The sequence below is a fragment of the Thioalbus denitrificans genome (genome assembly GCF_003337735.1).
GTDB lineage: Bacteria > Pseudomonadota > Gammaproteobacteria > DSM-26407 > DSM-26407 > Thioalbus > Thioalbus denitrificans.
In genome coordinates, this window is the sequence record NZ_QPJY01000008.1 from 1 (window position 1) to 53,720 (window position 53,720).

Here is a 53,720-nt window from a genome sequence, read left to right on the forward strand (position 1 = left end):
GAACAACCGCCCCCGCAAATGCCTTGGAATGAAAACGCCGAACCAGGTATTTTTCGGGATCAACCCACCGGTTGCACTAGTGAGTTGAATCCGCGGACTTTGTTTCTACTCATGCACGCCAATTATTTGAGCGACAATGTGACAGCATTGCTCCGTTTGACCTGTCCCCACGATTAGAACCACTGTTGGGTTAGTCCAGTCCTAACAGTGAGAAGCCCGGACGGAGCGCGAGTGGTCTATACCCGCCAGTGCTATCGCAATGTCACACGGAGGTGGCTACATGCTGGTGCTTGAACTGGAATCAGGCGGCGCCGTCCGCATCGGCGATGACATCATCATCTGGGTTGCTCGAGACTCTCGCGGACAGGCCAAGCTCTTCATTTCTGCTCCGCGCGAAGTACCCATCCGCCGCACCGAGTTGGTCCCGCACAAGGCCACAAAGACCGGCCTGACACAGCGCCCCGACCAATACTCTATTTCACACACCCGACGCTAGGGCGACTCGATATGGAAATCGATTTTGAAATCAAGGAAATGCCCAATGAGCATGGCACTGGAACCCTCTGGGCCGTCCTCCAGCGCGACGCTGTACTATGCACTTTCCTGACGATGGAGGAGGCGGAATTCTACGTCGCCTTTCTTCAGTCACACAGGTCAAGGTTGGTGACGGGTCAGTAGGAGGACTCCCTGAGCCACGTTGCGATATCCCCATGGCACCATCGGTCAGCAGGCTCCGGACACGAGTAGGAGGAGTCTATTCGGCCCGAGCGACACGCTCGTACCGACTCTCGCACCAACAGGCAAGGTCTGTTGGACCCGAGACACATCACAAGGAGGAGTTTCACAAGGCCTAGTTATGCACCCGAGACCTGCGCCTTCTGCAAGGGCAAAGGGCGAGCCAAGACGCAAGTGCTTGGAAACGAGACATCTTGCAATTCCTGTAATGGCACAGGCAGTGTCCTGGTGGCGCAGCCAGCCAGGAAATGCGCGAGCCAGGTGAGATCCTGGCCGGCCGGTGCTTTGACCCAACGTAATCGGGTTGACCCGTCGGGACGCGCGCCGCGGCGACGACGACATCGATAGCGACCAAGGGAAGCCCCCCCGGCCACACACCGGACGGACCAGTAGTGTTCCGAGTACTCCCTTCATCAGTCCCCCCTGGGACCTTTGCAGGGATGTGGTTCGGGTGGCATTCCGGCTGGGACATTCACGCGGTTCCGCCGACGCAGCCAGCTCCTTATTCTAAGGCCACGGAGGGTCACAAGGCACCGTGGTTCCCGTACCGGTCTTCGCACGATTAGGGACGACCCGCATGAACGATGGCGTTGATACGAACCAAATAGGCTGCGCCCTGTTTATCCTTTACGTTGCGGACCAGGAGGCGAGCACGCGCTTTTACGCCGACGTGCTGGACCACGCTCCGGTCCTCCACGTCCCCGGTATGACCGAGTTCGACCTGCCCGGCGGATGCCGCTTGGGCCTAATGCCCGAGCGGGGGATCCGGCGCCTGCTGGGCACCACCCTGCCCGATCCGGCACCGGGGACGGGGATCCCGCGGGCAGAGCTCTACCTCCAGGTGGACAACCCCGACGCCTACCACCTGCGGGCACTCGAGGTCGGTGCCCGGGAGCTGAGCCCCATGGCCCCGCGCGACTGGGGCGACATGGTGGCGTACAGCCTCGATCCGGACGGGCACGTCCTCGCCTTCGCGACGCCCGCGCGACTGACCGCACCCCGCCGGTAGGGTGTGGGAAGCGGCCCCCGGAGGACACGGCAAGGCGACTGCGAAACGGGTCACGGTTCGAAAAGGGGGCAGCTTGCAATCGGGAAGCGGTGTGCTATAGCTTCATTTGCTAGCGGCCCGCGGGAACAGGGCCGTGGGGATCCGGCCTCCCGGGAGGCCGGCCGGCAGGGAGCCAGAGGAGCAGTACCGGCATGGACGCACACGCCAAACGGCCGCCCGGCGACACCTTCGTCACCGCTTTCAAGGCCCCGCTGTATGTCGCCTGGGAGATCACCCAAAGGTGCAACGCCAGGTGCGTGCACTGCTATTCCAGCTCGAGTCCGGACGCTCCGACCGCAACCGACCTGACTACACAAGAGGCGCTGGGCCTCATCGACGAGCTGGCGGACGCCGGCGTGCTCGTCCTCGCCTTTTCGGGCGGAGAGCCCATGCTACGCCGGGACTGGCCCGTGCTGGTCGATCGCGCGGTCCGCAGGGGGCTCAGTGTCAACGTCGGCACCAATGGCTCCACCATCACGCGCCAGACGGCCCACCTCCTCAAGGATCTGGGTGTCAAGAGCGTAACCGTCAGTATCGACAGCCACCGCGCGGCCGAGCACGACGACTTCCGGCAACTCGACGGGCTCTTCGACAAGGCCACCCGGGCGATCCGGATGCTCTCCGACGTCGGGGTGCGCGTCGTGGTGGGCTATACCCCGACCCGCCGCAACCAGCAGGACGGCCGGGCAATAATCGAGCTGGCGATCCGGCTGGGCGCGGAGGCAGTCAACCTCTCCGAGTACGTGCCGGCGGGACGGGGGGCGACCGACCTGGCACTGGAGCCGGAGGCCCTGCGGGGACTCCTCGAACAGTGGATCGCCTGGCGGGATGAGCTCCAGGACACCATCACTCTCATCTGGCACGACTGCCGGGTCGGCATGCTGGTCCCGGAGAGTGAGCGCCGCGACTACGTCGGCTGCGGGGCCGGCCGCCTGCTCGCCCGCATCCTGCCGGACGGCACCTTCACTCCCTGCGTCTTCCTGCCCACGGCGATAGGTAAATACCCGGAATCGTCCTTCAGCGAGATATGGCGGGGCGCCGGCCTGCTGACGAAGTTCCGGGAGCGTTGGGCGATCACCGGCAACTGCGGGGAGTGCGAACACCTGCACAAGTGCGGGGGCTGCCGCGCCGTGGCGTATGCGTACAGCGGCGGCGACCCGATGGCGGGCGACCCGCACTGCTGGATCGAGCCGCATGACCCGGTTCGGCTGGCCGACTTGGCGGCCGGAGAAGACCTGCCGGTTTAGAGGGGACCACCCGATGGACATGTCGCAACGATTCACACCCGCGGCTCGGCCGGTGACGCAGGACAGTGTGCTCACCCACACCCGGGAGTGCACCGTCCGCGAGCAGGAGGAGCAGTACCTGGTCTACAACGCCGCCACCGACGAGCTGCACCTGATCCCACCCGCCGGCCGCTACCTCTACGAGCTGTGTGACGGTCTGGCGACCGTGGGCGAAATCGCCGCTGCGGTGGCTGGGATTGCTGAGGCGCGGACCGGCGAGGCGGAAGGGTCCGTGGTCGCTTTCCTGCAACAGCTCGTGGACCGTGGGGTCCTGCGCCACGGCGAGCCGCATCCGGATGCGGACGGCCCGCAGACCGGCGCTGCAACCGAGTAAGGCGGTGCCCCCGCGATGTGGACACCGCTCGGGGAGGCCATTTCCTCCTCACCCACCCGCAAGGGTATGACCGTCAAGCAGGCACAATGGGAGGTGCAGCATGAGCAAGGCAACTCAGGGTGACGAAAAGCGGGTCGGCGAATACTTCAAGCAGATCGAGGCCCTGCGCAGCGGGGTGGACTCGTCGGTGGAGCGGCTCACCGAGATGTGGGACGACGACGGGGTCTTCGAGTTCTGCGGCGCGCCACCGTTGAACGCGCGGTACACGGGCAAGGTGGCCATCAAGACCCTGTACAAGAACCGGCTCCACGCCAACGGCATGGAGGTCAAGCTGGATGGGGAGTCGGCCAAGATGCTCAAGGAGGGGGAGGTCACCCTAAGCACGGTGAAGACCGACGTCAATCGGGTCCGCGCCCATGACGGCAAGATGGTCGCTGGCTGGACGACGCTCGTCGGGACCCACCAGGGCGTCGGCTTCAATGTGTCTGGGAGCCATACCTTCACCTTTCGCGACGGCCGCATCACCAGCCTGAAGGTGGTTATCTCGCCGAAGGCCGACGATGCCGCGAACCTGCGCCTGGAGGGCCTCAGCGTCAACGACATCGGCCGGCTGGCCCTCGCGGCCTGGCCGGTGGTGTGAGCGGGCCCGGCCCATCCGGCCGGCGGGCCGCGTCCGGGCGCATCCCGTCCGGACGCGGCGTTGTCGACCCGGGAGCGGAGTGTTGAACATGTCTGGCGAAGGCGGGCGTTTCCGCCCGGCGATGCCGTTCCATATGGTCTGGCTGGCCACCGACCGCTGCAACGCCCGGTGCGCGCACTGCTCGTCCAACTCCTCGGTCCGCTCGCCGGACGAACTGGGCACCACCGAGGCCTGCAACCTGGTCGAACAGTTGGCTGACGCCGGGGTCGTCGACCTCGCCATCTCCGGGGGTGAACCGCTGCTGCGGCGGGACCTATTCGAGGTCATCGAGCACGCCAGGGGCCACGGCCTCGCAGTTGGCGTCGGCTCCAATGGCGCCCGATTGCGGGAGGAGACGGTACGGCGGCTGGCGGCAAGCGGTGTCAACCGCTTCCAGGTCAGCCTGGACGGTCTGGCCGAGAGCCACGACGCCTTGCGCCGATGGCAGGGCCTGTTCGAGCGCGCCGTCCGGAGCGTGCAGTTGGCGCAGCGCGCCGGGCTCCGAACCCACGTCTGCTGCACCATCAACCGCCTGAACTGGCAGACCCTCACGGAGCTCACCGAGTATGTGGCGGGGCTGGGCGTCGCCCGGTTGAACTTCTCGCGCTACGTCCCCACCGGGCGGGGGACCGATGCCCTCGACCTGCGGCCGGACGAATGGCGTACCGCCATCGAGCTCTGCCAGGAGCTGCGGGAGCGCTACTCCGGCCGGCTCGAGATCGTGACCCACCTCGCCCAGCAGATCCTTGTGGACGACGGCGTCCGGGACCTGCCCGGCTTCATCGGCTGCCAGGCCGGCGTCGGCCAGGGGGCGGTCACCGGTAACGGGACGCTCCTGCCGTGCGTCCTGCTCCCCATCCCGATCGGCAACTTCCGCCAGCGGCCCTTCCGGGAACTGTGGGAGAAATCGCCGGTGATCCGGGCCCTGCAGGACCGGGACCGTTTGGAGGGCAGGTGCGCGGATTGCCGGGTGCGCGCCCGCTGCGGCGGCTGCCGGGCGGTCTCCTTCGCCAAGACGGGCCGGTTGATGGCCGAAGACCCCCGCTGCTGGCACCGGCCAGAGGAGATGCCGGCCGTCGCCGCCTGTGAGGCCCGGTAGGCGGCGGGGTACGGCTCCGCGGCGCACGCCGATTGTAGACGCACTTTCCTTCCAGGTTGCCCATATCCATCACCTTCTTGGCGTTCGCGGCGGCGGCACAGGAACAACCGGGTGGCGGGGCGCGGCTCCGCGGCGCAGCAGACGACGCAGCCGTTGCACGACACCACCCGCAACGTGAAGGATCTTGCCTTGCTGGGGGTGGCGACGACCAACCCCTTGGATTGACGCGCGACAGACGACATCGGACTGGCGCTGTTCCATGGGTGGTAGGACTTCATCAGCCAAGCACTCTACTGGAGCGATATCCCAAAGCCAACTGGAGCGTAATCGGCTTGATCCATGCGCGTCTTGTTGGCGTCGAGGCATCTCCCGGGGCTGTCGAGCTATGGCTACGGCTGTGCGCGCAGCAAGGTTCAGCTTCCTAGCCAAAACTCGAGGGGAGAATGCCCTCCTTGAACTACGCCAGCCCCGTCGCTTCCGTAGGCATCAGCCACCTCGCGTAGGCCTGGACGTCGATCATCGGCACCGTGCCGCTGAACTGAAGCTGAGCAATCAGCCTAAAGAGAAACGCCGTCGCGGGCTTTCTGCCCGCAAGTATTGCGTAATTGCCGCTATCCGAATCGCGCATAAAATAGCCATGTGCCGCGACGCAACCGATGTTGAGCTGGTTGTCGTCGGTCCCGCTCTCAAGCAGTCTTTCAAGCGGCTCCCCCATGCCCGGCTTCCAGTCACTCTCAAACGTGAGAATTCCGCCGTAGATCGGAATCAGCGGCTTCGCCGGAAAGACGCCGCCAGCATGCGGTATCGGCAGACTCGTGCGGTGCAGGCGCCTGACGCTGGCGACCTTCTCCATCGCATACTCGACTTCATGAGCATTGATCGCCTGCTTCGCCTCAAAACACGCATAAACACTTTCCGCGGGGATGATCGTCTGGTCCTGATAATGAAAGATGAAGGGTGAGTACTGTCGGTCGAAAACGACGACATCGATCTGGTCGCTGAACATGCCGTTGCTGTCCACAACATGCGCCTTGGCCGCCTTGTAGCGCTCCGGCAGATACTTGTTCAGCAGGCCCAGCCATACGCCCTCGCTGGCATCACCTTTCGTCCCGGGATGACCGAAGGCTTTGCGTGACCGCTCAAGCCCTTGCTGGATCTCGTCGTGAAGCTCAGATAGCAGAGTTGATAGTGACCATTGCGTCATGATGTTGCGTCCTGAAAGGGAGGCGTGGGAGCCATGCCCCTGGCGATTTCCATAGCTGCGCAGGCCGTGACCGGGCCGTCCGGATACGCGGCAAGGACAATCGCCGGCAGCAGGCGTTGTGTCAGGTCGGAGAACGTAAATCCGTAATCCCTGCCGTTCTGCGCACCCGTTGCCGCTACGAGGGCATCGATGTCCGACGTGGAAAACCCGGCTTCCGAGAGCGCGGGAGCGAGCACCGCCCGCCGCTGTTCATGACCAGGTCGTGAGAACGTCAGCACGTCGGCGGCACGACGGCGCACCGCGGGGTCCAGAGCGGAAAGCCGGTTCGTACACATGATTACCGCGGCGGGCAGGCCCTTCTCCGCCAGCCGGTCGACCCCCCGGATGAAAGCATTCACGCCCGCGCGGTCCTCGTGATGCATCTGCGCTGACTCGCGCGACTGCGCGAGCGCATCAGCCTCATCAACCAGGAGAATAACCGCGCCCCGCGCGCGACCGTTCCCGGATTTCAGCTTCGCGGCCTGCGCCGCCGTAATGTCGAACGCCGCCGAGATGAGCTGCGTCATCTCACCGACGCGCCCCTGACCCCGGCTCGACAGGCTTAGCGGGAAGAGTTCGATCTCGATCTCTTCCTGCCGTGCCACGGCGTCACCGATCGTTTCCGCAAGCTCAGTCTTCCCGGAGCCAACGTCGCCAGCAAGGACCACCAGCGGCGGGCGTCGCATGACGGAGCCCAGCAGCGCAGGCGCGCCGTTGTGATGCTTCTTGGCCCATGCCTCCAGCCCAGCCGGATTGACCAGCAGCCCCAGCATCTTACGCAGTCGTTCCTTCTGCTCGTCGAGGCCGATCAGCCGCGCCAAGCGTTCCTGAGGGTCGAAATCCGGGTATCCGATCCTGCGATCGAACAGCTCATCGATATTGGGTCCCGCCTGCATCAGTACGCCCTCACGCTGGAGCGATCAAGCGCCCTGCCACCCGAGGAGTAGGTGCGGTCACTCACCATGTAACCGTTAACGCCCGGTTCCGATGCTCCGGTGCGCTTGAAGGGGAGCCCAGCTTTGACGGCGGCCTTCTGCGCGTCTGTCAGCTCGTCCCACGCCGGACTGTAGGTCAGGTAGCTGTAGAAGCTTGCACCAGAAACGTTCTTTCCAGGACGAATCTTTCCGGGGTCGTCGTCATTTGCCGACATTCCTGCCAGATCCCGTGCGGTGTAGCGCACCGTCGGTTCGATCCATTCATCATCCCTGCGGAACCCGTAGCTCACCGTGCCGAGCAGACCCTGCTTCAGGAGCTGAATGACCTCATCCTCGTATTTGGCGATGTCCGTATCGCCCGGCTTCCCATAGAGCCGCTGCATCCGCTTCAGGTCGGTCGCCACCTTCGCGGCCATATGCCGCGCATGGGTGACCGTGAAGGTCCGGGATTCAGAGAGGGTAAAACTTGACGTCATGGGGACCTCATACCTGGAAGCTGGAGCCGAATACTTTCTGCCAGTAGTAGACGGTCTCCTGTTTGGTGGGTGCGGCCAGAGCCGCGTCAATGGCATCGCCCGCGTCGAGGGCGACTTCGACGATGTCTTCCGCCTGCGAGTCGGTGTAAAGGCGGGCGACATTGTTGTCGCTGTTTACCGGGTCGATGATCTGGACCGGATCGCCGGATGCCGGTACGGAAGAGGGATTGTAGTAATCGCCGAACACTATCTGCTCACGCAGGTTACTGCGCGCGACGTAGGTGAAGAAGTGCTGCAGCGCCTCCGGGTAGTCGGAAAAGTCGAGGCCCTGGTCGCACAGGTGCGAAAGGATCATTTCCACCATGAACGACTTAAACCTAAAGTCCTCGCGCTCCCGCTTGATCTGGCGCACCCAGAACTTGACGAGCCGTGCCACCTGCGCGAAGTCGTCCGGCTGCCGGTCCTTCCGCCTCTTCGTGAATTCGAGGTGCAGCGGGATGCTCGTCTTCAGGAAGGAACCGTCCTCCTGGCTGACGAGATTGCCGTACCACTGCGGATCGCCACTGTAGAGGATCGGCACCACATCAACGTCGAGCCCGGTTCCTCTGAAGGAAACGGTGACGCTGTAAGTCTTGGGCTGCACCTGGTCGGGGCTGAAGTTCGGAAACGCCTTGCGCAAGCGCTCGGCGAGGTATAGCAGCAGTTCCGCCACATCACCCGGCGCATCCGAGCCGCTTATGTAGCAAGCAACGTCGATGTCGTTGATCGACCGCAGCGCCGTGCCCTTGGCGAGGCTACCCGACAGCAGCATCTTCTTGAGCGCGAAATCCGGGTGATCGTTCAGATAACCCTCCAACTTTTCGCGCAGGCGCCTGACCTGCGCTCGGTATTCGTCCGCCTTGTCCTTGGGCAGGTTGACTTTGTCCCGCGCGAAGCTGGCTATATCCTTGTGCTCGACGTGCTTCCTTCCCATTGGAACCTCTTTTTTGTTGCCATTGTCTATACCGCCATGCAAGATATGTCGAGTATGATGACCTGATTCGTTAAATACGTCAAGTTTTACTTGTCGAGATCGCCATGACTCAGAAACCGACCCCTTCCGACCTGTTCAAACAACGCCTCCGCACGGCCCGCGAAATGCGGAAATGGAGCCAAAGTGACCTGGGAACTAAAGCCGGACTGCCACCCAGCTCTATCGCGCATTTCGAGGCCGGGTCCCGCAAGCCTTCGTTCGACACGCTGCACCGCTTGGCGAACGCTCTCGAAGTGACTACCGACTATCTGCTCGGGCGGGTGGAGGAACCCACTGTCGCCGCCGAAGGCGACCCTCTGTTCCGCGACGTCAGCAAGCTCACCGGCAACGACCGGGATCTGGCCAAAGATTTCCTCAAGATGCTTGCCGAGCGAAACGCAGCCAAGTTAGAAGGCGGCGGGAAATGAGCCGCCCGCTACGCTTGCTGATGGCGCAGCAGCGCGCACAAAACCTGTTACGCGAACTGGGGATCAACGAGCTTCCGGTCGACCCCGTGGCTATCGCCGCAAGGCACGACATCATTGTCGAGGCGAAGCCGGACACCGCCCAGGGCGTGTCCGGAATGCTCCTGCGCCACGGCAACACGTTCGGGATTCTCTATGCCACGCACATCGAGAGCGAAGGCTTCCGGCGTTTCAGCATCGCCCACGAGCTTGGGCACTACTTTCTCGATGGTCACATCGACCATATTCTTCCCGATGATGGGTTCCACGCCTCCCACGCGGGCTTCGTCTCCGGCGACCCGTACGAGTTGGAAGCTGACCAGTTCGCCGCCGGGCTGCTCATGCCAGCGACTCTGTTCCGCAGAGCGCTCGGCAAACACAATCCCGGATTTGATGTCGTGAAATCCGTGGCGGCGACTTGCCGAACATCGCTCACGGCAACGGCCCTCCGCTACGCTGAACTGACTGAGGACGCTGTCGCCGTCATTCTCAGCACCGGCCAGACCATCGACTTCTGCCGGCTGTCCGGGACGATGAAGTCGCTTCGAGAGATAACCTGGCTCAAGAAGGGGATGGCTGTGCCACGCAGAACCGTCACCGCCAGACTGAACGCTGATCCGGCTCGCGTCCGCAGTGCGGACCGCGACGAGGAAGAGATCGACATCTGTGAATGGCTTGGCGGAAACCGGTCCGTCTCGGCCACCGAAGAAGTCATCGGCCTTGGTTCCTACGGCAAGACGCTAACCGTCATCGCATGCCCGACTCTCGTCGAGGAGACGTTCAGGGACGAGGACGATGATGATGAAGACAACGAGGACCTGATCGAGAGCTGGACACCTCGCTTCAGGCGGTAGTTCCCTGAGTCTGTTTAAGGCCTTACAAACCGATTTCCGCAGATTACCGACGCTAGAATCATGTTGGAGATCTTAAAATTTCTCCGAACTCTTGGGTATGAAGCCATAACTGTTACCAACGGTGTCACCATAGGCGATTCGTTTCCGAGCGCAATTGAAGAGCGCAGGAAGTTCATCTGCGCCATTAGAATCGGTCTTGACGACCTCGAGGCTGGCCGCGAACTCTCATTTGATGACGCCGCAATCCGTCTCGGACTCGATCAACACAAGGCGCGGACATGTTCGTTGATCGGGAAGGCACATTCTTCATTAGCGGGGGAGTGAAGATGCCTTACCGGAAATCACCCTCACGGGCCGTAGGCAATGAAAAGGCCGTGTGAACAGCAACCACTCAGATTCTACATCATATAACTGGTGTAGGCGGCGGGGTCCGACGACTATGCGTGTAAGACTGGCCCGTACACGTCCTTGCGAAACGATGGCCATTATCGGTGAGGACTTAAGGCCCCTGCGGCTTATCGTCCGGGGTGGCGTCCTTCTCGCCGTAACCTCCCCCCAGCTTGTCGCTGGGCCACTGCTTCTGTGACGGCGTGAGGAGTTGGTTCGCGGTGGGCGCGGCATCGCCCAGGGTGACCACGCGGGTCTCGGGATCGGTCTCCTCGCCCACATCCACATCATCCGCAGTAACCGCGCGCCGCCCCTCGGCCGTCCCCCGGTGACGCGGGCCCTGTCGGGCACTCCCCGCTCCTCGCCTGCCGCATGCGCCTGCCTGGCATAGAAGTCCCCGGCGTTGTCGATCCCGGCACCCTGGGCGCGGACCCCGGCCAGCGCCGCCTCGCCCGCGGCACGCACCCCCTCGGGACCAGGCGCGACCGCCACTCCCGCCAGCTCCAGGCCCTGCTCCCGGATGAACGCGCCGGCCATGTGCTGAATGATCCCCAGCGAGTGGAGGTCGCCGTTGGCCGCCCGCGCCAGGTGGCGGTCGATCTCCCGCGCCGTCTAGCGGGCGCCTGGGCCTAAACCGGGCCTAGCGAACATCCCCATCTCCCGGCCGATGGCCCGCCGCTCTTCCGGGCTGCGATAGCGACTTGGTGCCACACCGCCGAATACGTAATGCAATACATTCTTGCAATTAACGTTTCGCAAGACTATAGTTCCCCCCCTAGGAAAGAGGGCGCGCCATGTTCGAAAACCTGTCACAGAAACTCATCGGATATCGCGTCAAAGCTGCCCGCGAGTCGGCCGGCTGGACGCAGGATCGACTGGCTGAGGCCATGGGTCTGAAAGACCGTCAGAGCGTCTCCGACATCGAGAATGGCAAGCGGGCGCTCAAGCCGGATGAACTAGTCCTCCTGTCCGACGCCCTGGATCGCGAACTCGCTTACTTCCTTGATTTGTTTCAAGTCGCCGGCGAGGCCCAGTTCTCCTGGCGCGCCTCCCCCGGACTGGCCGAGGACAGCCTAGATGGTTTCGAACTGAGAGCTGGCCAGTGGATCGGCCTGCTGCGTTGGTTGCGCGAAAAAGAGCAGAACCGGCCAAATCCCCTCAAACACGCACTCCGGCTCACCGCACAATCCTCATACGAAGATGCGATCGCTCGAGCCGAGAGCCTGGTCGAGGCGCTCGATCTGGGCATTGTTCCGGCCGAGCGGTTGGCCGAAAAGATCGAGCAGGATCTCGACATCCCAGTCCTTTACGTCGATACGATCGAGACACCCGATGGGGATTCTATTTCCGGTGCGACCTGTCATCTTCAGGACATGGGTGTGATCCTGATCAACCGCAGCGAACCAGAGGCCCGTAGATTCTTCGATCTGGCTCACGAGTTGTTCCACGCCCTGACCTGGGATGCCATGAAGCCAGATCACCGCGAATCCAATTCGGTCGAAGACCGTGCCAAAATCAAGCGCGTCGAACAACTGGCCAACAATTTCGCCGCTGCCCTGCTGATGCCTCAAGCTTCTTTGGTCAATCTGATCGACAGACGTCGAATCGATGACACAGATCATCTTGCAGGCGTGGCTGCGCAATTGCACGTCGCGCCCGTGGCTCTTGCCTGGAGGCTGTTCAATCTGAAGTGGTTAGGCGTGGAAACGCGGAATGCCCTTGCACAGGAGCACCAGCGCCCAACCGCTACTGGTACGCCGAAGCGGTTCTCGCCAAGCTTCGTTGACATGCTGCACCGATCGATAGACAAAGGCCACCTGTCCGCCCGCAAGGCTGCAAAGGCCATGGGCGCAAGCCTGACACAGCTTGTGGATCTTTTTGCCGAGCACTCGCTACCCGCCCCCTTCGAGTTGTAAGGGGTGCGCAAGGCATGGTTAAGACGCGGGTATTCATTGACACCAATATCCTCATCGAGGCATTCCGGACAGGATGCTGGACGGCGATCTGCAACAAGTTTGCTATCGAAACCGTCGACAAATGCGTCGAGGAAGCCCTGACCGGCAACCCAGAGGACCCCGGGCATATACACATTGACGGGGATGTTCTTTTGGAAGGCTTGGCCGCTCGACATGAAGTCGGAAATCGTGAGCTGGCAAACCTTGTCCTTTCCCATCCATCATGCCACGGCCTCGACGACGGCGAACTGCACCTCCTTGCGTGGCTCCATACCCAGAACCTGCTTCCGGATGCGTTGGTCCTACTTTCCACTGCCGATAAAGCGGCTATCGTAGCCACCGGCAATATTGGATGGCTCGACTCACTTACTTCCCTGGAACATTTGGCCCAGGAATCCGGCGTTACCCATGGGCAGGTCAATGCCCTCGCACGTCACTATCGCGCTGACTGGCTGAATGAGATCAGACTGAAGATCCGTCTCGGAGTCATTCCATAGGTCGGCTGGGCGGGTCCTTCTAGTATGCACTGCCAGTAAGGACTGCTTGGCAAGCCCCCAACCCGCATACCCCGGCCCCGGTCCTGCAGGCTATAATCAGTAGCCGAACAAGGAGGTCAAGGATGAACGAAGGGACGATTCGCACCGTGAAGACGGTCGGAAGGACGATGCGGACGGTCACCGTGAGGCGCGAGCGCCCGCCCTGGAAGGGTGGACGGTGGCGCGGGTTCGACTGGGTCATGGCGGCGGCGTTCGCCCTGGTCGGGCTCTTCATCGCGCTGCTCACCGGCTTCCACCTCTCCGGCATCATCGCCGGGGCCTTGGTGTTCGTTCTGGGCGTCCGCCCGGTGCGACCGTGGACGCCACAGGAGTGGACTCAGTACAAGGCGGAGAATGCGCGCTGGTTGGAGGCGGAGATGAGCCGGATGATGGAGGAGGATGACTTGCGACGATATTATCGGGAGGACTAAGGTCCCGGCAGTGTGTCGTCCGACTTCTAACCCTCCTCCTTGTAGCCTCCCCCCAGTTTGTCGCTGAGCCACTGCCTCTGTGACGGCGTGATCAGCTGATTCGTCGTGGGCGCAACATCACCCAGGGTGACCACGCGGGTCTCGGGGTCGGCCTCCTCCCTCGCCTCCTCCCGGATGGGCCTGCCGCCTTCATCCACCTTCGTCCTGCCCGCCTCCACATCATCCGCAGTGGCCGCGCGCCGCCCCTCGGTTTCTTCCCGGATGGTCTCGGCCCGCCCGGTGACGCCTGCCTCGTCGGGCACGCCCGCCTCCTCGCCCGCCGCGTGCGCCTGCCTGGCGTAGAAGTCCCCGGCGTTGTCGATCCCGGCGCCCTGGGCGCGGACTCCGGCCAGCGCGGCCTCGCCTGCTGCGCGCACCCCCTCGGGACCGGGCGCGGCCGCAACCCCCGCCAGTTCCAAGCCCTGCTCCCGGATGAACCCGCCGGCCAGGTGCTGGATGATCCCCAGCGAGTGGAGATCGCCGTTGGCCGCCCGCGCTAGGTGGTGGTCGATCTCTTGCGCCGTCCAGCGGGCGCCGGAGCCCATACCGGGGCCGGCGAACATCCCCATCTCCCGACCGATGGCCCACTGGCGCACCGCCATCCCCGCCTCCGCGTTGAAGGCCACCCCCTGCTCCTCCATGCGGGCCAGGGACTCCTGCCATCCCCGGGCCTCCTGGAGGCTGGCCTGAGCTGACTCCCGCAGCGCCTCCTGGCGCTGCAGGCCCCCGGCGAGCTCCGCCGCAAGGCTGTCGCCAGTCTTTTCCGACACCTGGGCGGCCGTCGACCTGGCGGCCTCCTCCATCGCCTGCCAGTGCCGGCCGTACTGGGTGTCCTCCCCGAACTTTACCGCGTCCTGCCATGCTTGTTTCAGTGTGGCTTGATTTATCCCGCGCAATCCCACACTAGCCGAGAGAGGAATCTTGCTCGCCAACCTCGATAGGAATGACTGCTGCTCTGCAGGTGCCATCTTATCGAGACTCCCAATGGCCAAGCCAGCTGATGCCAGCAACTCTGTCGCCTGCTTCTTATCCAGCCCATGGGTCCTGCCAAACTCCTCCTGCAGCCGCTGTACCTCCCCGTGCTCCTGCCGGAAGGTGGCTCCCTCGCCATGGCGCCATGTGTCGCTGGCCGCGGTCTCGCTGCCGGCCTGGTGCAGGAACCGCTCCATCTGGTTGAAGACCGCCGCGGTGTTGGTGGAGTAATCCGCCATCTGCGTCTCGGCCGTCTGGAGAGACCGGCTGAGTTGGCTCTGGACGTTGGACTTGACCGCGTTGCTGATGCTCGCGCTGAAGGGCAAGTCCGACTGTGGCACCTGCATGAAGGCGCCGGCTCCGGTGGTGGTGTAGGTGACGCCGGTTTCCGGGTCGGTGATGGTGGTGGTGCCGGTCCGGAAGCTCGGGGAGGTGTTCTGCTGCCACCAGGATGCGTTGCCGAGGCTGGTGTTGCCGAGGCTGATGTTGCCGGTGGAGGCCTCGTCGGCCCCCTTGCTCACCGGTGCCTCGTAGCTGCCGGCCACCCGGGCGGCGAGGCTCGCCATCATCGCCCCGCCCTGGTTGATCACCAGGTAGGAGATCATGGGGATGGAGAGGGAGAGGTAGCCCGCCACCGCCGAGACGTCACTCATGACCTGCCCCAGGGCGGTGTGGGTCGCCATGGAGAGGGCCGTGTAGCCGGTCGGCAGCACCAGGCCGCTCTGGGCCGGAAACTGCGAGAAGAAGGTCATGGCGAAGTGCAGCAGCGCGTAGAGGGGCGCCCAGAGCTGGATCCAGAGCAGGGCCTTCAGGTAGGTCAGCGCCACCTTGGCGGCCGCGGGCAGGATGAGCAGCATCAGCACCACGGGGAAGATGGCGTAGATGAACGACTCGAAGATCCCCCGCAGCAGCGGGAGGGTTCGCCCGGCGAGCTCGCCCATGGCCGCGAAGGTGGTGCGCCGCTCCTGCTCGGCGCGGGCCAGCGCGAAGTCCTGGGCCGCGGCGCCGGCGTCGACCCGGGCGGCGAACTGGGTGAGTCCGCGGCGCAGGGAGTTGGCGAGCGCATTTTGGCGGATGATCTGCTCGGCGCTCATGGAGAGCCCGGCGATGTACTGGTAGGAGATGGGCATCGCCGCGGCGAACCTGGCGACGGCGGCCGCCTGGTCGGGCGCCTTGACGAGCTTGCGGCCGTAGTAAGTCCGGGCGTTATCCACGGTGGCGTTGATCTCGGTGCCGAGCACGCCGTTGGCCCCCACCCGGCAGACCACTGTGTCCCGGCTCCCGGCGGCATCGGTGTGCACATAGCTCCGGGACTGGGAGGTGTGGCCCTTCAGGAACTCCAGGGTGTCCGTGGCCGAGAGCAGGTCATCCCAGGTGTAGAGCCCCAGCAGCAGGTCGTAGAAGACGCAGGACTGCCAGAACTCGGCGAGGTTCCCGGCCACCCGGCTGTCGGTGATCTCGAACCGGGTGCTGGCCTCTACCAGGTACTGGCCGAAGAGCATGCCGCTCTTGTGGTACTGGATATCGTCCGGCAGGCTGAACACCGTCTCGAAGGCCCGGGTCATCCAATCGCCAATCTTGCTGGCGCCGCCGGCGAACATGGCGAGCCCCAGCGGGACGTTGCCCACCACCCCCGACTGGGTCACGTCGATGCGATCGGTGATGATGACGTTGGTGCGCGGCACCAGCACCACGTTGACCACCAGCACCACGGCCAGCAGCCACTGGAGGTTGACCGCCCTCCCCCGGAAGGCCGCCTCCACCATCACCCAGAGCAGCCCCACCAGCCCCGAGATCTTGAGGATGGCGATGAAGTCCCCGTCCCCGACGATGGCGGCGATGCCGTTGAACACCAGCCGCAGGAACTCGCCGTTGCCGTAGCTGAAGATCTCCCAGTTCATCTCCGGTCACCCCTCCCTATGCCAGCCTGTTCTGTCGCCTTTCCTCGCCATGCCCGCCCTGCTCCCTACTGGGAGGAGGCCCACACCAGGTTCCGGTAGATGCCCGGCGAGAGCCGGCCGATGAGGGCCCGCTCGTACTCCCGCACCCGGGTGGTGAACATCAGCGACTCGTCGAAGGCCTTGCGGTTCTTTTCCATGAAGGCGCTGATCTGCTCGCGGGCCTTGCGCACGCCGTCATTAAACGCCTCGACCTTGTCTCCCGACTGGTTGGGCAGGGTGCTCACGCTGGCGGAGACCTTCCCCAGCAGGTCGCGCAGATAGGTGTAGAGGATGTCCTTGGCGATGAGGGCGGCGTACTGGTCGATGGAGTCGGAGATGAGGCCGGGCAGCATGGCGTACTCCACGGTGAGGAACTTGTGGACCGGCAGGGTGGTGGCGGAAAGCAGGCCGCGCTGCGCGTCATCTAGGGCGGCGTCGGCCCCGATCTTCCCGGCGATACCGTTGAGCAGGGTCCCCACCATGGCGGTGAAGCTCTTCGCCGGGTCGATTTTCAGGGTCGTCTCGGTATCCATCTCGGTGCAGCTCCGCTCATCGCTTGTGCCGTCGGAGCAGGTGCGGATGGTCACCTCGCCGCCCACGAGGAGGGCCTGCAGGAACTGCTGGCCGCGGCTGTCCTCGAGGATCGAGGGGTAGATCCGGCGGATGGTCAGGGTGTCCTCCTTGCCGGGCTCCTGGGGCGCCAGGATGATGGTCCCGGAGAGGTTCATCATGACCTGGGCCATGTTCTTGTCGCTGCGGAAGAAGGAGTTGTGGTAGAGCGCCCGCCAGGCGATGTTGCCCGGAGTGGCGATCACGTCCGCCGCGCTGCCCGGGGCGGCGCCGTCCAGGGTGGCGCGGCGCTCGCCGCCGGTGGTGCAGGCCACCTCGGCCTCCGCCCAGGCCTCGCCCCTGCTGCCGACCCGCTCCACGATGCAGCCCTGCTTATCCGCTCCGAATTGCTTGAGGACTCCGCCCAGCAGCTCGCTGCCCGCCTCGCAGGCGTTGACCGAGTTGAGGCCGTACTTCTGGGCCCAGGTCTCGATCTGCTCCATGGTGGAGGCGATCTGGGGGCTGATGGTGCGCAGCGCCAGCATGAAGGCCTGGCTGACGGCCACCGAGCCGATGTTCTGCAGCATGGCCACGAACTGGTCGGCGTTGATGAAGCTGAAGCCCCCGGAGAAGAGATCGATGCCGCCACAGCCGGCCCGGAACTTGGGGAACTGGATGCTGTAGAGGGTGTAGTTGCGCTGGGGCACGCGCATGAACAGGCTCCCGCCGGTGTAGTAGCCGGCGGACTGCCCCTCGTAGGCGCCCGGCTTCGTCACGTTGGTGAAGTTGAGGTCCCCGAAGAAGGACTCCATGTCGCCGGCCACGTCGGCGCGGGCGGCGGTCGCGGCCAGCAGTGCGGCCGCGCAGAGACAGGCGAGCAGGCGAAGGGGCATGGTCAGTCTCCCGCGAGGATGCGTGTCACGAAGGGATCGGGCGCCCCAGGCGCCATGAGGGTGTAGATGCGGTCCCGGAGCTCGGAGTGGCTCACGTAGCCGAAGCTGACGGGGTGGATGGCCCGGGAGCGGGGCTCCACCAGGTAGACCGCGGGCACGGTGTCCACCTGCAGGGCCACGCCGGCGCCGGCGTTCAGCCGCGGATTGGGGTACTCGAGCAGCCCGCCGCCGTCCAGGCTCACCGGAATGACGTGGAAGCCGTAGGCCCCGGCGAAGGCCCTGAGCACAGGCGCGAAGCGGTGGCAGTAGGGGCAGTCGGACTTGAAGAAGAAGAGCAGCCCCCGCCTGGCGGCCAGCTCCCGCAGCGCGGCGTCCATGGCCGCCAGGCGCGTGTCGTTGCGCACGTGGACCGCCTGGTCGTTGACCGGATGCTCGATGCGCGTGTCGAGCGCCGGGGTGGACCACAGCACCCGCTGCCAGCTCTCGGCGAAAGCCCCGGAGCGGGCCATCACCTCCTGGTTGAGGCGCATGTAGGCGCGCACGGCCGCCTCGCGCTCCCGCGGCCGGTCGGCCATGATGGCCGCCGCCCGCGCCGCCTCCAGGGCCTGCTGGAGCCCCTGCAGGGCCGCCACGGGATCGGGTGCCGCTGGCGCGGCGGCCGCCGGCGCCGGGAGCTCGGCTTCGGGCGCCTCCCGTTTCGTCTCCGGCTCAGGCTCCGGGTCGGGCGCCTCGTACCAGAACCAGCCCTCCCCCGGGCGGGTGAATAGGGAGCCGCCCTCCCCGGCCAGGACCACGACCGGGAGCAGGAGCAGGACCACCAGCAATGCCCTTCTCATGGCATCATCCCCCGGATGCGCTCCTCCATCATCCGGCTCATCTCCACCTCCGAGGGGCGGATGACCGACTCAGCCGCCTGAAGGGCATCGGCGTAGAACTCCGAGAAGTCGATGGCGGCGAAGTCGAGGGAAACCAGCTCCTCGGGGGTGAAGCCGCGGCACTCCGGGCGCTTGGCCTCGCCCCAGCCCAGGTCGATCTGGGGCCGGCCCTGCTCGTGGATGATGCGCCCCAGCTTGGACTTGAAGCAGCAGTAGGTGTACTTGCGGGCGATGCAGCCGAAGGGGGTGTCGTTGCTGCAGTAGTTGCCCACGTAGTGGCACTGGCCGGCGCCCCGGCGCTCGGCGAGGATCCGCTCGTCCTCGCTGCACTGGGCAAGCCCCAGGTCCTGCCCCCAGCCGCTCTCCTTGCAGCAGTTGGAGAAGCCGAGCACGGTCTTCTTGCAGCGCAGGTCCTCGCCCTTGAAGATGACCAGCGTCTCGGTGTCGAAGTCCTTGGCCGCCGCCTCGATGGCGCCGAGGTAGCTCGCCGCGAGCGCGAAGTCCTGGTTCGGCTCGTAGCCGGTGTCGAAGCACTCCCCCTCGATGCAGAAGAGCGCCCCGCCGCAATCGAGCACGGTGCGCGACTCGCCCGCGCCGGCCGGGCAGCGGAAGGTCTGCTCGTACTCGGTGCAGCGGCCCTCCCCGTCCCGGGTGAGGCAGAGCGAGCCGGTCTGGGTGCAGCCCCGCTCCCGGAGCTCGGCGCAGTAGGGCTCCTCCTCGGTGGCCCCCCCGGCGCCGCAGAGGTAGTCCCCCTGGTAGCGCCAGCAGGCCCGGTGGACCTCCACCCCGTCGATGATGCGGGTCTCCTCCGGCTCCAGACACGTCTCCGCGCCGACGGCGCTGCAGGCCTCCCCGGTCCCGCAGGTGCTGCTCCAGTGGTCCGTCACCCGGGGCTCCCCCTCCAGGCGGAACTGGAAGCGCGCCCCGTAGCGGTGCCAGCTGCTCCCGCCGTCGTCGTCCACCTCTGCCACCACCTGCCAGCCGTTGCCGGCGGAAGGCAGCTCGAGGATCCGGCAGGCGGCGGTGTCGTCGTAGCTACCCTTGGAGATGCGGCTGCCCGGGTCCCAGAGCGCGCAGGAGGCGGCCGCCAGACTGTAGCGGTCCGCCTCCCCCGCCGGCGGGTCGAAGGGGACGGTGAGCTCCTGCCAGAACTCCACGCAGGGCGCCGTGACATAGTTGCCGGTCTCCGGGTCCTTCACGAGACAGCTGCCCTCCCCCTTGTTGTGAGCCACCGAAAGGACCTCCCCGGTGCGCAGGTCGATGCGCCAGGTGCCGCGGTCCTTGAGATAGGCGCCCACGTGGAGAATCGCTTCCTGGGCCGCCGGCCGGTCCACCTCCACCTCGAGCACCCGCTGGCATCCCACCTCGGCCCGCACGCCCCACTCGGTGCAGCGCTCCTCGCTATAGGTGGCCGGGGCCAGCGGGGCCTCCCGGGCCTCACAGCCGTCATACTCCCCCGTCAGGCGCTGCCCGAGGGTGGCCTCCGGGTCGCCGGCGATCGCCTCGCCACGCTGCAAGAGGGGGTCCTTCTCCCGGTCCAGGGTGAAGCGCGGCCGGCTGAAGGCGGTCTCATCCACCCAGCGGCCCGTCTCGTGTTCCGGCAGCGACTCGCGGGCGCGCGCCTCGATGCCGAGCCCCTCGTCGTAGTAGTCCCGCTCGGGCACGTCGCTCCCCGCGTAGCCCGGCACCTGCTCGGTCGGCGTAGCCGTCGCCGCGTCGCGGACGCTCTCCTTCCCGGCATTCCCCAGGGCCTTGCCGAGCCCGAGAGCAGACTCGCGGGTCAGCTCCCCGGCCATGACGGGATGCGCCAGCGCCAGCAGCAGGAGGAGAATCCACGGGCGCCGCATCAGCCGCCCTCCCCCAGCCGCCCGAGCCAGTGTCGGGCCAGCTCCCGGGCCCGGGCCGAGGCCGCTTCCCGCGCCATCACGCCAAGCGCGTAGTCGAGAGTGACATCGCCAGCTACCTTCACATGGGGCGGGGTCTCGCAGCGGGTGTTGGAGCAGGCGCCGGGCGGCTCGAGCGGCAGCACGAAGGCCGGCACCGCGCCCACCTCGAAGCGCTGGAACAGCGTCGGGTCGATGACCAGCGCCGGCCACCGGGGGGCATCGGGCGCCGCCGAGGCCTCCAGGTCGATGCCCGCCAGCTCGGCCAGCCGCGCCACGGTCCTGGCCATGGAGTTCTCCACCATCCCCCGCAGGGCGAGGGTGGCCACGGTGTCGCTCCGGAGCAGCGTACGCAGTGCGGCCTCCGGCATGGAGAGCGACACGAAGACGATGGGCGCGGGCGCGGTCTCCCGCCCGCCGGACGCCTCCGCCAGGCCGAGCGCCGGATCGGCCAGGAGCGCGCGGATGTCCGTCCGCGCCTGTTCCAGGGCGGCCGGATCGAGGTCGGGGAGCGCCGCGGACGGGTCGACGCCGGGACCCTGGGAGACCGCCGTCCGGGCGGCCTCGATGTCGGAGTGCGCCTGCGCCTGCCGCTCCGCGTCGACCGGGGCCTCCAGCTGCTCAAGCGCCTCACTGATTGCGCCGGCGCTCTGGCGCCGGGCCGCCTCGCGCACGGCGCCAGAGGGCGTCTCCCCGGCGCCGGACAGGGCCGGAGCCAGAAGCAGCAGCAGGGTCAGAATGCGCAGCATGCCTTCTTTCTCCAGATCAGATAGGCCCAGTCCTCGCCCTTGACCGGGTACTCCCGGCCAGCGCCGTAGGGCATGGTGACCCGCCCGAAGGGCTGGGCGTTGGCGGGATAGGGGGTCGGGTAGAGGATCTGGGTCTTGTACTGGGTCTTGCGCAGGATGGGCAGCGGCAACGGCATGCACATGGCGTCCCGGCTCGAGGTGTCCCGGGCGATGAACTGGCGGTGCAGCTTGGCGGCCATGCGCTGGACCAGCAGCAGGGAGGAGTCGACTCCGCCGGTGTGGTGCTTGACGTTGCCGTCCACCGGATACATGGAGCCCTGGCAGCCCGCGCACCAGAAGAGGCTGTCGATGGGAAAGCCGGCGCTCGCGGCCGCGCAGTCGGCGGCGCAGGCCGCCTGGGCCGCGGTGTTGGCGAACAGCGCCGCCTCCGGGTTGATGAGGAAGGCCAGCTCGTCGTCCTCCCACAGGGGGTCGAATTCCGTCAGGTAGAGCAGGTCGAAGCTCTCGGGGGTGACGCAGGACAGCTCGGTGAGCAGATTCATCCAGGCGAGTAGCGGGTAGACGTACCAGTGGACGTGGTAGAAGGCGTCCTCGTTCTCGCTGGCGTGGGTGTTGCCGCCGGCCGGCGCCGGCAGGGAGCCCAGCCGCACCCCGCCGAGCAGGGTGGAGCAGAAGGGGGTGCGGACCACCTCCGCCACCCGGGCCGGCTCCCAGAAGCCCACCCCCAGCCCGATGCGCACGAACAGCGGCGGCGGTGCCGGGCAGGTACAGATGAGCGGCACCTCGTCGCCGGCGTCCTCCATGCCCATGTCCACCTTCAGGGGGCCGATGCTGATGGGGAAGACGTACTTCCAGCAGATGTCGGTGAAGGGGTTGGGGAACTTCCCGTGGCAGGGCGGCTCGGCCTGGACCGGCAGGCCCGCCAGACTCGCCGCCAGCGCCACCAGCAAAAACATTGATCGCCTCATTCCCCCTCCTCCTCCACCGCCACCTCGGTGAGCTCGAGCAGCCTTCCTGCCTGGCGGATGCGGGTGGGCAGCGCGGTGATCCCGAAATGCTCCGCCAGGCGGCCGCGCTGGTCGAAGTAGACTCGCAGGCCCCAGCGCCGCATCAGCTCCAGCACCGGCCCGTTGGTGGCGATGGCCCGCACCCGAGCCGCGCCCCGCTCCTCGAGCCGCGCCCGCGCCCAGGCGGTCTGGAGCGGGTCGTCCCCGTCGAAGAACAGCAGCTCCCGGGAGAGGCTCAGGTAGTCGAGCGGATTGACGGTGGCTCCGGCGGCGTGGATGAGATGGCCCCGGTGATCGCGGATGTCGGCCGGCACCACGAGGGTCGGGTCGAAGTAGCGCACCCGCTCCCGCGCCGCCCGCGGCAGGCGGATTCCCTCGGGATGCTCGGCGTAGGCGCGCATCCGATCCCGGGCGGTGGCCTCGAGGCGGGCCAGTTCCCCCTGCGCCTCGAGCGACCGCAGCCGGGCGTGGATGGCCTCGAGCAGATCGGGCTCGGAGATGGGATAGAGCGTACCCACTACGCCGAGGTCCTCCCCCCGGCAGAGAGGAGTCAGCACGGTCATGGCCAGGAGCAGGATCATCCAACGCATCCAGTCCGTCTCCCTACAGCAACCGCAGCGCCCGGCCGACGATGCGATCCGCGGCGATCCAGCCGATGTCGGCGTAGCGGGAGTCGTAGCTGTCCGGGTGGCCGGTCCACACGAAGATCGCCCCGGCCGGGATCACCCCCACCGGCCCCGGGGCCAGCGGCTCGCCGCCGGAGGTCTCCGCCTTGGCCAGCCCCACGAACCCGCCGTTGATGTAGAAGGCTGGGCCCCGCCGGGAGACCACATCGCCCGGCACTCCGCCCACCCGCTTGATGAACACCATCCCCTCGGGATAGAAGCGGTGGGTCGGCGGCCGGAATGCCACCAGGTCCCCGCGCCCGCGTGGCGTCTGCCCCTTGATAACCAGGTAGAGCACGCCCGGCAGGCTGGGAGTCCCGTTGATGCCGAGGGTCACCCAGGGCGAGGTGAGCGCGTCCACACCCCCGATGAGCCCGATGAGCAGCAGGGTGAGGCCGCACCAGCGCCGGAAGCGGCGCCAGGCCGGCCGGATGCGCTCAGCGTCCATCGGCCACGCCTCCCGCCCCGGCCGGCGCCGCACCGGCGGGAAGCCCCAGCCGGCGGCGTAGCACGGGGCTCAGGTCCGGAGCGCCGGCCACCACCGCCGGGGCGGCCAGCACGATGACGCCATAGTCCTCACTCAGGGCACGGGCCTCGCGGGCCAGGCGCTCCGCGAAGCGGCCGGCCTCGGCCGCCGGATCCCCAGGATTGGTCCTGGTGTCCTCGGCGAGGACCTTCACCTGGTCGGCCACGATGGCGGCGAGATCCACGGCGGCCAGCGCCACCGGCGGGGTCACCAGGCGCACCAGGAGCACCACCGCCGCGCCGCCCACCAATCCCCCCGCCAGGCTCGCGAGGGCTCCGGGCCAGCGCCCCGTCCGGCTGAACCATCCGCTGTTCATCGCTGCCCCTTCATCTCCGCCAGCCGTTCCAGGGCCTCCACCAGCCCCAGCCCTTGCCGGCGCATCTGCTCGATGGCCTCGTACTCCTCGCCCTTGGTGGTGAAGAGCAGCTCCGAGAAGCGGTCCACCACCAGGCGGCCCACCGAGGTGGCGCCGTCGAAGCGCACCGCGATCTCCGAGTACTCCCCCTCCTGGGTGTCCACCGAGGCGAGCAGCGTGCGCAGGTGCCCGTCCATCACCAGCTGGTCATTGCTCTCCGCCGCCTTGAGGGACTCCTCCTTCTGGCGCAGCAGGAACACCCAGTCGGCGTTGGCCAGCGCCGCCTTGGAGGTGCCCGAACGGTGATAGTCGTCGATGCCCTGGGTGATGGTCATGAAGGCCCCGCCGTGCTTGCGGGCGGTGCGGTAGCCCCCCTCGATGAAGTCCCCGGCGTTGCCGCGGCCCATCAGCTTCCAGGCCTCGTCGATGATGCAGAGCTTGCGCCGGCTGCGATCCCCGAGGTACATGGCCTCGGCGATGCGCATCATCAGCATCAGCACCACCACCGCCTGCAGGTCCGGCTTGGCGTCGAGCTCGCCGAGCTCCAGCACCACCAGGGGGTTGTCCAGGTCGATGTTCGCCTCGCCCTCGAACCAGCGCCCGAAGGCCCCCTCCCGGGTGTAGGGATAGAGCATGTGGCCCACCTCCCGTGCCGGCTCCTCGGAGCGCTCGAGCAGCGCCTCGGCCACCCGGGTGATGGAGGCCTCACGGCCGTGGGCGCGCCAGACCGCCTTGATGGTCCGCTCCAGGTGCCCCTTGCGCAGGGAGTCGAGCGGCGCCTCCGGGGCGGCTATCTGGGCGAGCAGGTCCCGCAGCATGAGCTGCACGTCCTCGTCGAAGTCGTGAATGCCGCTGAAGGGGTTGAGGTTGACGCGCGAGTCTGCGGAGAACTCCAGGTAGGAGCCCCCCACCAGCTGGCACAGCCGCTGGTAGCTGCGGCCGCGGTCGATGACCCAGGCCCGGCCGCCGGCGCCCAGCAGGTTGAAAAGCATCTCCTGGGAGAAGACCGACTTGCCGGCCCCCGAGGCCGCGGCCACGGCGATGTTGTAATTCCCCTGGCGGTTGTCCCAGGGATCCAGGTGCATGATCTGCCCCCGCCGGCCCACCAGCTGCAGCAGCGGCGTGCCGGTGCCGCGCCACTCGCCCATCCAGGGCGCGGTGTGGACGCAGTTCCAGGTCAGGAAGCTCCGCAGCCGGCCGAGGCTTCGCATCTCGCGGATGAAGGCGGGGCCGGGCATCAGCGGCAGCGCCGTCAGGAAGGCGTGCAGGCTGGTGAAGCGGTCGCGGCTCAGCTTCCAGCCGCGCGCCCCGTAGAGCGCCGTCAGCCGCTGCTCGGCGTAGTCGCCATCCCCCTGCGGCGCGAAGAGCACCAGCTGGCTGTGGACCTGGAACAGCTGGTGGCCGTCGTCCATGCGCCGGGCGACGATCTCCCAGTCGCGCTGGCGCTCGCGCCAGGCGGGCAGGAAGCGGCCCACCGGGGACTCGGCCATCTGCTGGGCCCGGGCCGCCTTGAGCTTGGCCCGGTTGCCGGCGCCGAGCTGGTCCGGCACATGGAGGGTCTGGGTGTGGAGGAAGGGACAGGGGATGCGCAGGCTGTTCTCGAACAGGTCGCCGATGAGATCCCCCATGCCCCAGCCGGCCCAGCTCTGGGGGTACTGGCGCACCGTGTAGGGCCGCACATCCAGGTGCAGATCGCCATGGCTCAGCCCCAGCCCGTCCCGCCCCACGAGCAGCAGGGTGTCGTGGTCCACCATCTGCTCGCGCAGCAGCCTCGAGTCCTCCCAGCGGAGCGGCTCCCGGCGCTCCGCCGGATTCAGGATCGTGTCCAGGAGGTTGATCAGCCCCGCGGCGTCAAGCTCCTCGGCGGGCATCCGGGCCGAGCTCAGGATGCCGCGCATGGCGTCGCGGGTGCGCATCAGCCACTCCCGCTCCTCCCCTGCCGCGGGCCGGAGCACGCTCAGAAAGAGGTGGTAGTCCCTTAGCAGGAAGGGCTGGCCGCCGAGCAGCGAGTGCCAGGCGCCCCGGGCCAGGTAGTCGGTGCGCTTGCGGGCGAGGAACTCGTAGATCCCGCCCTGCTTGCGCGCCGCCCACCGCTCCAGCAGGGGCCGGATGTCCGGGGAGGCGTAGAGGGTGACCTGCACCGTGGTGCCGGCCTTGAGCCCGAGGGTGAACAGGCCGCTCAGCACCCGGAGGGACTCCTCGCTGAGGCCCACCCCCGGCGCCACCTCGAGCGTCCACCCGATGGCGTCCTCGGTATGGAACAGCCGGGTCGCCGGCTCGAAGCTCTCGTAGGGGAGCAGCCCCGCCAGCCGATGGGCCGACGTCAGCCGCTGCATCTCCCGGATGGAGGGCGGCAGACCGCCCGCGGCGTAGACCGCGCCCGGCGGCTCCTCCTGCAGCCAGCGCCGGAGATCCGCCGCCGCCCGGGACCTCAGCTGCCCGATCAGGCTCATGGCAGGCTCCAGCGCCCCTCGTCGAGGCGCAGGAAGAGGTAGGTCTCGTCGTGGAGATCGCCCTCGGCGTCCTCCCAGCGGCGGACCCAGACCCGCAGCTGCTCGGGGCGGGTCAGCACCGGTGCGCCCGGGGTGACGGTGGCCACCACGGTCCGGGGCCCGGAGGCAGCAGCCGGTCCGCCGGCGTCGGCAGTCTCCCCGGAAACCGGCGCCTCCGGAGAGGCGCTGCCGCGCGTCAGGCCGCCCGCCATCACCGCCGCGTAGATGTCGCTCTCCGGCGAGCAGCTGATCCCCTCCCCCACCGGGCAGCCGTAGCGGGGCGCCCCGCCGCAGCCGCCAAGGCCCAGCAGCGCGAGGAGAACGCCCAGGCGCGTCACGCTCTTCATGTCACTGCCGCCGGTAGCAGCTGAAGGCGACCACGTCGTCGGGACCCACCCGGCCCTGGGTGAGATCCTCGGCGCTGCCCCGGGTGATGAGGTAGCAGCCGTTGGCGCCCGAGTGCATGTTCGACAGGGTGGTGCCCGGGATGAGGCTCCCGTCCCGGTGCACGTAGACGGTCTTGGCGCCGCTGCTCTCCCGGAAGACCACCTCGCCCACCTGGCCGAGGAAGGGGAAGTTCTCGGCGGCCGGCGCCGCCCCGGCCAGCAGCATGAGCACCCCGGCGACCGCGGGATAAACCGGCTTAGATATCCTTTTCATCAGCTCTCTCCTCCTTGGATGGAACGGCATCGAGCCACGCCCGTAGGGGGGCCGGCTCCAGGTAGCCCGGATGGACCCGGCCATCAGGCGCAATCAGGATGGGGGTGCCCTCGAGGGCATGGCGGCGCACGAAGGCGCGGGCATCATCCAGCGCCTCCGCCGCGGTCTCGCAGTCCGCCCCGGGCGGCTCGGGCAGGGACTCGCCGGCCATGGCGGCGTCCAGCGCCGCCAGCGGCTCGGCCGCGCACAGGATCCGGCGCATAGCGTCCTGGGACCGGGGAACCAGCACCGCATGCACCCTGAGATCCCCGCTCGCGCGCAGCTCCCGGTGCAGCCGCCGGCACCAGGGGCAGTCGGGATCCGCCAGCACAGCGATCTCGCGGGCGCCGGCGCCGAAGCCCAACATGGCCGAGCGCGGGAGCGCGTCCCACGGCACGGTGGCGGCCTCTGCTGCCTGCGCCACACGCCCCTCGAGCTCCGCCTTGCGCGCTGCGGTCAGGTCGGTGGCCGTGCGCAGGTCGTAGAGGTGGCCCACCACCAGCCACTGCCCGCCGCGGTCCACGTAGAGCACGTTGGGACCCGCCACCACCTCCATGAGCCCGGGGATGGGCGTGGGGGTGACCGTCTCAATGCGAGTGCCGGGCAGGGCCGCCCGGACGGCCTGCTCCGCCGCCGCGACCGGATCTACACCATCTGGCACCCCATGCGATGTCGGCCCGAACACCACCCAGAGAACCCAGACGCCTGCGATGGCCCAGCCCAAGGCGAGGGTCAGCGCGACCCGGTCCCGCCTTCCGATGGCGACCAACAGAAGGACCAGGGGCCCCACCACCCACAGCATCACCGACGCCCACGAATGCGGCCCCTCCATCAGCGCGCCTCCCCGCCGGCGGCCTGGCGGAGGATGTCCACGCCCAGATCCACGCCCTGCTTGATGATGAGCTCCCCGATGCGGCCGGAGTCCACCTCGATGACCGGATAGACCTCGTCGGCCCGCTTCAGGTACCACTCCGCGATGCGGTCGAGCGCCGAGGCCATCCCCTCGGAGAGGCCGTACTTGGCGATGTTGCCCCCCTCCACCGACTGCACCGCGCCGAGCGCGCTGGTGGAGAGGCTGGTCAGGGACTGGGAGAGCCCCTTGCCGATGCCCCCAGCGACCCCTGCCACCAGGGCGCGGGCGATGAGCTGCCCCTGCTTGCTCACCACCCGCCCGCGCATGCCGGCCTTGCCGTCCTCGCCGGTGATGTAGCCGTCCACCAGGGTCTCCACCACCGCCCCGTCCCGCAGCACGCAGCTCAGGCGCTCGGCGCGGAAGTAGACCCGCTCGCTCGCCAAGTCCCCCCGCGCCGCGGCGATGATGTGACACTCCCGCACCCGGGAGCGGAAGCGGTTGGGCAGCGTGCCATGGTCCAGCAGCGTCAGCAGCACCGGCACCGGGTTCTTCTCCGCGACCCCGCCGGTGGGGGCATCGACGCCGGCGAGCAGCGCCGCGCGGGCGAAGGATCCGGCGGGAATGAACTCGTGGATGGTGTGGTCGCCTGCCACCCGCCCGCCGCCACTCCGGTTGGCGGGCTTCACCGCGGGCGTCCCCCTCCCCGGCTCTCCCACGCCAGCCGCGGCGCGCAGATCGACCACCCGCATGCCCGGAATGGCCGGCTGCCCGGCCGTGGCGCCCGGCCCGGCCGGGCGGGCGCCGATGGCCGGCGCGGGGAGGGACGGCGGCGGCAGCGGCAAGGGTTTGGGGGATGTGACCGTGGCAGCCGAATCAGGCTTCGGGTCCGGCTGCGATGCCGGCAGTGGAGGCGGCAATGGCAGCGTCGTCTTCGCACTCCGCTCCCCGCGGCGCTCCTCCTGCTCTCGCTGCGCCTGCTGCAAACGCTCCAGCCGATCGGTCAGGTTGTTCAGCTGCCGTTCGAGTTCCTGGTTGTCGCGGCGCAGCGCGGTCAGCTCCGCCTCGGAGCGGGTCATCCAGACCTCCGCCGGGTCCAGGTCCGCGGCCGGCGTCCGGAAGCTCTTCGCCACCTCCCGCTCCGCCACCTCCTCGATGCGCCGCTTGGGATCGGAGAGGTAGAGGCCGAGGATCACCACGCCCACGAGCGCCGCGACGGCCCCCGAGGCCAGCAGCCGCTGGCGGCGCCGGGTCTGGAGGGCGCTCTCCATCAGCGCGCCTCCCGGACCAGGTAGACCCGGGTCGTGCCGCCCGGGGGCAGGGCATGCCGGGCAATCGCCACCGCCAGGATGTTGCCGGCGAGCGCCCCGAACTCCCGCTCGTCGAGCCGCATCTCATCCACGGAGACGTTGGTCAGCTCGTAGACCTCGCCCGCGAGCTCGCCCTGGTAGCGGGCGGTCCGCACCAGGCGCGCCTCGCGCCAGAGGGGTACCTCCCGCCGGGCCAGGTCGGCGCCGTAGCCCTCGGGGACGGCGTCCGTGGCGAGCGACCGCATGAGCGCCTTGATGCGGGCCACGTGGGGCACGGATGCCCCGGCGTGCGTCTCGGGCGGCGCCAGGGTGCTATTCCGCGGCCGGATCAGGACCGTCTCCGCCGGCATGTCGGTGGGCGCCACCAGCAGCGTGTAGGTGGCCCCGGCCGCGTCGGTCACGAAGAGGCTGAAGGAGGACGGTCCACCCAGGGGCCGCACGTAGACCTGGCCCCGCGCGGCATCCTCCTGGGACTGGAATCGCTCCTCCGGCCCCCGCACCACCTCGATGCGGTTGCCATCAGCCATTCCCAGGCGGTTCCAGTCGCGGCTCGAGAGCTTGACGGCGATGCTCTGCCCGTCGACCGCCTCCACGATCTGCACCGCCCCGGCCTCAAGACCGGCGGCCAGCAGCAACAGTCCCAGCAGCAAACGGATCATCGGACTGAACCTCCAGGAACCGCCGCACCGTGAGGCGGCCGTTCCGATAGTTGAACTCGATCAGGAAAGTCGCCTCCCGCTGCCCCGTGGACTTGCTCGCCACCAGGGTCATCAGCGTGCCGGTGACCGCCACCAGCTGCCCCCGGATCCGCACCTCGCGGGCGTGGAAGACGCTGCTCATCTGGTTGCGCCGCACCTTCTCCGCGTCGCTCTCGAGCCGGGCCGCCAGCTCCCCGTAGGCGCGGGGGTCGGCGTAGCTCAGGAACTGCCGGACCTGGTAGTCGATGTTGTCGGGGTTGTAAGTGAGCGCGAGCCCCGCGAACCAGGGGGCCATCTGCTCAAGGTACTCGGGCGAGACCTCCTCGCCCTGGACCGAGAAGGGCTTGTGGAGCGCCGGCGGGGTGACGATGGTCTTCTCGGCCACCCCCAGCCGGGAGAGCAGTCCGCCGGCGAGCAGCAGGTTCGACACACCCAGCAGGAGGGCGACGAGGATCCAGAGATTCCTGCGCCGCACCGCCTCGGCCAGCGCGGAGGTGTAGTTGCGCCTCATCATCCGGTGTACTCCCGAACGTGGCTCGGAGCGCGGGCCCTGAGCCACCACTCCGAGGGGGTGTACCAGAAGAGGAAACGGGTGATGACGCCCCGCCCGCCCTCCGCCTTGATGCGGGAGAGCGAGCGGGCCGCCACCACCCCGAGGATCGCGGCCCCCACCACCGCCAGGAGGTGGTTCAGCAGCGAGCCCAGCACGAGGAAGACGATCACCACGACGGCCACGTCCGCGTCCCAGAAGAAGAACTGGACGGGGTCGTCGAGCCGCCGCGGGATCCAGTAGTGGTCGGCGCCATTGGCCATGAGCGTCGGTGCGGAGCCTGCGCCTCAGATGATGGCCGAGCCGAAGATGTTGTCGATGATGCTCGGGCCGAGCGCGCCGAACACCGCCAGCACCACCCCCAGGATGGCGATGACCGCCTTGCCGGTGCCGGCCGCGATGCCCAGCGTGATGAGGCCGCCGGTGATGGCGATGCCGCGCCCGAGGTAGCCGGTCGCCGCGTCGTAGACGAACTGGTAGAAGGTCGAGAACTCCGCGCCGGTGGTGGAGGCGAGCGCCGCCAGCGGCACCGCCGCCATCAGGAAGAACTGCATCGCCTGCTGCTTGTGCTGCTTCAGGGAGTGGATGAGATTACGCATGAGCAAGGTGCCTCCGTTTACTTGGAACTCACAGGGATACAACAAGGGGGCCGACCCGGAAGGCCACCGTCTGGCGGCCGTTGTCCGGACCCGGCGTCACCACCACCCGCCGGTTCGCGGCGCGTCCTGCAGGGGTGGAATTGGTGGCCACGTAGCAGCAGCTGCCGTAGCCTCGAACCTGGATGCGCCCGGCCTCGACGCCGAGCTCCACCAGCGCATCGCGCACCGCCCGGGCCCGGCGCAGGGCGAGGTGGTCGTTGTACTCCTCCCCGCCGGTGTGGTCGGCGTAGCCGGTGACCCAGATCTCGCCGGCCCGGCGCCGCAGCGCCCCGGCCATGGCGCTCAGCGTCTCGCGCTGCGCGGCCGTCATGCCCGCCGAGTCGAAGGCGAACCGGACTGTGTGCACGGCCCGCTCCGGGGGGACGGCGGGGGCGCCCTCTTCCCCCGGGCGGTAGGCAACCGGCGTGATTCCATCGGGACCTGCGCCGGCGCCGTCCCGCCACTCGATTCGGAGCTCGCCCGCGGCGACGGCCGACAAGGCCTCGCCCACCTGGCCGGCCACCGCGCTGACCATCCGCCCGAGCGGCTCCAGCACATCCGGGACTGAAACCCCGGCGGCACGTTCCTTCTCCGTCTCTCCGTCCGCGGCCACAGGCGTCTTGGGCGTCGGCGCCAGGCAGTCGGCGCAGAACAGCCAATCCCCGTCCGCGGCCTGCTGCATGCCCAACCGGGGGTGAGGCATGGCCAGCCCTTCAACGGGGTGAAGGGTCGCCGGCGCCGCAGCGCAGCCCGCCAGCGTCACAATCCAGATGCTCATAAATCCTGCGCGCATAGTTCACCCGTCTGTTCTGCGTTGTCTCGCTCGTCCCGGTGCCCGCGTTGTAGGCGCCGACCGCCTCCCAGGTGTAGCCGTAGCGGGCGACGTTCCCCGCCAGAATCCAGGCGCCCACCTGGATGTTGGTGCAGGGGTCCCACAGGCTCGCCTCGGTGATCCCGTACCCGGAGAGCCGGGGCAGCCACCAGCTGTTGACCTGCATCAGGCCGATGTCCCGGGAGCCGTCCCGGTTCACCGCCTGGGCGGCGTGGTCCATGGCGCTTTCCGCCCGGGCGATGGCCCGCAGGAGTTTCGGGGAGAGGTCGTAGCGCGCCGCGGCCGCCTCGAAGCACCCATCGAGGGCCGTCGCGCCGGCGGCGCCGGGGAGAAGCCACACCAGAAGGAACAGCAGGCAGGTGTGGCGGTGTGATTTGTAGCGTCCGTCCATGTGAGCCATCCCCTGGCAACAACCCTATCCCTGGCGTTCACCCTCTGGTCCAGGCCCGGCGTAGCGAATCTCGACCCGCCGGTTCAGGGCCCGTCCTTCCCTGTGTTCGTTACTGGCCAGGTAGTCCTGGCATCCCCAACCTTCCACCCGGAACAGGCGACCATCGTTCCCCGCTTCCACCAAGTGATCAGCCACGTCCTTCGCGCGGCGGAACGCCAGCGCATCGTTGTACGCCCGGGGACCGATGTCGTCGGTGTAGCCGGTGATGACCAGGCAGCGCCCCGGCTCGAGGTCACCAGCAACCCGCTGGAGCGCACGCAACTGGGCGCCGGATGGCTGGTCCTCGGCGAAATCAAACAGAACCGTGTGCAGGGGAGGTAATCTGTCTCGCGGCATAGCGGGGTCCGGAAGGATGACGGCGCTTCCCGCCCATGAGGCGACAGTCAGTACGACTGCCATGGCCCAGGCCATTCCCTTGGCGACTTTTCCGGCGGCGTCTCGCACGTCTGCGTCCCTGTGCTCCATCGCAGTGAAAAGGGTTGCGCCCCGCAGGGCGCAACAAGTTTCATGTGGAGGATGTGAGTGGCGCGCCGTCGCAGGTGAACCTGACCTCAACGGCGCGGGGAGAATTTGACGACACCAGGGAGAGGACGAGAAGCGAAAACCGTGCCCAGTTATTGTTGTCATTACCTCTTGACACTCGAGAGGCGCTTGACCCCAGACCGATCACTTTCATTAAGTGCGTGCGAACGATCTGAAGGGCGGTCAGTCACTCGGCGGTGCTATCCGTGTGACAGCCTTTTCGCGCCAGGCCTCGTGGCAGGTAATGCAGGCCGTGGTGAGGTCATTGTAGGACTGGTTGGCCTGCGCCCAGTCACCGGCTCTCGCCGCCTCCAGAAGTGCCCTGCTGTGGGTGTCGAGAATCTGGTCGAAGGCCAGCAGCGCCTGCTTGAATCCGGCCTGGTCCTCGGCGGGCATGATGGACCAGGGGTTATGGTTGGGCGCCGGATGCGTGAAGATGAAGTGGGTACCCTGCTCGACCATCTGTTTGTTCTCCGCGAGGATGCCCAAGGTCATGGTGGCGGTCGCCTCACCCATCATTTGCATGAGTTGGCGGTAGGTCATGTCGGCGCGCTTCATCGACTGCACCAGGCCTTCCGCCGTCGTTGGAGGCTCCTGCGCCATCACGCCACCCACACCCGACAGCGCCGTGATTAGCAGAAATACACCCATTGTGAATCTGGTATTCATTCTTGCCCTCCCGGGAAATTATGGATTGTCAACGACAAACTATTGGACCATTGCCATGTAAACCGTTTGTTTCCGGCAGAGGCTAAGATGTAACGGAACGTAACGAATTACTTATATATCGCTCACGGCAAACATAAGACTGACATTCTCACAAAGAATCAGGGTAAAGCAGCCTTTCCGGAGAACCCACATGCCTATGGAATGCTCCGGAAAGACCGCTCGCCAAGCGAGGGCCTCTCGACATGGAAACAGGAGTAGACAGGCGGCATCCGCGGACGGCAGATTGTGGCGCGGACACAGATGAGGAATGAGCCCCTGCAACGGCCCGAAAGCCCTCCCGTATGGCCTTCTGCGCATTGCCGACCTGTGACCGGGGGCGGCAGGTCCTGATCGTCCGGGCGCGGTCATTCGCACAAAGGGGCACCGCCGTTCTCCGGCGACGGGCGACCGGCGAGATAGAACGAAGGCCCATGGCCTTCCCGGGAGCGGCGCAACTCAGCACCCACCCCGGGAAGGCCACGAGCCGACTCGCCAGCCACGACCAGGCTCATGATGGAGAAAGGGAAAGAGCGCCGGTTCACGGCCGGCGCGGGATGGAGCAGGTCCCTCGGACCTTCAGCACACGTTGTCGTTATAGGAAGGGACCGCAGGGCCGGGACCCGAAGGCCCGCCTCTCTCCCCGGCCCGGAGAGGCTTCTGACGCCGGCACGAAGCCGGCAGGGCGCCACTGGTGCCGCAGTGGCCACGGGTGAAACCGTTTGTTTCCAACAATCTTACCATGACTCGAAGAGAACCAAGTTTCCGAGTCTGAAGTGGGCATGAGCTACACCACTACCCGGCGCTACTAATCCTCTGTCTTCCCGGCCTTCGGGACAAGACGTCCATCAAAGACAAAGGGCTCGGGCTCACCCACCCCGATCTTCCCAAAATCGGGATGGGCCGGATTAAGGATGTAGTTGAGCTCAGCGGGGACGATGACCGAGGGTACACCCAGGACAGCGGATTCACCCGCCTCGATCCAGGCACTGCCGATGAGCTGAAGGAACCCCGGCGCCGGGGTCGCGTTCCATTCGTCGGGAAGGCTTTCCCGCGGCAGCTCGATGACCTCCACTGCCTCTGGTATGTCGACGGGGAACAGCACGAAATTGTCGCGAAGCTGAGGCACATCGAGGTGTACCAGCGTCTCCAGCACCGCACCGGACGATGAGCCGGAGGTGTAGACAGCTGGAATCCCCCTGGGGACCCAACGGCTCCCGACCAGGCGATTGCCCTCGCCACTGAAGGCATCATGAGCATGCCGCCGATGGGTCAGGCGCCAGGCCCGCATCAGCTGTAGACACCATACTCGATGCGGGTCAGTACCTCTTCAACCGCCTCGGCCCCCGCATCGGTATCGAGAAGGTCAACCGGCACCTGCCCTCCCAACGCGCGATTCGGTGCCTTCAGCCAGGCATTGGCGGGCTCGGAATCACCGAAGATCTCTTCCGCCCGTGAACCGATTCTTGCCAACCGGAACACCTTGTCCGACTGCTCAGGGTCCAGCGGCCTGTTCTCGGCCTTCCTCCGCTGGTAGGTACGCTTGTTCAGGCCGATGATATGCAGCACGCGGTCTTCCTTGATCCCGAGGAATGACATGAGCTCCGGCACGGTACGCACCGACAGCCCCTGGCGGATCTCCTCGGCCATGCGAATATCCCATGGCTTTCCTTGTTTTCGGTTGAATCGCCGGAGCTCGCCCTTGAACAGGACGGTCACAACCCGCTTTCTTTGCGGGTCACCGGAGTCCCTATCAATCTTGAAGCGGATCGACCGTTCAACCCTCTTCCCAGAACCAGGCTGACCCGAAACACGCACTACTTCCGGCTTGCCCTTTCCCTTTTCAGGCACCAGGACGGCCTTCAGCAGTCGCCGCCCGGCCTCCCGTGCGGAGGGGCGTTCATCAGCCGCATTCCCGGTCTTACTGACGCTCATTTGCGATCCCACCCAGCCATGTCATCTGTCGTTAATCATATGCCAATTGTCTCAACGGATCGAGCTGTGATAAAAGGAGGGCCGCCCGAAGGCGGCCCTGAATACCCGTTCAGGCGGCCAGCTGCCGCGCCAGTTCCACCTCGATGCTGTCCCCGTGCGGATTCAGCACCTCGAGGCCCGTCTCCGGCATGTCCCCGGAGGTGGACTGGGCGACGGCGATCTTCTGGGCCATGAGGGTGAGGCAGGCGGTCTGCGCCGTCCCCTCATAACCGAAGAAGACCACCTCCACCGGCTGTTTCTGGCCGATACGCCAGGAGCGCCGGGCGGCCTGCTGCAGGGTGTAGACGTTGAAGCCCGTCTGGAGGAAGGCGATGGTCGGGAAGTCCAGGAGGTCGAGGCCCGTCTTCACCAGCTCGGGATTGGTGATGAGCACATCAATCCCCCGATCCACCTGCTCCATGATCCAGTCCTCCCGCCGGGCGGTGTCCACCGAGGCCCGCAACACCCCCGCCTTGAGCCCCGCCGCGGAGAGCAGCGCCCTGAGACGGGCGGTGGTGTCCCGGGTGCCGGTATAGACCGTGTAGGCCAGCACCCGCCGGCCCCGGGCCTTCTCCCGGCGGCAGAGCTCGATGAGCGCCTCCTCCTTGGGCGAAGGCTCAGTCTCCCCGAACACCGACCCGGCAAAGGCCAACAGGGTCCGCGTGCGGGGATGCTTCACCGCCTCCTCCCGGAAGCAGCAGTCCGGCCAGGCCAGCAGGGTGTTGAGCACCACGCCGAGAAGACTGTTGTCCCCCTTGCGCAGGGCCTCCTTCAGCTCCGCGGTCAGCGTCGCCTCCAGATTGCGATACCGGTTCGCCTGCTCCGGCGTCATGGGCACCTCGACGTAGCGCTCGTCGTAGCGCGGCAGGATGCCCTCGCCGATGTCCCTGAGCTTCAGGAACACGGTGAAGGGCAGCACGTAGCGGGCGATGCCCTGGGGCCCGAAACCCGGCCCCTTGACGGTGCGCACCGCCACCCGCTTGCCGCGGGCGGTACGGTGCGCCTCACCCTCCGACTCCCTGTAGATGTCCTTGAGCACCCCATGGGCGCGCATGAACGCCATGGCCGCCGAGCCGAGGCTGCCGCGGCCGTTGGGCCGGAACCCGTCCTCCACCATCCGCCGGGGCATGATCCGCCACAGCAAAAAGAAGAGATCGTCGGCGTAGCCGCCCATGAGGGTTCCGGTGAGCAGCAGGACCTTGCGGACCTTGTTCGCCAGCACGCCCATGGCCTGGCCCTGGGCCGAGCCCTCGTTCTTGTACTCGTGCCCCTCGTCGACGATGAGCAGGTCGAAGAACTCCCGCGGCAGGTAGCGCTTGATGTACTCCGTGGGCTGGTAGCCCCCCTGCCCGAAGCCGAACTCCAGGGTGGCGAGCCGGCGCTCGATGCGCGCCGCCTGCCGGTCCCCGAAGACCAGCTCGCCATTCCCGTCCATGAGGTTGACGAACTCGTAGAGGTTGTCGGAGAGCATCTCCTCCAGCGCCGCCTCCCCGAAGGTAGCCAACAGCCGCTCAGCGGACTTCTTCCCGATGGTCGGGATCTGCAGCAGGGCCGCCCGCACCCGGTCCCGGGGACTGCTGGCGCGGCCCGGGCGGACCAGGGTCCACAGGGCCGCCCCGCAGGCGCAGCGGCGCCGGGCGTCGTCCGGGACGCTGCCACGGGGAACCGGGTTGTTCTCCCCGTCCCGCAGCACCTCCCCGCAGTCCGGGCAGGCGGCGTACTCCACCGTCTGCACGAACGACCGGGCACCTCCGTTGCCCTCCTCGGTGGACTTGCGCAGGTGATAGCGTCGAGTAGCCACCGCCGGCCTCCAGTTGAACCCCATGCGCATCCGCACCCGGCCCAGAACAAAGAACTCGGGTGCGTCGCTTGCCGGGGCGCCCACCATCCCGCGCAGGGTGATGAGCTTGCGCAGGGTGTCCGGGCCGTTCAACACCCAGACACGGGCCCCGGCGATGGTCTCCCGGATCTCGCGCCGCCACTTGTAGACCAGGTGCGGCGGCGCGATCACCAGGAACCGACGGGCCCCCTCGGCATGCATGACCGCCGCCGTGGCGATGGCCATCATGGTCTTGCCGGTCCCCATCTCGGCGTTGATCACCGCGGCCGGCTCGTTGGCGTCCGCCAGGAGCCTCACTGCGGCCTGCACCGCCTCGCGCTGGGAGGGAAACGGCTGGCGGGCCAGCCCCTCCATCACCAGGTCCCGGAAGGGATCCGGCTGCCCGTCATAGACAGGCGGGTTCTGACGGGCGACGGCCTCGAGAAGCCCATCGCCGAAGTCCTCGACGAACTGCGACAGGGGAATGATGTTTTCAATGTTGCCCATGGTGTGCCTCCAACGGTTGAGAAGAAGCCGGGGGCACACCACCCCTTCCGGGGTGTGTGCCCCGGCGGGGATGTGGATGGGGAGCGCGAACAGCGCTCTAGTTTTCTAGTCTCGCCAACGTGGAGCTAGGCGGTCGGACGATAAGCGTCGTATCCGCGAATCGATGTGTGTTCCACATGGCGCTCTTCAAAGGTCACCGGCTCGCCGGCAGCCTCCTTCGCGCGCATGAACGTCGAGAGATCACAGTCCTCCTCGAGAAACACGAGGTCACCTCGCTGGTACGAGTACGGGGTGATCTCCCGGGCGATGCCCAGGCGTGTGATCTCGGCCCTCCGGACATGAAGCCAGCCGTGTCCGGGGTCCTGCTCGTAGATGTAAGCGGATTGCATGGTGCAGCTCCTCGTATGGAGCCGGAGACACACCACGCCCCTGGCAGGGTGGTGCGATCCCCGGCAGGGTTGAGTGAAAACCGGCAGTGAACTACGCTGCCGGCATGGGACTGAAAGAGCACAACCTGGTGGTCGTGGAGGGTGGACGTGCCGTACTGGAAAAGGCGCTCCTGGAGGCGCTGTTCCGGGGCGAGGGCATCGAGACCCTCGAGGCGCTTGCCGCTCCCCTCAAGTCCCCTGCCCCGCCGCTGAAGATGGTTCGTTCGGGGCAGGCCCCTGCAGTTCCATCCGCGCCAGCAGCTCCTCGTCAATCAGACGAAGCGCCAACCTAGCGTCCGACCTGCCTTCCAGCGTCCGGATATCCGCCAGGTGCTTTGTGATGAAGGTCTGGCGATTCCGCATCTCCTCGAGCGTCGCGGACTCCAGCCAGGCGATGAAGGCCTTGATGGTCTCCTTGTTCATGGTGCTGCTCCTGAAGAAAGCCGGAGACGCACCGGTCCCCTGGCGGGGCGGTGTTCCCCGACAGGGTTGAAGGAGTGTGAAAGATGGATCGAGGCCCTGAGGGGCCCGCACTTCCGCCCGATCCGGAGGTGCTTCGAGGGCGCGACTGAACCGCAGTCGCCACGGTTGAAAGCCTTTCCGCGGAGCCCGGTCCGGCCAGACTCCGGGGAAAGGCCCGTCCCCCAGAGGGGACGGGCGGGGTGTCAACGCTCCGGCATCGCATCCAGCGCCGCTTCGAGGGCCTCATCCACATCGGCCCAGTCCACCGAACCGCCGCGATCCTCGCCACGGCGGTAGGCCTCCACCAGCAGGGCCGCCGCCCGGAAGGCGGCTTTCTGCCGGCGGATCGCCTTCACGCTGGCATCCGGCGCCGGCCAGTCCGCTGAGGCCTCGATTGCCTGCTCCACGGTGAAGCACAACACCTGACCTGAGTCCCCCTCCTCCTCGAAATCATCGAGAAGCAGAGGAACCGCCGCCGTGTCCTGCCAGATCTCACCCTCATTGAACAGCCGCTCCGCCTTGGACACCGCGGCTTCGGCGTCATCGGCCTCGATGCCCACCTGCACCCGGTGCGTGTAGGGCAGTTCGTACTGAATGACATACCTCATCATCTCACCCTCCGTCACTGGATGGTCAGGATCCGGCTGTAGGTGGAACTCCCCACGGTGAAGTCGATGGCGCGGATCACGGGAACGAACCGGTCCGTGTGGATGCGGGTTTCGGTGACCGCTCCGGTCCGCTCGTTCACTTCGGTCTCCACCTTCACCTCCTTCTCCTTGTGGGTGTCGCCCTTGACCACGAAGGTCCGCCCGTCCTTCGAGCGGACCACGCCGGAGATCTGACCCGCGGCCAGCGCGAGGGCCAGGTGCCAGCGGGACAGGGCCCGCAATGGCCGCCGGTGCTCCCTGGCGTTCGCCTGGAAGGTGATGCCAAAGCGATCCCACAGGGTCGGGCCACTCCGCGCCACCTCCTCGGCCAGCTGGCGGGCGTCCAGGCGCACGGTGAAGAAGCGGGGCTCGCCGCGGGGCGCCGGCGGCACGCGGTAGGGCGCATCCATCCAGGACCCGGGCAGCGGCAGGGCCATGACGTCACCCTTGCCCACCGCCGCCAGCAGCTCGCGCGTCTCCGCATCCACCGCACCATCCACCCGCTTGCGGACCCCGAACACCACCACCTGCTGGAAGCGGTCGGTGGCGGCCCGGAAGACGCGCAGGCGCGTGAAATGGCGCGTGAGCCAACCGGCGAACTCCGCATCGAGGGCATAGCCCGGGACAATCAGGACCAGGACACCGCCGAACTGGAGCGTCCCGACGGTCCGCTCGTAGAAGAGCTTCTCGAGGCGCTTGCGCCCCTTCCACTTGGCCGCCGAGGCGGCGGCCTGGTCGGCGACCAGATCGCCGTAGGGCGGGTTGAGCCACAACAGGCCGAACTGCCGGGGCTGAACCACCGTGTCCATGAGATCGCCATGGATGCAGCTGTCCAGCAGGGACTTGGCGTGCCAAGCCCGCTCGGCGTCATACTCCACGCCGAAGGACTCCACCGCGCCCTCGCCCAAAGCACCCAGATGATGGGCGGTCTCGGCAAGCGCCGTGCCCTCCCCGCAGCAGGGATCGAGAATCCGCATCGGGGCGTCCGCCGGCTGCAGCGCCGACAGAATCCGCTCGAGGGTCGCCTCGTCAGTCGGGAAATAGCCGTTCTTGATGAAATTGCGCGCCAGGCGCTGAAACATGAGAGCCATGAGTTTCTCCTCGGCTGTGTCGTTGAAAGCCCGGGGAGACGGCGCCCCACGGGGAGCGCACGACTCCCCGCGGGGTGAGTGGATGGTTGAATCCCGGCGAGACTTGGCCGGCCGGGGTCCCTTGACTATCGTTGGCGTCGAAAGGCGTTACCCCAGCCATGCTGGGACCAGTCGACACCGCCTTTGGTTGAGCGGAGCAGGCACCGCTGTTCCTGGCCCGGATGGCCCGCCAGGATGTGCTTTCGGCCGCAGATACGGCACGCCCGCCATTGCGGGTCGATAACACGCTCCATGGACTCCTCCTCAGACGAGACCGCGCTCGGCCATGCTCACCACCTCCATGCCGCCCACCACCAGGTGGTCGAGGAGGCGGACATCCACCAGCGCCAGCGCATCGCGCAGCCGCCGGGTGATGTTGCCGTCCGCCGTGCTCGGCTCGGGAACCCCAGAGGGGTGGTTGTGGGCCACGATCAGCGCCGCGGCGTTGTGCCGCAGCGCCGCCTTGACCACTTCGCGCGGGTGAACCGAGGCGCCGTCGATGGTGCCGAAGAAAAGCTCCTCGTAGGCAATGAGACGGTGCCGGTTATCGAGGAACAGTACCGAGAACACCTCCCGCTCCCGCTCGGAGAGCTTGAGTGTGAAAAAGCGCCGGGAGTCCGCGGGACTTCCGAGCACGACACTGCCGTCCGCCCGGTAGCTCAGGCGCTTCTCGAGCACCCGGCAGGCGTAGTTGATGACCTCATCATCGGACAGCTCGATGATGGAGACAGGGTTGGACATGGGACACCTCCGTGCAGAACAGGCCGGGAGGCGCCCCGGCCGGGGAGCGTTTCCCCGGCGGGATTGAAGACAGATTTGAAGCTGGACCAAGGCCTGAAGACCCGCACCTCCTCCTGGTCCGAAGATGCTTTCGAGACGCCGCGATACCCACGCGGCCAGGGTTGGAAACCTTGCTTTTCAAGAACAGAGGACTGGGCAACCCTGTCCAATTCTTCCTCTTCATCGAACCATCGGACGGTTTGATGTACGTTGGGAACAGAACCATCCCACAGCGTTACAAAGGAGAGAGACCATGGCTGTCATGACAGCCAAAGTGGCCCGTGCGAAGTTGCACGAACTCATCGACGAGGTGTCTGAGTCCCACCTTCCACTGCGGATATTGGGCAAGCGGAACAATGCGGTTCTCGTCGCCGAGGAGGACTGGAATGCAATCCAAGAGACGCTGTTCCTCGTGTCGATCCCTGGGATGCGCGACTCAATCCGCGAAGGCATGGAGACTCCTGTCGATTGCTGCGACCAGGTTCCGGACTGGTAACAGTCGTCCACATCATGCAAGCCCTGAAGGCGAACGAGAGTGCTGTCAGCGCTAGACGGCAATCAGCTGCCGACCAGCTATCCGGGGGTTCACCGATGACCTCGGCAAACCCCCGGTCCCTGCTCATGAAGCCTTCAGCTGGGCGAACCGTTCGGCCAGTCGCCACAGGGCGCGGTTGAGGCGAACATCCTCGGTCACCGAGTTGACCGCCCGGGTCCGCATCCGCCGGCCGCTCCGGGAGCGGCCCCGGATGCCGCCCTTCAGCAGGTTCTCCTGCACCCGGTTGTAGGCGGACCAGAGATCGGCGCCCACGTCATCCGCGCGGCGCGCCTCCAGGAGGTGGACGGGGCGCACGGGGCTGGTCTGCGACCACCCCTCCCCGTAGCGCACCTCGAGGGCCGCCTCGGCGAACAACGCCTCCTCCCGCTCGTCGAGCCGGGTGGAGCGGAACTGATCCACCGAGGCGGCGATCCGCGGCACCTCCTCGATGAGCTCGTAGGAGCCCTCGATGATGTCGTCCACCACATTCTTGCCGTGGCGCACGCGGATGCCGCCGAACTCCCCGATGGGACAGACCATCCCGTTGGAGCAGACCAGGCGGAACAGTCCCGCATCCAGCTGGTAGGCCGAGCTGCGGTCGTGGCTGTTGGTCAGCACCAGCTCGGCGACAGAGTCGCCCACCTGGATGGGCTGATCGGACTGGCGGAACCGCACCAGGTGGCGTGTGAATGCCTCCCGCTCGAGATCCCGCACCCGGGTCTGCTGGGCACGAACCGGGAACCAGCCCTGCTGGCGGAAGGCCTCGATGACCTGGATGGTCGGTACGAAGCCGTAGCGGCCGGACACCTCATGGTGAGGCGCTTCCGCGAAAATGGAGGGAGCGACCCGCATCAGCCGGTCGTTGGACAGTGCGATCATGGACATGGCGTGTCTCCTTGGTGGAAATGAAACCGGAGACACCCCTCGCCCCTGGCAGGGAGGTGTGTCCCCGGCAGGGTTGAAGAAAGGACGGTGGAAGGATGGATCGAGACCCCAAGGGATCCGCGCCTCTGCCCGATCCGGAGGCGCTTCGAGGGCGCGACTGAACCGCAGTCGCCACGGTTGAAAGCCTTTCCGCGGAACCCGGCCCGATCGGACCAGGCGCCGGGGAAAGGCCCGTCCCCCGGCGAGGGGGACGGGCATGCCGTCAAGGCGATGGCTTCATGTAGGCCGCCATCTTGCCGGCGATCTCGCGGGCCACGCCCTGCCACGCCGCGGGGGACACCGGACCTCCCTCCATCGCGGCCAGCTCGTCGGGCGTGGCCTTCGCCACGGCCTCGGCGTGCTTGACCACCGCATCCACCACGAACACCTGCGACAGGGCGCCGTAGGCCGAGAACTCCATTACATCGACAATCCGCTCCACATTGGTCTTGCACATGGACGTTGCTCCTTGTCCGAATCTTGAATCATGAAAGGAGCCCACCCCGCGAACGGAGTGGGCGGTGATCATCAGGCCGCGGCGGACTTCGTCGCCTCCGGCTCCAGCGTCAGGCGCCCGATCCGCACCAGCCGGGAGACGTGCATCTCCACCGCCTCGCGATCGGACAGGTCGAGCCGCCAGGCGCCGACCTGGTAGCCGGGCAGCCGCTCTATCCAGCCATACTCCCGGCACAGCGCCAGCAGCTCGGCGCTCCAGTGCTCGAGCACCGGAACCCACAGGGTCTGCCGGACCAGCGCCCACAGCCGCTCCTCGATGCGCGCCTCCGGCTCATCCCGGTGGAGCAGCAGGGCCCGGCCGTTGGCCCGGTCGGGCTCCACGGCCAGGCGGTCATAGAGCCAGGCGTGTACGAGCTCGCCGAAGACCGTACCGCTCCGACGGGCCGTGGTCTTGACCAGCCGATCGACGTCGATGGACGAGACCAGGCACGCCCCGTCCTGGCCGCGCTGCCCGATCCGGAAGGAGCGAAGGCCGCCCTCCCGCTCGGATACCGACAGCCGGGCGAAGAACTCCTGCAGCGCCGTGTCACGGCCCCAGAGGGAGAGAAAGCGCGGCGCGCCGTCGTCGATCAGGTGGGCGTCGCAGAAGATGCCTGGCACTCCGGATAGCTGAAGCATGGTGTTGCCTCCTCGATGAAGCGCGCCGGGGCCGCCACCCGCCGGGGTGAGCACCCCGGCGGGTTGGTGGATCGTTCAGCTGCTAGTAGGGCACATCCCTGCCGAGGCTGAACGGGAAGATGACGTAGGCTGACTCAAGGCGCCCGAGCTCGTTGGGCACGAGTGTCCGGGCCACGCGTATGTCGCCCTCGGGACAGTGCGTACGCATCACCTCGACGCACGCATCGGCACCCGCCTGCGACCACGCATAGGCAACGCCGGCCTGAATTCCGTTGGAGTCCATGACGATGCCCTACCAGCCTGGGTAAGTGAGGAACAGTTCCGCGATGACTTCGGCTCGAGGCGGGTCGAGCTTCGATGCCACATCACAGAGGTTCGGGAACCCGGCGCGGACCAGCAGCGCCTGTCCATCCTCGGCGTTGAAGAAGCTGTACATGGCGGCGAGAAAGGCCGCCTCGCCGCGGCTGATGACACCGATGGCGTGCTCGATGCGTTGCCAGTCCGGCCGCAGCTGGTTCTTGTTGATGGCCTCCGCCACCGAGGCGGAGGTGACATGGAAGTAGGACTCGCCCGCGAGGGCCACACCCCGCTTCCATGCGGCGAGGAACCGGCGCTCGCGATGGGTGTAGTCGTCCAGTTCGTGAAACTCGGTCTGCATATCCATGACCTTCTCCTCCTCAGTGAAGGGTGGCCACCGCCCGCACGCGGACAGTGCCGTTGACGTGAAAACGAATCGCATAGCGCCGCCCGCCGAGATCGGCCAGGCAGGCCCGGCGGCCCCGCGGCTTCAGGGCGGCCAGCGGAAGACGCCGCATGGCGTCGGGAATGGATGAGCTCATGGTGGTGCTCCCGGAACGTGGGCCGGAGACACCGGACCCCGGCCGGGGTGCGGTGCGCCCCGGCGGGGGTTGAAGAAGCGTCGAAGAAGGATCGAGGCCCGAAGGCCCGCACCTCTGCCCGATCCGGAGGTGCTTGACGGGCGCCACTGAACCGCAGTGGCCACGGTGAAAAACCTTTCCACGGAATCCGGACCCGCCAGGTTCCGTGGAAAGGCCCGTCCCCGAGGGGGGACGGGACAGGGGTCAGTCCGGATCGCCCTTCACGAAGATCCGGCCCACCGGCTGGAACCGGTAGCCCAGCTCCTTCAGGCGGGTGGCCTGGCGGCGCAGGATCTCCCGATCCACCGTGGGGTCGAGCTTCACCTTCTCGCCGAGCGGCCACAGCTGGCCGAAGAGCGCCTTGTCCTCGCTCGGGACCCCGGTGGCCGGGAGCTCGGGCTCCGGCTCGGCCGGGGGCTCCTCCTCCTGGGCCGTGGTGGTATCGAGACCGGTGAGGGCGATGGCCACGAGCGTCGCCCGCACCTCGGTGATGGAGCGCCCGCCGATGGCGTAGGACGCCTGGTAGATGCGGCTGATGGTGAACTCGCCCTCGTACTGGCCGGGATCGAACTCCTCGATGCCCTCCTTGACTGAGAACTCGCCCACCTCGGTGACGAGCTTGCCGACGTTGAACGGGCCGTTGCGGCCGTTGATTGTCTTCACGGTGACAGCACCGCTGATCTTGATCATGGGTTGGTCTCCCCGATTGCCGTGGAAACACCGCCGGGAAGAGACGCCCCACCGGGGAGCGGGCCCCGGCGGGACAGTCGATGTGGATTCAGTGCAGGTCGCCCGGCTCGATGAGCAGGTCGCAGACATGCGCCTCGGCATGGCCGACCCGGCAGAGCGCGCCGGTCCGGCGCACGACGCCGGCCTCGACCAGCGCCTCCAGGACGCCCCGGTTCTCCGCGAAGTCCTTGATGAGCACCTGATTCGGACCAAGCGGATGACAGGGCACGTTGACGGTGGCCGTGGCCATGGGACCCTCATGGGTGAAGAGCCGCAGGGCGATCCGGCCGTTGCCGTAGCGTGCGAAGGACAGCTGGCAGGGCTGCCCGGCAAAGGACACCGTGACTTGGGTGTTCATGGAATCACCTCGATGGGAATGCCGGGGGACACGCCACCCCCGGACCGGGGTGTGGTGCACCCCGGCGGGGTTGGTGGAAGCGCGGCAGGAGTCTGGCGCCGGGGAACGTGCTCCCCGGCGCCGTCTCACGGCATCAGGCCGCCAGGCGCCAGGTGCAGGTCTGCCCGTCGAAGCGGTAGCCCTGCGCCTTCAGTCGCGCCTTCTTGGCCTCGAAGTCGGGATCATCCCGCGCGAGCGTCACCTCCTCGGGGAGGTAGTCCGCGACACCCTCCGCAGCGCCGGTGGAGGAGTCCTCCGGCCCGGACACCGGAGCGGGGTCGCCGTCACCCTCCTGGGACCGTGCCGGCGCATCGGACGATGCGGGCGCGGAGTAGACGGTCTCGCCATCCACCTTGACCCAGTCGATGCGCAGCAGGCGGGCCTTGAGCGAGACGCCGGTCTGACCCGCCTTCTCGCCCTTCCCGTAGGTGAAGGTCTCGGCGTAGAGATCGCCGAGCTTGAAGGCCACCAGCACCTTGCGCTCGGCCTGCAGGTGCTTCATGGCCGCCTTGACCACCTTCTTCGCCTCCTCGCCGGAGACGCGGCAGTCGAACCGGGTGTACTCCACCTGGTCCGCGGCGCCGTGCAGCGCGGAGATATCCACGGCCAGGAAGGGCTCGCCCCTGCGGACCGGGACCTCGCGGGCGCGGTTGAGATAACCGATGCCGGTGACGTGGAGATCGAAGAACTTCGTGGAAGCGTTTTCGGACATGGTGTTTCTCCTTGGATGAATACAGGGAAACACCGCGCGGATTGCGCCCCGTCGGGGAAGGTGTCTCCCCGGTGGGGTGAATGGCTGACGGTTCAGCCTGAGAGTTCTGGAACTGCTGCAGCAGTGGCTGATGATTCAGCCGAAGAACCGCATCGCCGCCAGCGCACCGACGGCTACGACAAGCATGCCGCCGAGGCGGATGGTCAGGCGGTTGGCCACCAGATCGATCTTATGATCCAGCGCGGCGATATCCGCCTTGGTGGCGGCTTCCAGGCGCGCGATATCCGCCTTGGTGGCGGCCTTGAGATCCTCGATATCCGTCTTGGTGGCCATGTCACGGACATCGTCCTTGGTGGCCAGCGTGGACTCGAGCATCTCGCGGAACACCTCGCCTTGCGCCTCGGCAAGCGCCTCGGCCTGGGCCTCGGTGTAGCCCGCGTTCTTCAACTTCTTGGCAAACGCCAGTGTGTCGAATGCGTGCATGACGCTCATTCCGGTCTCCTTCCGGTCGGGTGGGTGGTTGGTTATCCGCCCGGCGGAAGGAGCGCTGTTCCCTTGCGGGGCGTCTCCCCGCAAGGCGGTGCAATACCTGAGGTCAGCAACCCCAAGGAGATAGATCCCGCGAGGGAGACACCATCACTGTGGGGCTGTTGATCATGGATCGAGGCCACAGGGCCCGCCTCTCTGCCCGATCCGGAGAGGCTTCAAGGGCATCGCTGAGAGAGCAGCGACACTCGTCGAGCAATTTACCTATAGCGGAATATTCTGGCGATGGTCAAGGCTCCTCCTGGGAAATACCCAGCCGGGAAAGGATCCCTTCCAGCTCCTCGTGGCTGTGGAAGGTGAGCGTCATGGTCCCGCGCCGGGACGCCCCGTCATACTCGAGCCGCGTGGGCGACCCCACCGTCTCCCCGACGCGCCGCTCCAGCTGCTCCAGATTCGGATCCCGATTCTCCCGGCCAACCGGCCCGGCGGCTGGCGCCTTCGCCCGCTGCTCCAGCCGCCGCACCGACCAGCCGCGGTCGGCGGCCTCCCGCGCCAGGTCCACCTGGCGCGCCGGGGGCAGCCCGGCGAGCACCTTGGCGTGACCGAAGGAGAGCGCGCCCGAGGCCACCAGCGCCTTCACCGGCGGCTCCAGCCGGGTGATGCGCAGCAGGTGCGAGACGTGCTCCCGCTTGCGCCCCAGGGCCTCCGCCACCTCCTGGTGGGTCAACCCGAACTCCTCCACCAGGCGGGCGACGCCCTCGGCCGCCTCGACGGGATTGAGGTCCTCCCGCTGGGTGTTCTCCAGCAGCGCGAGCACCGCCGCGGCGGTGTCGTCCAGCTCCCGCACCAGCACCGGCACTTCGTGCAGTCCCGCCCGCTGCGCCGCGCGCCAACGCCGCTCGCCGGCAACGATCTCGTAGTCCTCCCCACCGAGGCTGCGCACCACGATGGGCTGCACGACCCCCTGGCTGCGGATCGACTCGGCGAGCTCGGCCAGCCCCTCGTCCGGGAAATCCCGCCGCGGCTGGTAACGGCCGCGCCGCAGCCGCTCCAAACCCACATGGCGCAGGGTGCCGGCATTCATCCGGTCGGCGTCGGACGGGTGTGCCACGTGGCACATGCCGGCGGATGAACGGGGTTCCCTGCTCTGCGTGGCCATTCCCGTCACCGCCCCTGGCCTGCATCCGTGGCGGCATGCCCGCGGGACCGTCGTGCGCCGGTGCGTGTCTCCCCGGAACCAAGCAGCAGCCTCACCTTGCCCTCTTCAATGCGGGCGTCGGCCTCGAACACCTTCCCCGCCCGGGACTTCAGCCCCTGCAGCCGCACCACCTGGCCGGCGAGAAGCGCCAGTGCCTGCCTCTGGGTGAGCCGCTTGCCGGCCGTCTCCCGCCACACCGTCGCCCCGCAGGCCTGACAGCTCCAGGCCCTGGGCGTCTCCTTCACGGCGCCGCCGCACCGGCACTGGCCCACCGGCTCCTTCGACAGCGGCCGACCGGGCTTGCCACCCTTGTCCGGCAGGGTGGTCCCGCACTCCGGGTACCCGCTGCAGCCCCAGAAATGCCGCGTGCTGCCGTTACGCCGCAGGCGCCGCAGGGGACGGCCACAGTCGGGACAGGCGGGCCGCTCGCTCGCCACGCCTACCGCGCCGCTGCCGGTGCGGGCCCGCTCCACCAGCTGGCGCACCCACTCGGTCTGCCGCGCCAGGAAGGCCTCGAGGTTGCCGGCCCCCTGGGCGATCTCCTCCAGCGCCTCCTCCCACAGGGCCGTGGTCCCCGGGTCCTTCACCGGTCCCGGCAGGGCATCGATCAGCGCCCGGCCGGTTTCGGTCGAGACCAGGTGCTGCTTGTGCTTCTCCACGTAGCGCCGATCCAGCAGCGTCCGGATGATGCCCGCCCGCGTCGCCTCGGTGCCGAGGCCCGCGGTCTCCTTCAGCATGCGTTTGAGCCGCGCATCCTCCACCAGGCGCGCGGCGTTCTTCATCGCCGCGATGAGCGTCCCCTCGGTGTAGCGGGCCGGGGGCCTGGTCTGGCGTGACGCCACCTCCGCCTCCAGCACCCGGCAGCCATCGCCCTGTCGGAGCTCCGGCAGCTCCTGGGCCTCATCCTCACCCTCCTCCGTCCGCTCCCGGCCGAACAGCGCCCGCCAGCCGGCCACCACCACCCGCCGTCCAGTGGCGCGGAAATCGTCCCCGCCTACCGCCAGGGTCACCGTGGTGGCGTCATACTCGTGCCGGGGATAGAACTGGGCCAAGTAGCGCCGCCGCACCAGGTCGTAGACCCGCCGTTCCGCCTCGCCCATGGCGGCCACGCCGCAGGGCGCGGCCGTGGGGATGATGGCGTGGTGGGCGGTGATCTTGCCGTCGTTCCAGGCCCGTGACCGGAGGGACTGGTCAGCCCGCTCCACCAGCATCCCGATACGGCCGTCGGACTGCCGCAGGGCCTCCAGCACCCGGGGCGCCTCGGCCAGCATGGACTCTGGCAGGTAGGGACAGTCGGTCCGCGGGTAGGTGGTGGCCTTGTGCTTCTCGTAGAGGGACTGGGCCGCGTCCAGCACCTCCTGGGCTCCCATGCCGTAGCGGCGGGAGGACTCCTGCTGCAGGGTTCCCAGGTCGAAAGGCAGCGGCGGCGCCTCCCGCACACGTCGCGTCTGCGCGTCCGCCACCCGGCCCGTTCCGCCCGCCACCCGCTGCGCCAGGGTGCGGGCCGCCGGTTCGCTGATGCAGCGGCCCTCCGAATCGGCCATCTCCTCGGGCGGCAGCCACTTCGCGCGGAAGGACGAGCCGCCCTCCCCCGGCGCCCCGAAGCTGACTACCACCTCCCAGTAGGGCCGGGGCGTGAAGGCCTCGATCTCCCGGTCACGGTCCACCACCAGGCGCAGCGTCGGCGTCTGGACCCGCCCCACGGAGAGCACCCCGTCGAACCCCTGGCCCCGCGCCAGCACCGTGTAGGCCCGGGTAAGGTTCATGCCCACCAGCCAGTCGGCCCGTGCCCGGCCGATGCCGGCCCGGTAGAGGGGCTCGGTCCGCTCGCCGGGCCACATCGAAGCCAGTGCCTTGCGGATGCTGGCATCGTCCAGGGCCGAGAGCCACAACCTCTGCACCGGCCCCCGCCACCGGAACCGCTCCAGGACCTCCCGGGCGATGGTCTCGCCCTCCCGGTCCGCGTCGGTGGCGATCACCACCTCGCCCGCTTCGGCCAGCAGCCCCCGGATGACCTTGAGCTGCCTCCCGGCCTCCCTGCGGGGCTCGTAGCGCCAGGCGTCGGGGATGATGGGCAGCGCCTCGAGGCTCCAGCGCCTGAACACCTCGCCGTAGCTGTCGGGCGGGGCCATCTCGAGCAGGTGGCCGAAACACCAGGTCACCACCACCCCATTACCCCGGAGACACCCCTCGCCCCTCGCGCCACAACCCAGCACCCGGGCGATGTCGCGGGCCTGGGAGGGCTTCTCGCAGAGGAACACGCGCGCCTTCCGCCCCGTCCGCCCGGGCGCGGTCGTCACCGCACCGCCTCCTTCAGGGAGGAACCCGGGATGAACGCAACGACCCGCCGCGTGGGTATCTCCATCGCCTGGCCGGTCCTGGGGTTCCGCGCCACCCGCGCCTCCCGCTCCCGCACGTCGAACTTGCCGAACCGGTTGATGGCGACCGTGTCGCCCCGGGTCAGTGACTGGGTGATGGTCTCCAGTACGGCGTCCACCACGTCCCTGGCCAGCACCTGGTCGATGGAGGCCTTGAGGGAGACCGCATACACCAGGTCGGATTTCTTAACCGTCATCGCGCTCGCCCTCCCTGGTCTCCTTGCGCCGCAGCTCGATGGACTCCAGCCGGCCCAGGTCGAGATCCACCGAATCCGCCTGCAGCTCCAGCCGGCCACGCTCTTCGCCGCTCTCCTTGTCGGTCCACGTGTGATGCACGAGCGTCCCGGCCGCCGCCACCCGCGCCCCCTTCGGCAGGATCTTCGCGGCGGCGACCGCCTTGGGACCCCACAGGTTCACGTCGAGCCAGAAGCCGCCACGATCCTCGAAGCCACCGTCGCCGTCCGGCACCTGGCGGTCGAAGTAGATGCGCAGGGAGGCCACCGACCGGCTCTCGCCACCCACCTCCACCTGCCGGAGCGCGGGCGCCGCGCCCAGGTTGCCCCGTCCCCTGAATTCATTCGCCATCCCTATGCCTCCTTGTCCTTCGGTGCTGTTGACGAGCCGTTCATACCAACGGGCGGACGGCTTGCTCCAGAAACAATCAGCCCGGGTCATCCCGCGCTTTCCCGCCCGAGGCGCCGCAGCACCGCCACGCGGTCGAGGTAGTCGCGCAGCCGCATCCGCTCGTAGTTGGTCAGCGCCAGCGCCAGGTTGAGCTCGATGCGGCGCCGCTCGTAGTCGATCCATACCCGCCGCGTCTCCTCGGGCAGCCACTGCAGCAGGAGCATCCCGTCCTCGCCGGTGAGCTCGATGCTGGTGTTCCGCCTCCTTACCCCCTCGCCCCGCCAGCGCCTGGCCGCCGAGCGCCGCCAGCGGAAGTCGTTGTTGGTCCGGTCGGCGTAACGGGTCAGGTAGGCCGGGGCGTCCGGGAACCGCTCCCGGAACTCCGCCACCATCCGGTCGCCGTAGGCCCGCAACCGGTTCCTGCGCTCCTCCAGCGCGGCGAGCCGTCCCCGGACCTCCTGCTGCGAGCGCGGAATGAGATCCCGCGGGCTAAGGCTCACCATTCACCTCCCGTTCGCTTGTGCTCACCGTTCCCCCCTTACCCTTAAAGGGTTTTAAACCCTTTAGGCCACACCCGGCGCCGGCACGATCCGCGTACGTCACCACCCGGGCCGAAGGTGGCCACACTGTGGCCACATCCGCGTACGTCACCGGATTCACGCTCCCTGGGCCGTTAGTTGCCGCAAGCCAGCGGTGGAATCCTCCTCCTCACCGCCTTCCTCCCCCGGCTCCTCCCCGCCCGCCGGGTTCGCCGCTCCGTCAACTGGCTCAGCGTCCCGCTTCTCCTCCCGGTGCCGGATGTCGGGCGCATGGGCAGCGCGGAGCCCACCCTCCAGCACCTCCTGGGGCAGATCACCCAGCATCTCCTTCGCCCGCCGCCCCTTGGCCGTCCCCTGGCGCACATCCTCCCGGGTCACCGCCAGGTACCGGTAGCCCTGCGCCACACTGTAGGCCCGCCGAACCGCACGGCCGCCCTCGTGCAGCAGCTTCTCCGCCGTGCTCCGGTCGAGCAGGCCCACGTGCCGCCCTGTCAGAATCGCCCGCACCAGGGCATCGTAGTCCGCCAGCAGGTATGCGCCCATGAAGGCGTAGGGACTGCTGAAGTTGAGATCCACCCGCACCGGCTCCAGGGACTGCGCCAGCTTCACATCCACCGCCGGCGCGCTCTTCAGCAGCCGGTCCACGTGCTCCCGCAGCGCCTCCAGGTGCTCGCGCCCCTGCAGCAGCTCCCGCTCCACCTGCACCAGCCACCAGTCCGCATAGGGGTCGTCTGCCGCCGCGCCCGTCCAGATGGGCCGCAGCATGGTGGCGAAGCGCAACAGGCCCACGATGGTCGGTTTGTCCCCTTCCGGACGGCGCCCGTAGACCAGCCGCTGCGCCTGCCGGGTCTGGATCTCCATGATCGCCTGGCTGCGCAGCGCGCCCGGACGGTCACCGTGTGCGTTCTCCCTTGTGGTCGTCATGTACACCTCCTTCGCTTGATATGTTTTCTGCAGTCAGGGCCGCAGGGGTGCCAGATCCGGTGGCCACACTGTGGCCACACCTCTTCGCCCACCCTGGCAGTCGGATCCGCCTCAAGGTCACCTCAGTGGAGCAATGCCTTCGCGCGCCCCGGAAGCGGAAACTCCACCCGCTTCATCTCCCGGCGGATCCTTCCCATCAGCAACCGAATCCAGCCGCTTTCCCCTGGCCCGCCTCCACGCCGGCGCAGCAGACCCCATGCCTCCAGCCCGTCGAGCACCTTGACGAGACAGATCCGGGGGATGCCGACCTCGGCACTCAACTGCCGCTGTGAGACCTCGTGCCAGGCGCCATCGCCGTATTGCTCGAGCAGATAGGCGAACACCTGGGCGGTATTGAGGGAGATGGCGTTGTACCCGCCGGGTCTCAGGGTGCGACCCCATCGCCCGTGAGTGAGCGCCAGCAGCGGCATGAGCCGGCACTCAGGCCCGGATCCGCGGATGTGGCGCTCCAGCACGTCCAGCACCCAGCGGCGGAAGGCCTTGGCCCGCTCGGTGCGCGAGAACATGGCGATGAGGTGGCAGCCGCGCGGCGAGAAGATGCGGACCTTCTGTCGGCCACCGGGGGTCTCCATATCCAACAGGTCCGTCATCTGGTCGGTGAACTCGTCCGCGTGGCGGTTGTAGAGACGGCGGATCTGTTTCGACGCTTCTGAATCTTCAAAGGGGGCGTCAGTTTGGGTACCCCCTTTGGCTGCATAGCCCAAGGCACGCCCCAAATCTGAAGCCGTCAGCCAAGGCTCCCCCTGGCGGTCGATAAGGGTCAGCGGCGTCTCTCCGAACG

At 67.4% G+C, this 53,720-nt stretch carries 62 protein-coding genes and 1 pseudogene (1 of these 63 running past the window's edge); 12 read left to right on the forward strand and 51 right to left on the reverse strand.

Going from position 1 to position 53,720, the window contains the following annotated elements:
• Positions 1-280: 280 nt before the first annotated feature.
• From DFQ59_RS14295 to DFQ59_RS14320, 6 genes are all read left to right on the forward strand, one after another.
• Positions 281-496, forward strand: coding sequence for a carbon storage regulator (locus tag DFQ59_RS14295; protein WP_170142169.1), 216 nt, complete (start codon positions 281-283; stop codon positions 494-496).
• 816 nt (positions 497-1,312) lie between these two features.
• Positions 1,313-1,744 (forward strand): VOC family protein, encoded by a 432-nt coding sequence (locus tag DFQ59_RS14300; RefSeq protein ID WP_114280399.1) that lies wholly within the window; start codon positions 1,313-1,315, stop codon positions 1,742-1,744.
• Between the two features lie 191 nt (positions 1,745-1,935).
• Positions 1,936-3,030 carry a radical SAM/SPASM domain-containing protein gene (locus DFQ59_RS14305; RefSeq protein WP_114280400.1) on the forward strand — a complete coding sequence of 365 codons (1,095 nt, stop codon included), beginning with the start codon at positions 1,936-1,938 and terminating at the stop codon, positions 3,028-3,030.
• A gap of 52 nt (positions 3,031-3,082) precedes the next feature.
• Positions 3,083-3,403, forward strand: a complete 321-nt coding sequence (locus tag DFQ59_RS14310) for a PqqD family peptide modification chaperone (RefSeq protein ID WP_170142170.1) — start codon at positions 3,083-3,085, stop codon at positions 3,401-3,403.
• Positions 3,404-3,503: 100 nt separating this feature from the next.
• Positions 3,504-4,043, forward strand: coding sequence for a nuclear transport factor 2 family protein (locus DFQ59_RS14315; protein WP_114280401.1), 540 nt, complete (start codon positions 3,504-3,506; stop codon positions 4,041-4,043).
• Between the two features lie 88 nt (positions 4,044-4,131).
• On the forward strand, positions 4,132-5,181 hold the full coding sequence (locus DFQ59_RS14320) for a radical SAM/SPASM domain-containing protein (protein WP_170142171.1): 1,050 nt from the start codon (positions 4,132-4,134) through the stop codon (positions 5,179-5,181).
• 457 nt (positions 5,182-5,638) lie between these two features.
• Here DFQ59_RS14320 and DFQ59_RS14325 read toward each other — a convergent pair whose 3' ends face one another.
• The 4 genes from DFQ59_RS14325 to DFQ59_RS14340 are packed head-to-tail and all read right to left on the reverse strand — an operon-like array spanning position 5,639 to position 8,808.
• The gene (locus tag DFQ59_RS14325; RefSeq protein ID WP_114280403.1) at positions 5,639-6,385 is read right to left on the reverse strand and encodes a DUF6602 domain-containing protein; all 747 of its coding nucleotides are present in this window, start codon (positions 6,383-6,385) and stop codon (positions 5,639-5,641) included.
• Entirely contained in the window at positions 6,382-7,320 is a 939-nt protein-coding gene (locus DFQ59_RS14330; protein WP_114280404.1) for an AAA family ATPase, read from the reverse strand. The genes DFQ59_RS14325 and DFQ59_RS14330 overlap by 4 nt, the downstream gene beginning before the upstream one ends.
• On the reverse strand, positions 7,320-7,835 hold the full coding sequence (locus tag DFQ59_RS14335; protein WP_114280405.1) for an HORMA-1 domain-containing protein: 516 nt from the start codon (positions 7,833-7,835) through the stop codon (positions 7,320-7,322). Before DFQ59_RS14335 ends, DFQ59_RS14330 begins: the two co-directional genes overlap by 1 nt.
• 7 nt (positions 7,836-7,842) lie before the next feature.
• Positions 7,843-8,808, reverse strand: coding sequence for a CBASS oligonucleotide cyclase (locus DFQ59_RS14340; RefSeq protein WP_114280406.1), 966 nt, complete (start codon positions 8,806-8,808; stop codon positions 7,843-7,845).
• 104 nt (positions 8,809-8,912) lie between these two features.
• On the opposite strand from DFQ59_RS14340, the gene DFQ59_RS14345 reads away from it, so the two are divergent.
• On the forward strand, positions 8,913-9,275 hold the full coding sequence (locus DFQ59_RS14345) for a helix-turn-helix domain-containing protein (protein WP_114280407.1): 363 nt from the start codon (positions 8,913-8,915) through the stop codon (positions 9,273-9,275).
• Positions 9,272-10,165 carry an ImmA/IrrE family metallo-endopeptidase gene (locus tag DFQ59_RS14350; RefSeq protein ID WP_114280408.1) on the forward strand — a complete coding sequence of 298 codons (894 nt, stop codon included), beginning with the start codon at positions 9,272-9,274 and terminating at the stop codon, positions 10,163-10,165. Before DFQ59_RS14345 ends, DFQ59_RS14350 begins: the two co-directional genes overlap by 4 nt.
• A 499-nt stretch (positions 10,166-10,664) precedes the next feature.
• Here the strand turns inward: DFQ59_RS14350 and DFQ59_RS19895 are convergent, their stop codons facing one another.
• Positions 10,665-10,832 carry a hypothetical protein gene (locus DFQ59_RS19895; RefSeq protein ID WP_170142172.1) on the reverse strand — a complete coding sequence of 56 codons (168 nt, stop codon included), beginning with the start codon at positions 10,830-10,832 and terminating at the stop codon, positions 10,665-10,667.
• 514 nt (positions 10,833-11,346) lie between these two features.
• Between DFQ59_RS19895 and DFQ59_RS14360 the strand changes: the two genes are divergently transcribed.
• The 3 genes from DFQ59_RS14360 to DFQ59_RS14370 all read left to right on the forward strand — a co-directional run bounded on the left by DFQ59_RS14360 (position 11,347) and on the right by DFQ59_RS14370 (position 13,474).
• Complete coding sequence (locus DFQ59_RS14360; RefSeq protein ID WP_114280410.1) at positions 11,347-12,468, forward strand: helix-turn-helix domain-containing protein; 1,122 nt, start codon at positions 11,347-11,349, stop codon at positions 12,466-12,468.
• A gap of 14 nt (positions 12,469-12,482) precedes the next feature.
• Positions 12,483-13,004, forward strand: a complete 522-nt coding sequence (locus DFQ59_RS14365; RefSeq protein WP_114280411.1) for a hypothetical protein — start codon at positions 12,483-12,485, stop codon at positions 13,002-13,004.
• Positions 13,005-13,126: 122 nt separating this feature from the next.
• Entirely contained in the window at positions 13,127-13,474 is a 348-nt protein-coding gene (locus DFQ59_RS14370) for a tripartite tricarboxylate transporter TctB family protein (RefSeq protein WP_114280412.1), read from the forward strand.
• Between the two features lie 26 nt (positions 13,475-13,500).
• On the opposite strand, the gene DFQ59_RS14375 is transcribed toward DFQ59_RS14370, so the two are convergent.
• The 30 genes and pseudogenes from DFQ59_RS14375 to radC all read right to left on the reverse strand — a co-directional run.
• Complete coding sequence (locus DFQ59_RS14375; protein WP_114280413.1) at positions 13,501-16,386, reverse strand: conjugal transfer protein TraG N-terminal domain-containing protein; 2,886 nt, start codon at positions 16,384-16,386, stop codon at positions 13,501-13,503.
• A 65-nt stretch (positions 16,387-16,451) separates the two neighbouring features.
• Positions 16,452-17,867 (reverse strand): conjugal transfer protein TraH, encoded by a 1,416-nt coding sequence (locus DFQ59_RS14380; protein WP_114280414.1) that lies wholly within the window; start codon positions 17,865-17,867, stop codon positions 16,452-16,454.
• 2 nt (positions 17,868-17,869) lie between these two features.
• The gene (locus tag DFQ59_RS14385) at positions 17,870-18,703 is read right to left on the reverse strand and encodes a conjugal transfer protein TraF (protein WP_114280415.1); all 834 of its coding nucleotides are present in this window, start codon (positions 18,701-18,703) and stop codon (positions 17,870-17,872) included.
• Positions 18,700-20,589, reverse strand: coding sequence for a conjugal transfer protein TraN (locus DFQ59_RS14390; RefSeq protein ID WP_114280416.1), 1,890 nt, complete (start codon positions 20,587-20,589; stop codon positions 18,700-18,702). Before DFQ59_RS14390 ends, DFQ59_RS14385 begins: the two co-directional genes overlap by 4 nt.
• Positions 20,589-21,374, reverse strand: a complete 786-nt coding sequence (trbC, locus tag DFQ59_RS14395; protein ID WP_114280417.1) for a type-F conjugative transfer system pilin assembly protein TrbC — start codon at positions 21,372-21,374, stop codon at positions 20,589-20,591. The genes DFQ59_RS14390 and trbC overlap by 1 nt, the downstream gene beginning before the upstream one ends.
• The gene (gene traU, locus DFQ59_RS14400; RefSeq protein WP_114280418.1) at positions 21,359-22,342 is read right to left on the reverse strand and encodes a conjugal transfer pilus assembly protein TraU; all 984 of its coding nucleotides are present in this window, start codon (positions 22,340-22,342) and stop codon (positions 21,359-21,361) included. Before traU ends, trbC begins: the two co-directional genes overlap by 16 nt.
• Positions 22,339-22,971, reverse strand: a complete 633-nt coding sequence (gene traW / locus DFQ59_RS14405; protein ID WP_114280419.1) for a type-F conjugative transfer system protein TraW — start codon at positions 22,969-22,971, stop codon at positions 22,339-22,341. Before traW ends, traU begins: the two co-directional genes overlap by 4 nt.
• Positions 22,972-22,984: 13 nt before the next feature.
• Positions 22,985-23,494, reverse strand: coding sequence for a S26 family signal peptidase (locus DFQ59_RS14410; RefSeq protein WP_114280420.1), 510 nt, complete (start codon positions 23,492-23,494; stop codon positions 22,985-22,987).
• Positions 23,484-23,888, reverse strand: a complete 405-nt coding sequence (locus tag DFQ59_RS14415; protein ID WP_114280421.1) for a TrbI F-type domain-containing protein — start codon at positions 23,886-23,888, stop codon at positions 23,484-23,486. Before DFQ59_RS14415 ends, DFQ59_RS14410 begins: the two co-directional genes overlap by 11 nt.
• Positions 23,885-26,380 carry a type IV secretion system protein TraC gene (gene traC, locus DFQ59_RS14420; protein ID WP_114280422.1) on the reverse strand — a complete coding sequence of 832 codons (2,496 nt, stop codon included), beginning with the start codon at positions 26,378-26,380 and terminating at the stop codon, positions 23,885-23,887. Before traC ends, DFQ59_RS14415 begins: the two co-directional genes overlap by 4 nt.
• Positions 26,377-26,766 carry a TraV family lipoprotein gene (locus DFQ59_RS14425; RefSeq protein ID WP_114280423.1) on the reverse strand — a complete coding sequence of 130 codons (390 nt, stop codon included), beginning with the start codon at positions 26,764-26,766 and terminating at the stop codon, positions 26,377-26,379. The genes traC and DFQ59_RS14425 overlap by 4 nt, the downstream gene beginning before the upstream one ends.
• A gap of 1 nt (position 26,767) precedes the next feature.
• Positions 26,768-27,079 (reverse strand): hypothetical protein, encoded by a 312-nt coding sequence (locus DFQ59_RS14430; RefSeq protein WP_147275257.1) that lies wholly within the window; start codon positions 27,077-27,079, stop codon positions 26,768-26,770.
• A complete protein-coding gene (locus tag DFQ59_RS14435) occupies positions 27,063-27,950 on the reverse strand; it encodes a DsbC family protein (protein WP_114280425.1) in 888 nt (295 codons plus the stop codon). Before DFQ59_RS14435 ends, DFQ59_RS14430 begins: the two co-directional genes overlap by 17 nt.
• Positions 27,950-29,239: a TraB/TrbI/VirB10 family type IV secretion system protein gene (locus tag DFQ59_RS14440; RefSeq protein ID WP_114280426.1), complete on the reverse strand. Its 1,290-nt coding sequence runs from the start codon at positions 29,237-29,239 to the stop codon at positions 27,950-27,952. Before DFQ59_RS14440 ends, DFQ59_RS14435 begins: the two co-directional genes overlap by 1 nt.
• The gene (locus tag DFQ59_RS14445) at positions 29,239-29,937 is read right to left on the reverse strand and encodes a type-F conjugative transfer system secretin TraK (RefSeq protein ID WP_114280427.1); all 699 of its coding nucleotides are present in this window, start codon (positions 29,935-29,937) and stop codon (positions 29,239-29,241) included. The genes DFQ59_RS14440 and DFQ59_RS14445 overlap by 1 nt, the downstream gene beginning before the upstream one ends.
• Positions 29,891-30,490 (reverse strand): type IV conjugative transfer system protein TraE, encoded by a 600-nt coding sequence (gene traE, locus DFQ59_RS14450; protein WP_114280428.1) that lies wholly within the window; start codon positions 30,488-30,490, stop codon positions 29,891-29,893. Before traE ends, DFQ59_RS14445 begins: the two co-directional genes overlap by 47 nt.
• Positions 30,487-30,789: a type IV conjugative transfer system protein TraL gene (gene traL / locus DFQ59_RS14455; protein WP_114280429.1), complete on the reverse strand. Its 303-nt coding sequence runs from the start codon at positions 30,787-30,789 to the stop codon at positions 30,487-30,489. The genes traE and traL overlap by 4 nt, the downstream gene beginning before the upstream one ends.
• Before the next feature lie 24 nt (positions 30,790-30,813).
• Entirely contained in the window at positions 30,814-31,125 is a 312-nt protein-coding gene (locus DFQ59_RS14460; RefSeq protein WP_114280430.1) for a conjugal transfer protein TraB, read from the reverse strand.
• 28 nt (positions 31,126-31,153) lie between these two features.
• A complete protein-coding gene (locus DFQ59_RS14465) occupies positions 31,154-31,942 on the reverse strand; it encodes an OmpA family protein (protein WP_170142173.1) in 789 nt (262 codons plus the stop codon).
• Positions 31,878-32,387, reverse strand: a complete 510-nt coding sequence (locus tag DFQ59_RS14470; RefSeq protein ID WP_114280432.1) for a lytic transglycosylase domain-containing protein — start codon at positions 32,385-32,387, stop codon at positions 31,878-31,880. Before DFQ59_RS14470 ends, DFQ59_RS14465 begins: the two co-directional genes overlap by 65 nt.
• 24 nt (positions 32,388-32,411) lie before the next feature.
• Positions 32,412-32,846, reverse strand: coding sequence for an OmpA family protein (locus DFQ59_RS14475; protein ID WP_170142174.1), 435 nt, complete (start codon positions 32,844-32,846; stop codon positions 32,412-32,414).
• Positions 32,847-33,152: 306 nt separating this feature from the next.
• Positions 33,153-33,638, reverse strand: a complete 486-nt coding sequence (locus DFQ59_RS14480) for a cytochrome c (RefSeq protein WP_147275258.1) — start codon at positions 33,636-33,638, stop codon at positions 33,153-33,155.
• Between the two features lie 844 nt (positions 33,639-34,482).
• Positions 34,483-34,965, reverse strand: coding sequence for an RES family NAD+ phosphorylase (locus DFQ59_RS14485; RefSeq protein ID WP_114280435.1), 483 nt, complete (start codon positions 34,963-34,965; stop codon positions 34,483-34,485).
• Positions 34,965-35,609, reverse strand: a complete 645-nt coding sequence (gene parS, locus DFQ59_RS20315) for a type II RES/Xre toxin-antitoxin system antitoxin (RefSeq protein ID WP_114280436.1) — start codon at positions 35,607-35,609, stop codon at positions 34,965-34,967. The genes DFQ59_RS14485 and parS overlap by 1 nt, the downstream gene beginning before the upstream one ends.
• Positions 35,610-35,718: 109 nt before the next feature.
• Positions 35,719-37,974 carry a DEAD/DEAH box helicase family protein gene (locus DFQ59_RS14495; protein WP_114280437.1) on the reverse strand — a complete coding sequence of 752 codons (2,256 nt, stop codon included), beginning with the start codon at positions 37,972-37,974 and terminating at the stop codon, positions 35,719-35,721.
• A gap of 125 nt (positions 37,975-38,099) precedes the next feature.
• On the reverse strand, positions 38,100-38,363 hold the full coding sequence (locus tag DFQ59_RS14500) for a hypothetical protein (protein ID WP_114280438.1): 264 nt from the start codon (positions 38,361-38,363) through the stop codon (positions 38,100-38,102).
• 228 nt (positions 38,364-38,591) lie between these two features.
• Positions 38,592-38,825: a hypothetical protein gene (locus tag DFQ59_RS14505; RefSeq protein WP_114280439.1), complete on the reverse strand. Its 234-nt coding sequence runs from the start codon at positions 38,823-38,825 to the stop codon at positions 38,592-38,594.
• Between the two features lie 242 nt (positions 38,826-39,067).
• A complete protein-coding gene (locus DFQ59_RS14510; protein WP_147275259.1) occupies positions 39,068-39,472 on the reverse strand; it encodes a hypothetical protein in 405 nt (134 codons plus the stop codon).
• A gap of 14 nt (positions 39,473-39,486) precedes the next feature.
• Complete coding sequence (locus tag DFQ59_RS14515) at positions 39,487-40,602, reverse strand: DUF6094 domain-containing protein (protein ID WP_114280441.1); 1,116 nt, start codon at positions 40,600-40,602, stop codon at positions 39,487-39,489.
• 303 nt (positions 40,603-40,905) lie between these two features.
• Positions 40,906-41,352, reverse strand: a pseudogene (gene radC / locus DFQ59_RS14520) (RadC family protein); the annotation flags it as partial.
• A gap of 322 nt (positions 41,353-41,674) precedes the next feature.
• On the opposite strand from radC, the gene DFQ59_RS14525 reads away from it, so the two are divergent.
• The gene (locus DFQ59_RS14525) at positions 41,675-41,917 is read left to right on the forward strand and encodes a type II toxin-antitoxin system Phd/YefM family antitoxin (RefSeq protein ID WP_114280443.1); all 243 of its coding nucleotides are present in this window, start codon (positions 41,675-41,677) and stop codon (positions 41,915-41,917) included.
• Positions 41,918-42,040: 123 nt separating this feature from the next.
• Here the strand turns inward: DFQ59_RS14525 and DFQ59_RS14530 are convergent, their stop codons facing one another.
• The 16 genes from DFQ59_RS14530 to DFQ59_RS14605 form a co-directional block, all read right to left on the reverse strand.
• Positions 42,041-42,841 carry a DUF932 domain-containing protein gene (locus DFQ59_RS14530; protein ID WP_114280444.1) on the reverse strand — a complete coding sequence of 267 codons (801 nt, stop codon included), beginning with the start codon at positions 42,839-42,841 and terminating at the stop codon, positions 42,041-42,043.
• 262 nt (positions 42,842-43,103) lie between these two features.
• Positions 43,104-43,337, reverse strand: coding sequence for a hypothetical protein (locus DFQ59_RS14535; protein ID WP_114280445.1), 234 nt, complete (start codon positions 43,335-43,337; stop codon positions 43,104-43,106).
• 71 nt (positions 43,338-43,408) lie between these two features.
• Positions 43,409-44,014, reverse strand: coding sequence for a hypothetical protein (locus DFQ59_RS14540; RefSeq protein ID WP_147275260.1), 606 nt, complete (start codon positions 44,012-44,014; stop codon positions 43,409-43,411).
• A 292-nt stretch (positions 44,015-44,306) separates the two neighbouring features.
• Complete coding sequence (locus DFQ59_RS14550) at positions 44,307-44,678, reverse strand: hypothetical protein (RefSeq protein ID WP_114280448.1); 372 nt, start codon at positions 44,676-44,678, stop codon at positions 44,307-44,309.
• Between the two features lie 13 nt (positions 44,679-44,691).
• Entirely contained in the window at positions 44,692-44,853 is a 162-nt protein-coding gene (locus DFQ59_RS19900; protein WP_170142175.1) for a hypothetical protein, read from the reverse strand.
• A gap of 243 nt (positions 44,854-45,096) precedes the next feature.
• Positions 45,097-45,582, reverse strand: a complete 486-nt coding sequence (locus tag DFQ59_RS14555) for a DUF3275 family protein (protein WP_114280449.1) — start codon at positions 45,580-45,582, stop codon at positions 45,097-45,099.
• Between the two features lie 88 nt (positions 45,583-45,670).
• Complete coding sequence (locus DFQ59_RS14560) at positions 45,671-45,979, reverse strand: hypothetical protein (protein WP_211314953.1); 309 nt, start codon at positions 45,977-45,979, stop codon at positions 45,671-45,673.
• Positions 45,980-46,112: 133 nt separating this feature from the next.
• Positions 46,113-46,730 (reverse strand): STY4534 family ICE replication protein, encoded by a 618-nt coding sequence (locus tag DFQ59_RS20660; protein ID WP_114280450.1) that lies wholly within the window; start codon positions 46,728-46,730, stop codon positions 46,113-46,115.
• A gap of 135 nt (positions 46,731-46,865) precedes the next feature.
• A complete protein-coding gene (locus DFQ59_RS14570; RefSeq protein ID WP_114280451.1) occupies positions 46,866-47,222 on the reverse strand; it encodes a CCDC90 family protein in 357 nt (118 codons plus the stop codon).
• A gap of 283 nt (positions 47,223-47,505) precedes the next feature.
• Positions 47,506-48,375, reverse strand: a complete 870-nt coding sequence (locus tag DFQ59_RS14575) for a ParB/RepB/Spo0J family partition protein (RefSeq protein ID WP_114280452.1) — start codon at positions 48,373-48,375, stop codon at positions 47,506-47,508.
• Positions 48,376-48,380: 5 nt separating this feature from the next.
• Positions 48,381-50,714, reverse strand: a complete 2,334-nt coding sequence (locus DFQ59_RS14580) for a DNA topoisomerase III (protein WP_211314954.1) — start codon at positions 50,712-50,714, stop codon at positions 48,381-48,383.
• Complete coding sequence (locus tag DFQ59_RS14585) at positions 50,711-50,989, reverse strand: HU family DNA-binding protein (RefSeq protein ID WP_114280453.1); 279 nt, start codon at positions 50,987-50,989, stop codon at positions 50,711-50,713. Before DFQ59_RS14585 ends, DFQ59_RS14580 begins: the two co-directional genes overlap by 4 nt.
• Positions 50,979-51,377 carry a single-stranded DNA-binding protein gene (locus DFQ59_RS14590; RefSeq protein ID WP_114280454.1) on the reverse strand — a complete coding sequence of 133 codons (399 nt, stop codon included), beginning with the start codon at positions 51,375-51,377 and terminating at the stop codon, positions 50,979-50,981. Before DFQ59_RS14590 ends, DFQ59_RS14585 begins: the two co-directional genes overlap by 11 nt.
• Positions 51,378-51,463: 86 nt before the next feature.
• Entirely contained in the window at positions 51,464-51,916 is a 453-nt protein-coding gene (locus DFQ59_RS14595) for a hypothetical protein (protein WP_147275261.1), read from the reverse strand.
• Between the two features lie 156 nt (positions 51,917-52,072).
• A complete protein-coding gene (locus tag DFQ59_RS14600; RefSeq protein WP_114280456.1) occupies positions 52,073-52,879 on the reverse strand; it encodes a PFL_4669 family integrating conjugative element protein in 807 nt (268 codons plus the stop codon).
• Between the two features lie 122 nt (positions 52,880-53,001).
• On the reverse strand, positions 53,002-53,720 hold the 3' portion of the coding sequence (locus tag DFQ59_RS14605; RefSeq protein WP_114280457.1) for a BRO-N domain-containing protein. It continues 25 nt past the right edge of the window; 719 of the gene's 744 nt are visible here — the last part of the coding sequence; its start codon lies beyond the right edge, outside the window — the gene reads right to left on this strand; its stop codon occupies positions 53,002-53,004.

Bases quoted from the DNA above. Each gene is read 5' to 3' on its own strand.
- trbC (WP_114280417.1), bottom strand. From the start codon at position 21,374: ATGCTGCGCATTCTGACCCTGCTGCTGCTTCTGGCTCCGGCCCTGTCC.
- DFQ59_RS14445 (WP_114280427.1), bottom strand. From the start codon at position 29,937: ATGATCCGTTTGCTGCTGGGACTGTTGCTGCTGGCCGCCGGTCTTGAG.
- DFQ59_RS14330 (WP_114280404.1), bottom strand. From the start codon at position 7,320: ATGCAGGCGGGACCCAATATCGATGAGCTGTTCGATCGCAGGATCGGA.
- DFQ59_RS14390 (WP_114280416.1), bottom strand. From the start codon at position 20,589: ATGCGGCGCCCGTGGATTCTCCTCCTGCTGCTGGCGCTGGCGCATCCC.
- DFQ59_RS14555 (WP_114280449.1), bottom strand. From the start codon at position 45,582: ATGATCAAGATCAGCGGTGCTGTCACCGTGAAGACAATCAACGGCCGC.
- DFQ59_RS19900 (WP_170142175.1), bottom strand. From the start codon at position 44,853: ATGAGCTCATCCATTCCCGACGCCATGCGGCGTCTTCCGCTGGCCGCC.
- DFQ59_RS14510 (WP_147275259.1), bottom strand. From the start codon at position 39,472: ATGAGGTATGTCATTCAGTACGAACTGCCCTACACGCACCGGGTGCAG.
- DFQ59_RS14295 (WP_170142169.1), top strand. From the start codon at position 281: ATGCTGGTGCTTGAACTGGAATCAGGCGGCGCCGTCCGCATCGGCGAT.
- DFQ59_RS14480 (WP_147275258.1), bottom strand. From the start codon at position 33,638: ATGAATACCAGATTCACAATGGGTGTATTTCTGCTAATCACGGCGCTG.
- DFQ59_RS14485 (WP_114280435.1), bottom strand. From the start codon at position 34,965: ATGCGGGCCTGGCGCCTGACCCATCGGCGGCATGCTCATGATGCCTTC.
- DFQ59_RS14470 (WP_114280432.1), bottom strand. From the start codon at position 32,387: ATGGACGGACGCTACAAATCACACCGCCACACCTGCCTGCTGTTCCTT.
- DFQ59_RS14570 (WP_114280451.1), bottom strand. From the start codon at position 47,222: ATGAGCGTCATGCACGCATTCGACACACTGGCGTTTGCCAAGAAGTTG.
- DFQ59_RS20660 (WP_114280450.1), bottom strand. From the start codon at position 46,730: ATGTCCGAAAACGCTTCCACGAAGTTCTTCGATCTCCACGTCACCGGC.
- DFQ59_RS14350 (WP_114280408.1), top strand. From the start codon at position 9,272: ATGAGCCGCCCGCTACGCTTGCTGATGGCGCAGCAGCGCGCACAAAAC.
- DFQ59_RS14375 (WP_114280413.1), bottom strand. From the start codon at position 16,386: ATGAACTGGGAGATCTTCAGCTACGGCAACGGCGAGTTCCTGCGGCTG.
- DFQ59_RS14550 (WP_114280448.1), bottom strand. From the start codon at position 44,678: ATGGATATGCAGACCGAGTTTCACGAACTGGACGACTACACCCATCGC.
- DFQ59_RS14505 (WP_114280439.1), bottom strand. From the start codon at position 38,825: ATGAACAAGGAGACCATCAAGGCCTTCATCGCCTGGCTGGAGTCCGCG.
- traE (WP_114280428.1), bottom strand. From the start codon at position 30,490: ATGATGAGGCGCAACTACACCTCCGCGCTGGCCGAGGCGGTGCGGCGC.
- traC (WP_114280422.1), bottom strand. From the start codon at position 26,380: ATGAGCCTGATCGGGCAGCTGAGGTCCCGGGCGGCGGCGGATCTCCGG.
- DFQ59_RS14460 (WP_114280430.1), bottom strand. From the start codon at position 31,125: ATGCGTAATCTCATCCACTCCCTGAAGCAGCACAAGCAGCAGGCGATG.
- DFQ59_RS14315 (WP_114280401.1), top strand. From the start codon at position 3,504: ATGAGCAAGGCAACTCAGGGTGACGAAAAGCGGGTCGGCGAATACTTC.
- DFQ59_RS14300 (WP_114280399.1), top strand. From the start codon at position 1,313: ATGAACGATGGCGTTGATACGAACCAAATAGGCTGCGCCCTGTTTATC.
- DFQ59_RS14525 (WP_114280443.1), top strand. From the start codon at position 41,675: ATGGCTGTCATGACAGCCAAAGTGGCCCGTGCGAAGTTGCACGAACTC.
- DFQ59_RS14560 (WP_211314953.1), bottom strand. From the start codon at position 45,979: ATGAACACCCAAGTCACGGTGTCCTTTGCCGGGCAGCCCTGCCAGCTG.
- DFQ59_RS14425 (WP_114280423.1), bottom strand. From the start codon at position 26,766: ATGAAGAGCGTGACGCGCCTGGGCGTTCTCCTCGCGCTGCTGGGCCTT.
- DFQ59_RS14370 (WP_114280412.1), top strand. From the start codon at position 13,127: ATGAACGAAGGGACGATTCGCACCGTGAAGACGGTCGGAAGGACGATG.
- DFQ59_RS14365 (WP_114280411.1), top strand. From the start codon at position 12,483: ATGGTTAAGACGCGGGTATTCATTGACACCAATATCCTCATCGAGGCA.
- traW (WP_114280419.1), bottom strand. From the start codon at position 22,971: ATGCGTTGGATGATCCTGCTCCTGGCCATGACCGTGCTGACTCCTCTC.
- DFQ59_RS14465 (WP_170142173.1), bottom strand. From the start codon at position 31,942: ATGAGCATCTGGATTGTGACGCTGGCGGGCTGCGCTGCGGCGCCGGCG.
- DFQ59_RS14360 (WP_114280410.1), top strand. From the start codon at position 11,347: ATGTTCGAAAACCTGTCACAGAAACTCATCGGATATCGCGTCAAAGCT.
- traU (WP_114280418.1), bottom strand. From the start codon at position 22,342: ATGAGGCGATCAATGTTTTTGCTGGTGGCGCTGGCGGCGAGTCTGGCG.
- DFQ59_RS14540 (WP_147275260.1), bottom strand. From the start codon at position 44,014: ATGCTTCAGCTATCCGGAGTGCCAGGCATCTTCTGCGACGCCCACCTG.
- DFQ59_RS14410 (WP_114280420.1), bottom strand. From the start codon at position 23,494: ATGGACGCTGAGCGCATCCGGCCGGCCTGGCGCCGCTTCCGGCGCTGG.
- DFQ59_RS14430 (WP_147275257.1), bottom strand. From the start codon at position 27,079: ATGAAAAGGATATCTAAGCCGGTTTATCCCGCGGTCGCCGGGGTGCTC.
- DFQ59_RS14515 (WP_114280441.1), bottom strand. From the start codon at position 40,602: ATGGCTCTCATGTTTCAGCGCCTGGCGCGCAATTTCATCAAGAACGGC.
- DFQ59_RS14535 (WP_114280445.1), bottom strand. From the start codon at position 43,337: ATGTGCAAGACCAATGTGGAGCGGATTGTCGATGTAATGGAGTTCTCG.
- DFQ59_RS14385 (WP_114280415.1), bottom strand. From the start codon at position 18,703: ATGAGAAGGGCATTGCTGGTGGTCCTGCTCCTGCTCCCGGTCGTGGTC.
- DFQ59_RS14500 (WP_114280438.1), bottom strand. From the start codon at position 38,363: ATGCAATCCGCTTACATCTACGAGCAGGACCCCGGACACGGCTGGCTT.
- DFQ59_RS14320 (WP_170142171.1), top strand. From the start codon at position 4,132: ATGTCTGGCGAAGGCGGGCGTTTCCGCCCGGCGATGCCGTTCCATATG.
- DFQ59_RS14380 (WP_114280414.1), bottom strand. From the start codon at position 17,867: ATGCCCCTTCGCCTGCTCGCCTGTCTCTGCGCGGCCGCACTGCTGGCC.
- DFQ59_RS14600 (WP_114280456.1), bottom strand. From the start codon at position 52,879: ATGACGACCACAAGGGAGAACGCACACGGTGACCGTCCGGGCGCGCTG.
- parS (WP_114280436.1), bottom strand. From the start codon at position 35,609: ATGAGCGTCAGTAAGACCGGGAATGCGGCTGATGAACGCCCCTCCGCA.
- DFQ59_RS14440 (WP_114280426.1), bottom strand. From the start codon at position 29,239: ATGGAGAGCGCCCTCCAGACCCGGCGCCGCCAGCGGCTGCTGGCCTCG.
- DFQ59_RS14415 (WP_114280421.1), bottom strand. From the start codon at position 23,888: ATGAACAGCGGATGGTTCAGCCGGACGGGGCGCTGGCCCGGAGCCCTC.
- DFQ59_RS14575 (WP_114280452.1), bottom strand. From the start codon at position 48,375: ATGGCCACGCAGAGCAGGGAACCCCGTTCATCCGCCGGCATGTGCCAC.
- DFQ59_RS14345 (WP_114280407.1), top strand. From the start codon at position 8,913: ATGACTCAGAAACCGACCCCTTCCGACCTGTTCAAACAACGCCTCCGC.
- DFQ59_RS14335 (WP_114280405.1), bottom strand. From the start codon at position 7,835: ATGACGTCAAGTTTTACCCTCTCTGAATCCCGGACCTTCACGGTCACC.
- DFQ59_RS14585 (WP_114280453.1), bottom strand. From the start codon at position 50,989: ATGACGGTTAAGAAATCCGACCTGGTGTATGCGGTCTCCCTCAAGGCC.
- DFQ59_RS14340 (WP_114280406.1), bottom strand. From the start codon at position 8,808: ATGGGAAGGAAGCACGTCGAGCACAAGGATATAGCCAGCTTCGCGCGG.
- DFQ59_RS14325 (WP_114280403.1), bottom strand. From the start codon at position 6,385: ATGACGCAATGGTCACTATCAACTCTGCTATCTGAGCTTCACGACGAG.
- DFQ59_RS14530 (WP_114280444.1), bottom strand. From the start codon at position 42,841: ATGTCCATGATCGCACTGTCCAACGACCGGCTGATGCGGGTCGCTCCC.
- traL (WP_114280429.1), bottom strand. From the start codon at position 30,789: ATGGCCAATGGCGCCGACCACTACTGGATCCCGCGGCGGCTCGACGAC.
- DFQ59_RS14305 (WP_114280400.1), top strand. From the start codon at position 1,936: ATGGACGCACACGCCAAACGGCCGCCCGGCGACACCTTCGTCACCGCT.
- DFQ59_RS14435 (WP_114280425.1), bottom strand. From the start codon at position 27,950: ATGGAGGGGCCGCATTCGTGGGCGTCGGTGATGCTGTGGGTGGTGGGG.
- DFQ59_RS14475 (WP_170142174.1), bottom strand. From the start codon at position 32,846: ATGGCAGTCGTACTGACTGTCGCCTCATGGGCGGGAAGCGCCGTCATC.
- DFQ59_RS14495 (WP_114280437.1), bottom strand. From the start codon at position 37,974: ATGGGCAACATTGAAAACATCATTCCCCTGTCGCAGTTCGTCGAGGAC.
- DFQ59_RS14590 (WP_114280454.1), bottom strand. From the start codon at position 51,377: ATGGCGAATGAATTCAGGGGACGGGGCAACCTGGGCGCGGCGCCCGCG.